Here is a 56,534-nt window from a genome sequence, read left to right as displayed (position 1 = left end):
GCTCGGCTTCCGGGACGTGCCGGTCGACAATTCGTCGCTCTCGAAGGCACCGGATATCGCGGCCACCGAACCGCATCACGTACAGGTCTTCATCGGTGCCGGCCGCGACGCCGCCACGAACGAGGAGTTCGAGCGCCGGCTGTTTACGCTGCGCAAGGTGATCTCCAACCGAATCTATGCGGAAGCTGATGGCGGCGATCTCGGCTTCTATATCGTGTCGCTGTCGACCACGACCATCGTCTACAAGGGGATGTTCCTCGCCTATCAGGTGGGCGCCTATTACAAGGACCTTGCCGACGAGCGCTTCCAGTCGGCGGTGGCGCTGGTGCACCAGCGCTTCTCGACCAACACCTTCCCGTCCTGGAAGCTCGCGCACCCCTATCGCATGGTCGCCCACAACGGCGAGATCAACACGTTGCGCGGCAACGTCAACTGGATGGCGGCTCGGCAGGCCTCCGTTTCCTCGCCGCTCTTCGGCGACGACATCTCCAAGCTCTGGCCGATCTCCTACGAGGGCCAGTCGGACACGGCATGCTTCGACAATGCGCTCGAATTCCTAGTCCGGGGTGGCTATTCGCTCTCCCACGCCGTGATGATGCTGATCCCGGAAGCCTGGGCCGGCAACCAGCTCATGTCGCCGGAGCGTAAGGCGTTCTATGAGTACCATGCTGCGCTGATGGAGCCGTGGGACGGGCCGGCTGCGGTCGCCTTCACCGACGGGCGCCAGATCGGCGCCACGCTCGACCGCAACGGCCTGCGTCCGGCGCGCTACATCGTCACCAGCGACGACCGCGTCATCATGGCGTCTGAAGCCGGTGTGCTGCCGGTCACCGAAGACAAGATCGTCAAGAAGTGGCGGCTTCAGCCGGGCAAGATGCTGCTCATCGACATGGAAGAGGGCCGCATCATCTCCGACGAGGAGGTGAAGTCGTCGCTCGCCAGCAAGCATCCCTACCGACGGTGGCTCGATGACACCCAGCTCATCCTCGAAGAGCTGAAGCCGGTGGAGCCGCGGGCACTCAGGCGCGACGTGTCGCTGATCGACCGCCAGCAAGCCTTCGGCTACACGCAGGAGGACACCAAGCTCCTGATGTCGCCGATGGCGACGACCGGCCAGGAGGCGATCGGCTCCATGGGCACCGATACGCCGATCTCGGCGATGTCGGACAAGCCGAAGCTGCTTTACACCTATTTCAAGCAGAACTTCGCGCAGGTCACCAACCCGCCGATCGACCCGATCCGCGAGGAACTGGTGATGAGCCTCGTCTCGTTCATCGGTCCGCGCCCGAACATCCTCGACCACGAGGGCATGGCGCATGCGAAGCGGCTGGAAGTCCGCCAGCCGATCCTGACCAATGGCGATCTCGAGAAGATCCGTTCGATCGGCCATACGGAGGACCGCTTCGACACGAAGACACTCGATTTCACCTATGACATCTCGCGCGGCGCCGAAGGCATGCCGGAAATGCTCGACCGCCTGTGCGAACGCGCGGAAGCGGCCGTCAAGGGCGGCTACAACATCATCGTGCTTTCCGACCGGCAGATCGGCCCGGACCGGGTGGCGATCCCGGCGCTGCTGGCAACTGCCGCCGTTCACCATCACCTGATCCGCAAGGGGCTTCGCACGTCCGTAGGCCTCGTGGTGGAATCGGGCGAACCGCGCGAGGTGCATCATTTCTGCCTGCTCGCCGGCTACGGCGCGGAAGCGATCAACCCCTATCTCGCCTTCGACACTCTCGTCGACATGCACAAGCGCGGCGAATTCCCGAAGGAGGTCGACGAGAAGGAGGTCGTCTACCGCTATATCAAGGCGGTCGGAAAGGGCATTCTCAAGGTCATGTCCAAGATGGGCATCTCGACCTACCAGTCCTATTGCGGCGCGCAGATCTTCGATGCCGTCGGCCTTTCATCGAAGCTGGTCGATAAGTATTTCTTCGGCACGGCGACCACGATCGAAGGCATCGGGCTTGAGGAGATCGCCGCCGAGACCGTCGCTCGCCATAAGGCCGCCTTCGGTGCCGATCCGGTACTCGCCAACACGCTCGACATCGGCGGCGAATATGCCTTCCGCATGCGCGGCGAAAGCCATGCCTGGACCCCGGATGCGATCGCCTCGCTTCAGCATGCGGTTCGCGGCAATGCGGAGGACCGCTATCGCGAATTCGCGGCGATGATGAACGAGCAGGCGAGCCGCATGAACACGATCCGTGGCCTCTTCACCATCAGAGGCGCCGAGGAAATCGGCCGCAAGCCGATCCCGGTCGAAGAGGTCGAGCCGGCTTCCGAGATCGTCAAGCGCTTCTCGACCGGTGCGATGTCCTTCGGCTCGATCAGCCGCGAAGCGCACACGACGCTGGCGATCGCCATGAACCGGATCGGCGGCAAGTCGAACACCGGTGAAGGCGGCGAAGAAAGCGACCGCTACATGCCGCTGCCGGACGGCTCGATGAATCCGGAGCGCTCGGCGATCAAGCAGATCGCCTCAGGCCGCTTCGGCGTCACTACGGAATATCTGGTCAATGCCGACGTGCTGCAGATCAAGGTGGCGCAGGGTGCGAAGCCCGGCGAAGGCGGCCAGCTTCCCGGTCACAAGGTGGATGCGACCGTCGCCAAGACCCGGCATTCGACGCCGGGCGTCGGCCTCATCTCGCCGCCGCCGCACCACGACATCTACTCGATCGAGGATCTGGCACAGCTCATCTACGATCTGAAGAACGTCAATCCGGACGCGGATGTCTCGGTGAAGCTGGTGTCCGAAGTGGGTGTCGGCACGGTGGCGGCCGGCGTCGCCAAGGCGCGCGCCGACCACATCACCATTGCCGGCTTCGACGGCGGAACCGGCGCGTCGCCGCTCACCTCGCTGAAGCATGCGGGCAGTCCGTGGGAGATCGGCCTTGCCGAAACCCAGCAGACTCTCGTCTTGAACGGCCTGCGCTCTCGCGTTGCGCTCCAGGTGGATGGTGGTCTGAAGACCGGCCGCGACGTCGTCATCGGCGCGCTGCTCGGCGCGGACGAATTCGGCTTCGCCACCGCGCCGCTGATTGCGGCCGGCTGCATCATGATGCGCAAGTGCCATCTGAACACCTGTCCGGTCGGCGTCGCCACCCAGGATCCGGTCTTGCGGAAGCGCTTCAAGGGTACGCCGGAACACGTCATCAACTACTTCTTCTTCGTTGCCGAGGAGGTGCGCGAAATTCTCGCATCGCTCGGCGTGAAGAAGCTCGACGACATCATCGGCGCCTCCGAACTGCTCGACCGCGACCGGATGATCGAGCACTGGAAGGCCAAGGGTCTCGACTTCTCGAAGATCTTCCACAAGGTGGAGGCTCCGAAGGAAGAAACCTATTGGACGACTCGGCAGAACCATCCGATCGAGGACATTCTCGACCGCAAGCTGATCGAGAAGGCGAAGCTGGCGCTCGAAACCAAGGTGCCGGTCGCCTTCGAGGCCGAGATCAAGAACGTCGACCGCTCGGCCGGGGCGATGCTCTCGGGCGCGCTTGCGAAGCGCTGGGGCCATAAGGGGCTCAAGGACGACACGATCCACGTCACGCTCAAGGGCACGGCGGGCCAGTCCTTCGGCGCCTTCCTTGCACGCGGCATCACCTTCGACCTGATCGGCGACGGCAACGACTATGTCGGCAAGGGCCTTTCGGGCGGACGCATCATCGTCCGGCCGCCGGAGAACGCGAGGATCGTGCCGCACCAGTCGATCATTGTCGGCAACACCGTGCTCTATGGGGCGATCTCGGGCGAGTGCTACTTCAATGGCGTCGCCGGCGAACGCTTCGCCGTACGCAACTCCGGTGCAATTGCGGTCGTCGAAGGCGTCGGCGATCACGGCTGCGAATACATGACCGGCGGTGTCGTCGTCGTGATCGGCGGCACAGGCCGCAACTTCGCGGCCGGCATGTCCGGCGGTGTTGCCTATGTGCTCGACGAGGAGGGCGATTTCGCCCGCCGCTGCAACATGGCCATGGTCGAACTGCAGCCGGTGCCGGAGGAAGACGATATGCTGGAGAAGCTGCACCATCACGGCGGCGACCTCATGCACAAGGGCCGGGTGGACGTCTCGGGCGATATGACCCGTCATGACGAGGAGCGGCTCTATCAGCTCATCTCGAACCACGTGCACTATACGGGTTCGGCGCGCGCCAAGGAGATCCTCGAGCACTGGACGGATTACCGGCCCAAATTCCGCAAGGTCATGCCGGTCGAATACCGCCGCGCGCTCGAAGACATGGAGCGCATGAAGATGGCGGAAGCGGCCGAGTAACCGGCCCTCGTGACAGCGGCCCCCGATCCGGTCTCCGGTGGCGGGGGCGACCACGCGCGCCTCGGGGCGCCTGTTTCAGATTTGAAGATATCAGGATCGTAAGATGGGCAAGGTTACTGGGTTTTTGGAGATCGACCGGCAGGTGGCGAAGTACCAGCCGGCATCCGACCGCATCCGCCACTTCCGTGAATTCACCATTCCGATGTCCGACCAGGAAGTGCAGAAGCAGGCCGCTCGCTGCATGGACTGCGGCATTCCCTATTGCCATGGGCCGACCGGCTGCCCGGTGCACAACCAGATCCCGGACTGGAACGATCTCGTGTACAACGGTAATTGGGACGAGGCGATCCGTAACCTGCATTCGACCAACAACTTCCCGGAATTCACCGGCCGCGTCTGCCCGGCGCCCTGTGAGGAAGCCTGTACGCTGAACCTCGAAGACGTGCCGGTGGCAATCAAGACGGTCGAGCAGGCGATTGCCGACAAGGCCTATGAGATGGGCTACATCGTGCCGCAGCCGGCCGTCACCAAGACCGGCAAGAAGGTCGCCGTCATCGGTTCCGGCCCCGCCGGCATGGCGGCTGCCCAGCAGCTTGCCCGTGCGGGCCACGAGGTCCACGTCTACGAGCGCGAGTCGAAGCCGGGCGGGCTGCTGCGCTACGGTATTCCCGACTTCAAGATGGAGAAGAACTTCATCGATCGTCGCGTCGAGCAGATGAAGGGCGAAGGCGTCACCTTCCACTGCGGCGTCAATGTCGGCGTCGACGTGGCCGTCCAGAGCCTCATCGACGAGAACGACGCGGTGCTCTATTGCGGCGGCTCCGAGACCCCCCGCGACGCCGCCATACCCGGCGTGGAGTTCGTCGGCGTGCATGACGCCATGCCTTATCTCGTACAGCAGAACCGCCGCATCGGGCGCGAGAACATCGATAGCGTCGGCTGGCCTTCCGAGCCGATCCTTGCCGGCGGCAAGCATATCGTCGTCGTCGGCGGCGGCGATACGGCCTCCGACTGCGTCGGAACCGCCTTCCGCCAGGGCGCCGTCAAGGTGACGCAGCTCGACATTCGCCCGCAGCCGCCGGAGAAGGAGGACAAGCTCGCCGTCTGGCCGTTCTGGGCGACGAAGATGCGCACCTCCTCCAGTCAGGCCGAGGGCGCGGTCCGCGAGTTCCAGGTCGCCACACTCGAATTCATCGGCGACGAGGACGGCAACCTGACCGGTGTCAAGTGCTGTCAGGTGGATGAGCGCCGCAAGCCGGTCGCCGGCACTGAATTCGTCATCAAAGCCGATCTGGCCTTCATCGCCATCGGCTTCCGTGGTCCGTTCACCAGCAGCGTGCTCCAGGACCTCGGCGACAAGCTGACGCTCAACACCGACCGCCGCGGCTCGACCAACGTCGTCGCCAACGAGCGGGATTACAAGACATCGGTCGAAAAGCTCTGGGCGGCCGGCGACGTCCGCCGCGGCCAGTCGCTCGTCGTCTGGGCGATCCGCGAAGGCCGGCAGGCGGCGCGCGCGATCGACGAGGCGCTGATGGGCTCGACGGTGCTGCCGCGGTAGTCAGCTTTGAGCTGCCTCCTATGGGGCTCATAGCTTAGCGGGGACATTTGCGGGCGTGCGGTGCCTCATGTACCGGTGTCATCCTCGGGTCAAGCCAGAGGATGACGGCGGAGAGGGTGGCAATCGAGATTCACCGAGCAGTCTTCGCCGGTGTCGGATTTCCTCTGCCAAACAGGCGCCCGCGCTCAATTCCGCGTCAAGGGCCTGCTGATCACCGTCTCCGGCTTCGCAAGCCGGAAATCATCCACGCGTCCAGGCGGAGCGGCGACGACCTCGCCTTTCTCGATGAGAAGATCGCGGGGGCTCTTGCCGGTACTCTTCAGCGGCGCATTGCCGCCGAGCAAAGCGGTGGCTCCGTCGAGTTCCGGATCGGTCAGACTGATCGGCTGCGTCTTGACGATGTCTTCGTTGGCGAGCGGTGCCGTGACGACTAGGTCCTTCAGTTCCTCGGCGCCGGGCACATCGGTCGTGGCTGCGGCCTCTCCCAGCAGCTTGCGGATGTCCTTCTCGACATAAAAGGCGAGCTTGCGCTTGCCTGCCTTCGTCAGGTTGATGCCGTCCGAGCCGCGCAGGCGGACCTGCTGGCCGTTGATATCTGAGCCTGTCAGGACGAACTTCCCCTCCTCGTCGACGAAGCCGTCCCATATGTCGATGAACTGCCCGCCCACCTTCTCCACTTCCTCGCGATAAATGCCGTTGAAGGTCACCATGTCGGCGGTCATGGCGGTCGACTGGAAGGGCGGCATGCCTACCCAGAGCACGGGCAGATTGTCCTTGCGCGCGAGCGTCGCGAAAGCGTTGACGCGCTTGCGATATTCTTCTGTCCAGAGATCGGTGCGGAACTTCTCTTTCACATCGCCCGTGCGCATTCCCTGGCGATCATTGGCCCCGAGGCTGATGACGATGACGGAGGGTTTGAGTTCCGCGATGTAATCGGGCAGGACCTTCGGCCAGTCGAAATAGTCGTTGCGGACAAGGCCCGAGGAGCCGTTGGCGCGTGTCTCGACTGCAATGCCGGGCGTCATTTCGAAGGCAACCTCCAGGCCGTCGCCGAGGCTGTCGGCGACGAAGTCGCCGATGACCAGAACTTTTTTCGCATCCGGCGACTTCTCGACGACCACGGGCGCCGGCGGCGGTGCTATGGCGGGCCGAGGCTTTGCGGTGCGGCTCGGGCGCGACCGTTGCGGCTCCGAGGGCTGCGCGCGACGTTTCTGCACGCGCCGCGGCCGGGGCTGGCGTGGAAAATCGTATTGATCCTCGTAATAGATGCGTCTTTGGGGAGTGAAGACGCCGAAGAGCCTCTGCAGCATATTGCGCCTCGGGACCGGCTCTTGCGCCTCGGCCATGGTGGCAAAGAAGCCGGTGACAAGCATCGCCGCGGCAGCCGCGAAGACTGGCGCAAAACGCATGAGAAGCGACCCTTTCCCGGCATCTCTGGTTCTAAACATGATTACTTACCGTCGAATGGCAGGGTATGCTCTCACCATACGCCAATTCACGGCGATTTGGGATCGAAGATCGCAAATCGCCGTGACTATGGAAGAGTGGCGAGTTACTTGCGCAGAGCGCGCAGAAGATGCTGCGTTGGCTCGCCGTCCGGCGTCAGACCGTTCTGCGTCTGGAAGGCCTGGATCGCGGCCTTCGAGCCGGAGCCGAAATTTCCGTCCACTTCGCCGTCGTAATAGCCGAGTTCCTTGAGGCGGTTCTGCAGTTCGAACTTCTCGCTGATGTCGAGCGAGCCGTCTGGACGCGGCCAGCGCTGCTGCATGCCGGCATAGCCGGCGATCTGATCGGCAAGCAGGCCGACGCCGAGGGCATAGGAGTCCGAGGCGTTGTAGCGCTTGATGACGAAGAAGTTCTTCGTCATCAGGAAGCCCGGCCCGCTGCCGCCACTCGGCAGCTTGAGTTCGGCCCGCATCTTCGGATTGCTGAAGCCCTTGCCGCCCGGGCGGACGAAGCCGAGTGCCGCCCATTGGCCGAGCGTCTTCGTCTGCCCGGAATACTTCGCCGCATTGCCAGGCGTCACAACTTCGTAGCCCCAGGTCTGGCCCGGCTGCCAGCCGTTCTTTCTGAGGAGATTGGCGGCAGTCGCCAAGGCGTCGGGCACGGAGTTCCAGATGTCGCGGTGGCCGTTTCCGTCGGCGTCGACGGCGTAGAGGAGATAGCTTGTCGGAATGAACTGCGTGTGCCCCATGGCGCCAGCCCACGAGCCCGTCAGTTCGCGCGGGGTGATATCGCCGCTCTGCAGGATCTTCAGCGCCGCGATGAGTTGAGTCTTCGCGTATTTCGCCCGCTTCGGGTCGGCATAGGCGAGGGTCGCTAACGCCCGCGGCACGTAGTGCAGCCGGTCGTCCTTCTGGAGGATCGCGCCGTAGTTGGATTCCATGGACCATATGGCGAGGAGGATCGTCCTGTCGACGCCGAAATGCCGCTCCAGGGCGTCGAGCGTGCGCCCATGCTTCGCCGCCATTTCCTGGCCGATGCGCTTCGTGTACGGGTTGACTCGCGCGTCGATATATTCCCAGATCTTGTGCTTGAATTCAGGCTGGTAGGCAGCCTTCTCGAGCACGGCCGGGTCGGGTGTCTTCACGCCGGCGAAGGCCTTGCGGTAGGTCGCCTGGCTGATGCCGCTCTTTGCGGCGGTCGCGTAGAAGTTATTGATCCAACTTTGAAAACCTTGGTCCGCAAGGGCCGGCAATGGAGCGAAGGCGGCGGCAAAGACGAGAGCGGCGGCGATATGTCTGAAGAACGTCCTGCGGTTTCTGATCATCTGCTGTCGGTTCCGTTTCTCGGCGGAGCGTTCAGCCGGCGTTCATGCCGGACCGACTACTCCGGGTTTTGCAATGTTGCCCGCACCAGGCCGCTGGAAGGGCAGCATGCGGTTCTTCTAGGGACCGAACGGCGGTGGCCGTATCGGATCGATGGAGAGCCTACAGAAACGAAGTCAACAAAGTCTTTACCATGAAAAAGCCGAGTCGTCTTCCTTCGTAAAATATTGGCAAACGGCGACTAATCCCAATCCAATTTGCCTATTTCAGGTTAGACTGAGAACCACTGCAGGAGGTGTCTATGACCGACAAGCGTAAAGTCCGCAAAGCCGTCTTCCCCGTCGCGGGGCTCGGGACGCGTTTTCTTCCCGCTACCAAGGCGGTGCCGAAGGAGATGTTGACGGTGGTGGACAAGCCGGTCATCCAGTACGTCGTCGACGAGGCGCTGGAAGCGGGCATCGAGCATCTGATCTTCGTGACCGGTCGCAGCAAGGCGGTTATCGAGGACTATTTCGACATCCAGGTCGAACTGGACCAGACGCTGCGCGAGCGCAACAAGAAGGCGGAGATCGAACTGCTCGAAGCCATGCTGCCGAAGGCCGGCACGACGAGCTTCACGCGCCAGCAGGCGCCGCTCGGGCTTGGACACGCGGTCTGGTGCGCGCGCGATCTCGTCGGCAACGAGCCTTTCGCGCTGCTTCTCCCGGACATGATCATGAAGAGCGAGAAGGGCTGCCTGAAGGGCATGGTCGAGCTCTATGAGCAGAGCGGCGGCAATGTCGTCGCGGTCGAGGAATGCGCGCCCGAGCAGGCACACAAATACGGCATCGTCGGCGTGGGCGAGAAGATCGGCGACGGCTTCAGGATCACCAAGATGGTCGAGAAGCCGGCGCGAGGCACGGCGCCCTCGAACTTCTTCATCAACGGCCGTTATATCCTGCAGCCGGAAATCTTCCCGATTCTCGAGCGTCAGGAGCGCGGCGCCGGCAACGAGATCCAGTTGACCGACGGCATGGTGAAGCTTGCTGAAAGCCAAGCCTTCGCCGCTTACCACTTCCGCGGCGAGACCTATGACTGCGGCGCCAAGGACGGCTTCATCCTGGCGAACGTCGCCTTCGCGCTCGAGCGCGGCGATATCCGTCCCACGGTCGAGGTTCCGCTCAAGGCGCTGCTGCAGGGACTGAAGTGATCCGGCCCTAAATTGCCGAATTGGGCCGCGTCTTCGGACGCGGTTTCCAGGATCGAGGTGAAGCCCGGCCTCAGCGCCGCAAGGTCAGACCCACGCCGACACGCGTCGTGTCGCTTGAGGGGCCGTTATCCCGGTTCGTGCGTTCGTAACTCACGTCCCCGGTCAGCGCGAGGTAGCGGCTCATGTCCCAGGTGAGACCGGCGCCGGTACGCCAGGTGGCCTCGTCGGAGGAGGCTGCATCCGATGGGAAGTCGCGTAGCGTCAGGCTGTTCGAGAGCCTCGCAACGAGTGTCGAGCGCAACTGGTGCGTGATCACGTTGGTCAGCTCGTAATTGATTGAGCCAGCCTCGCCCGGCGTCGTCGACGGGTCGAGATAGGTCAGCAAACCGAAGAGGACGTCCGTTCCGCGACGCGGCGACCAGTTGACGCGTCCGTCGACGGAGAGGCCGCTCAAATCGGCGAGCCGGTCGTCGTCGAAGCGGAAGGTCTCGTAGCCGAGCGCGAGCTCTCCATTGAGCTTCTCGCCGAGATCGACCTCCATGCCGACGCGGCCCGCATAATTCTGGTAGGAGCGCTCGAAACCGAACATGTCCCGGCGCAAGTCATAAATCGACCGGCCGGCGGAGGCCTCGAGGAAGGGGATGAGGGCCGGCGAAAGCTCGTAGCCGACGCGGCCGGTAAGGGTGCCAAGATTGCGGTCGCGGTCCCCTTGTGAAAGCGTCGTGCCGTTGTCGAGTTCGACATCGCCGTAGGTCCTGCGTTCGAAATCGAGGCCGACGGAGCCGCGAAAGAGGCCGAGGTCGCGCTCGACCGCCGCCCCCAGCCGATAGGTGTTTACGCCCGATTGCGTCTCGGCATTGGCGATGGCGTTCGGGTCGTTGGCGTCCTCGCGCTCGAAGCTGTAGCCGGCTCTGAGCCTCGCGATCGTCTCGTCGCTCAAGTCGAGGCGCAACTCGGCGTCGATGTCGGCGCGCGGCTCCTCCTCGCCTTCGCCTGATATGGTGTCCTGCAGCACGCCTTCACCCGTGACACTCAATTGGTGGCGAGACCAGTCGGAGGTGAGCGATCCCTTGAGCCCAGTTTCCAGGAAACTCCGGCTCTCGCTGCTGCCGCCGTTTTTCTGTCGTTCGTGATTGAAGGTTTCGCTGAGTGCCGGCTTCAGGACGAAGGTGCCGATGCGGATACCGGGTGCCTCGCCGGCATCTGGATCGATGCGGGTGCGCAGGCCGTCGATCGTCTCTTCGCGCCGGTTCAGGCGGTTGAAGTCCTCGTCGAGTGCGGGAGGCAGGTCGGTGCCGGCGACCGCACCGGTCATCTGCGGGTCGGTGGTGGCCGGAACATTCACCGCCGGGGCCGCGGCTGTCGCGGCTCCATTGCCCGCGAGCGGCGGATTGCCGAGGCTTTCCGCGCCCGCCGGCGTGCAGACAAGGACGGCACAGCCCGCGAGCAGCCACGCCCGCTTTGCCGCAAGCAGGGCGCCCGCCGTGATCGAGCGTGAAATTCTGGGCACCATCTGCCGTCTATCCGCGAAGCTGATTGCAGTCGTTTCCCAATGGTAAAGGCACGTGGTTAACCAATCGTATCTTAAGGGGAAATCGCTCGCGAGGCGGGTTGGGGAATCCCTTAAAGCCACCCTTTCAGTTCGCGGCGCACCACGTGGTTGAGCACCGCCATGCCCTCCGGGCTGTCGTTGAGGCAGGGAATATGCGCGAATTTCTCGCCGCCGCTATGGAGGAAGCTTTCGGCCGCCTGACCGGCGATCTCCTCGAGCGTTTCTAGGCAGTCGGAGACGAAGCCGGGGTTGATGACCGCGATGCGCTTCACACCGTCCTTGGCGAGTTTCTCGACGGTTGCGTCCGTATAGGGCTGCAGCCACTCCTCCGGTCCGAAGCGCGACTGGAACGTCACCATGAGCTTCTCCTTTGGCCAGCCGAGTTTTTCGCGCAGCAGGCGAGCGGTTTTCTGACACTGGCAATAATAGGGATCACCAAGATCGAAGTAGCTCTTCGGTATGCCGTGGAAGGAGGCAAGCACCACCTCCGGTTCCCAGTCGAGCGTTGCGAGGTGACGCTCGATCGAGGCGGCGAGTGCATCGATATAGACCGGGTCGTCATGATAGGGCGGAACGGTGCGCAGCGCCGGCTGCCAACGCATCTTCAACAACGCCTCGAAGGCCTTGTCGTTGACCGTTGCGGTCGTTGCGGCCGCATATTGCGGGTAGAGAGGGAAGACGAGGATGCGTTCGCAGCCCTCTTTCTGCAGCGCTTCCATGCGCGAAGCGATCGACGGCTGACCATACCGCATCGCCCAGTCGACGATGACCTGCGACTGATCGGCAAAGCCCTCCGCCATGAGTTGGGCTTGGTTGCGTGTGTAGGTTCTGAGCCAGCTTTCGTTCCGCTCCTTGTTCCAGATGAGCTCATAAGCCTTGCCGACCTTGCGAGGGCGCGTGTTGAGCACGATGCCGTAGAGGATCGGATACCAGAAAAGCCGCGACCACTCGATGACGCGCCTGTCGCTCAGGAACTCCTTGAGGTAGCGCCGCATCGAGGCAAAATCGGTGCCGTCCGGCGTGCCGAGATTGACAAGCAGCACGCCTATTTTCCCGAACTGGACAGAAGGGTGCGCGGCGGCGTTCGGTGCGGCGGTCATGGTATTCCTCACGGGTGCTGTAGGGCTAATAGGTGGGAGAGCGCCTTTTAGTTTCAAACTCTTCTAAGAAGAAAAGCCGGCGCGGGAAAGCCCGCGCCGGCCAACAAGGTCGAGGCAAATTGTCTTACTCGGCCGGAATCGCGAGCTCCCGGCCGACCTCGAGCGCCCGTGGTGCCGGGTCGCCATTGGCCGCAGCTATCTTCTTCCATTCGGTGCCGTTGCCATAGAAGGACTCGGCGAGATCCCAAAGCGTATCGCCCTTCACGATGACGTGTTTCTGCGGGCCACCGGCAGTTTGCGCTGGGGGCTTCGGTGCCGCTGCGGTTTCGGGTGACGCCTGGGGCGTGGGTGCTGCGGCGCCGCTCTCGGCCGGCTTGGGTTCGGCAGCCGGTTCGGTGGCAGGCGCTGCTGCCGCGGCGGCGACTTCTGTAATCCGGCCGTCGGTATACGGCTTGAATGGCTGATGCGCGGCAAGGTAGTCGGCAAGGACCGTTTCCAGCCCCGGGCCGTAATCGTAAGCGTTTTCGCCCTTGGTCTCGAAGACCGAATAGCCATCGCCGCCGCCGCGCATGAAGTTGTTGCTGACGAGCGAATAGGTCTTTTCCGGATCGAGGGGCACAAAGCTCTCTCCCTCCTTCACTTCGACCGAGACCAGCCGGCTGCCGGCGGGCTTCGAACGGTCGAAGGAGAATTTGAGGCCCGCTACCTGTGGGAACCGGCCGCCGCCTTCCTCGACTTGGCTGAGGCCGTTTTCGAGTGCAGCGCGGATGTCGGCGCCCTTCAGTTGGAAGGTCGAGAGCGTATTCTGGAAGGGAAGCACGGTAACGACTTCGCCCATCGTCACATCGCCGCCGTCAATCGAGGCGCGCAGCCCGCCGCCATTGGTGATGGCGATCGTCACGCCCTGGCCCTTCGTACGGTCGAGCATGGCATCGGCGACAAGGCTGCCCATCTCGCATTCCTTGGCGCGGCAATTCTCGCGCGATCCGTCGATCGGCGCTTCGGTCTTGGCGATGACCTTCGAGCGCAACTCTTCGATGGGCTTGGCGAGCTCCTTGATGCGCGCGACGACTGCCTCGTCGGGCTTGACGGAGGAATCGACGAGGACGGAGTCGCCTTTGGCGGTCTTCACGACACCGCTGTCGTCGAATGTGACGACGAGGTCGCCGAGATACTTGCTGTAGGAGCCGGCCTGGACCACCGGCACCTTGTAGCCGCCGGGGTTGTCGACCATCGTCGGGTAGGGGCCTTCGGCCTTCTCGTCGGTGTTGGAGAGGAGGCTGTGCGAGTGTCCGCCCACGACCACGTCAACGTCCGGGATCTTGGCAATGGCAGCGAGGTCGCGCGGGTAGCCGACATGGGTCAGCGCGACGATCTTGTCGACGCCCTGCTTCTTCAACTCCTCGACGGCACTGGTGATCGTCGCAACGTCCTCGCCGATCAGGATGTCCGGACCCACCGAGGAGAGTTCCGGCGTGTCGTTGGCGACCGCGCCGACGATGCCGATCTTTTGGCCGCCGAGATCCAGCACGATCGAAGGCTTGATCCGATCGCCGATCTTCGACTTGTGGCTCGGCAGCACGTTGGCGGTGACGACGGGGAAGGTGACCTTGTCGAGGAAGCTCGCAAGTCCGTCCTCGGCTTCGTCGAATTCGTGATTGCCGACGGTCATCGCGTCGAATTTCATGAGGTTCAGGAACTCCGCCTCGGCGGTGCCCTTGTAGGTCGTGAAGAAGAGCGATCCCTGGAAGTTGTCGCCGGCATTGAGCAGAAGCACGTTCTTACCAGCGAGTTCCTGACGCTTCTGATCGATCAGTGTCTTCAGGCGGGCGACGCCGCCGAAGCACTCGTTCTTGCCTTCTTCCTCGGCCGAGCAGGTCGAGTCGAACTTGTTGATCGATTCGATGCGCGAGTGAAGATCGTTGATGTGCAGGATGTTCAATTCATAATCGGCGAAAGCGGCGCCTGACGAGAGGGCGACAAGGGAAGCGGTGATGAGGCCGGTTCGCATGTATCGGATCATGATGTGCTCCTGTTTGCCTGTTGCTGCCGGCCGATTTCCAGAGCCTTGACCGGGGCGTGCATACGGCTTTTCCGCCCGCATCTCGCTTCCTGATCCAAGAGTTCCCCTCCTCGGCCGAGGCGGTTTCCCGGGGCGATGTTTTCACCAGTCGAGAGTGACTTCAAGCGATAAACACATGTCTTCTTTGCCGGATTCCAAATAGGGTTAAGCCAGCTCAGAAATAGAAAAGGCCCGGATCGGGGCCTTGTTTGTCGGATGGTGCACTCAGCCGCGGCGCGCAAGGGAGAACTGTGCACCCGAGTCCGTCGTGCAGTTCAGCTGAGTTGGCGTCGCCAGCGCGCAGTTCACTCTGGACTGGGTGTTGCGGACGAGCGATGTCATGTTGATCTCGACGAGCGTCGGGTTGACGTTCACATAGGTCCCGGAAGCGAGAAGCTGGTTAGTGTCGGTCGTGCGTGTCGAGAAGGTGCCGCCGGCGAAGGTGGAGACGATGCCGTTCGGGTCGACCCACGAGCCTTCGACACCCGACGTCCGATTCGACGGCACTTCCCGGATTTGTCGCGGTGAAGACTGACAAGATGCCAGCAGCGCGGCGGTTGCCAGGAGGGTCAGAGTGGCGAATGGCTTCATCGGCTTTTCTCCCGCGTCATGAGTTGGAGCGGGATGCGAACGCAAAACCGCTACACACTTTTGCTCGCCCGCTCTAGCGCACATTCCGCTCGACCGGAACCGTCCTGGCGGCAAATGAGCAGCGATCTTGGGCGCCGCAGCGACTTTATCCGGCAGGCGTTGCACTCGCGCCGCAGGGCGGGCCGCCTCATTTCGCGCAGAACATGCCGCGATCAAGAGTTGAAAGCAAGAGTGGAAGCGAGCGTCGTGCTTGACCCACATCTATGAAAAAGCCCGGAGCGGCGTCGCTCCGGGCTTGATTTCGACCGTTTCTGGCGAGATCAGCGAACGAGAATGTTCCGGAACTGCCAGGGGTCCCTGGTATCGATGTCTTCCGGGAAGAGGCCCGGACGGCCGTCGAGCGGCGTCCAGTCGGTATAGTGGCCCTCGACCGGACCGAGGTAGGGAAGCTGCACTTCGAGGCAGCGTTTGTAGTCCATCTCGTCCGCCTCGACGATGCCCGCTTTCGGGTTCTCGAGTGCCCAGACCATGCCGGCGAGAACGGCGCTCGTCACCTGCAGGCCGGTGGCGTTCTGGTAGGGCGCGATGCGGCGGGTTTCCTCGAGCGACAGCCGCGAGCCGTACCAGTAGGCGTTCTTCTCATGGCCGTAGAGCAGGACGCCGAGCTCGTCGATGCCGTCCTCCAGTTCGGTCTCGTCGAGGACGTGGTGCACCGGCTGCGGCGTGCCGCCATTGCCGAACATCTCGTGCAGCGACAGCACCGCGTCGTTCGCCGGATGGTAGGCATAGTGGCAGGTCGGGCGATAGATGGCTTCGCCATTCTTGTCGCGGACCGTGAAGAAGTCGGCGATCGAAATCGATTCGTTGTGGGTGACGAGGAAGCCGTATTGCGGACCGGGTGTCGGACACCAGGTGCGCACGCGGGTGTTGGCGCCCGGCTGTTCGAGATAAATCGCTGCCCTGCAGCCCTTCTTGTGCTTCTTCGCGTTCTTCGGCATCCACTCTTCGTGGGTGCCCCAGCCGAGCTCTGCCGGCTGCATGCCCTCGGAGATGAAGCCCTCGACCGACCAGGTGTTCCAGAAGACGTTGAGCGGTTTCGGGTGCTTGGTACGCTGGGTATCGCGCTCGGCGATGTGGATGCCTTTGACGCCGGCCTTCTTCATCAGTTTCGCCCAGCCTTCGCGGTCGTCCTGATGCGGCTCCTCATATTTAATGCCGAGGTCGTCGGCGAGGTTGAGGAGCGCCTTCTTGACGAACCAGGAGACCATGCCGGGATTGGCGCCGCAGGTCGAAATCGCCGTGGTGCCGCCCGGGTTCTTTTCCTTTTCACGGCGCACCGTTTCGCGCAGCGCATAATTGGTGCGGTCGGCATTGTCCATTTCGGTGTCGAAATAGAAGCCGAGCCAGGGTTCGACGACCGTGTCGATGTAGAGAACGTCGAGCTTGCGGCAGAGCTTCATGAGGTCGAGCGAGGACGTGTCGACCGAGAGATTGACGCAGAAGCCCTGGCCGCCGCCTTCGGTAAGGAGCGGCTTCAGGAGCTCCTTGTAGTTGTCCTTCGTGACGTAGGCCTTGACATGGCGCACGCCGTGACGCGTGAAGATCTCGGTGTCCTTGGCGTCCTCGCGCGGCTCCACCACGATCAACCGGTTCCTGTCGAATTTGAAGTGGCGCTCGATCAACGGCAAGGTGCCGTGGCCGATCGAACCGAAGCCGATCATCACGATCGGGCCGGTGATCTCGCCGTAAACCGGGTAGGTGGTGTCTGCCATTTTTGTCTTTCTCCTGAGAACGTCTCTGTGCAGAGGTTGAATGGGCGCAAAGCGCGCCTGGTATTCCGTCCTGTGCCTGCTGCATGACTTAAAGCCATGCAGCAACTTGAAGTGCTGCAGCGGCCTTGGCGCGTCCGAATAGACGCGCGGCGCTGTAGAGCACAGATTCCTGTCACAATAAAGGGCCGGCGGGTCAACCGAGACTTAAGACTTTGCTTAACCGGCGATCTCCAGCAACGCCGCGATCAGGGCTTCCCGCTTGCTGACGAGTCCCTTGTAAGCGGCTTGCGGAAGCGTGAGCTCGCTGAGCTGGCCGATGAAGGACCGGGTAAGCGCAGCCGCATCCGGCCGGCGTCTCAGCGCCGATAGCGGATCGGAATAGATGCGGATGGTGAAAACGATGGCGCCGGTCTGCGGCAATTTGCGCAGGGTCTGCCGTTCGACGCGGATGAAAGTCCCGTCTTCCGCGAGCGTCACGGCCTCGGCGCCGATTCCCTCGGATTTGGATTTCGGCAGATGCAGCGCGCCGTCGACGTTGACCGCCCAATTGAAGCGCTCGACCAGCCGGCCAGGGGGCAGCTTATCGAACATGCGGACGATCAGCTCCGCATTGCGGGTGCCCGCTTCGAAGCCGGGCACGGGCGCGTGAATCTCGTGCATCGCCCGGCCGAACTTCTCGGCGAGCGACCAGGAGGAGGGAAAGGCGACATAGGCTGCAGTCAGGCGCCAATCGCCCTCCTTGCATTCCATGATCGCCAGATCGTCCTGCACCAGCGATCCGGCCGTCACGAGCGCGGCGTCGCGGCTCAACGGCACGCGACGCTTGCCGACGACCATCGCATCGCCGTCGCGCCGATAGATGTGCGGGTAACAGCGCGGGAGGTATTCAACCAAGCTGTTCAGCAGCTCCGCCTGAGCCGCTTCTGTTCCATCCCCCGCAACGAAGACAGCATCGCGCTGCCCCTCCAGCAGCCTGGCCTTCTCTTGCAGATAGTAGTCGAGGGCGTCGTCCGGTTCTATCCATCGCTCGGGCTCGAGTTGGACAAGCCCGATCGTGAAAGGCTTCGACGAGCCGTCGTAAGGCGTATGCTTCATCCGCGATGACCAGACTGTTTTCGCCGTTTAACCATTCTCTTCCGTTTCGCATGCTATTCGGCTTGTCACAAGCGTCTCACGCCATAGCTTTTATTGCGTCGTCCGTTTCGCGTTGTGATTGATATTGCTGTTCGAGCTGGAGCTGACCGATCGTGTCCGGTGATCATCTCAAGACCCTCATGGGCTTAGAGGCAACAACGCCCGTACTGATCGCGCTCTATGACGCCCATGATCGGCTGCGCTACGCCAATGCGGCATTTCGTTCCGCCTATCATATCGGCGAGGACGAGACGCCGACCTGGGCGGAGATCATGCGCCGCAACTACGGCGCAGCCAAGGGCACAGTCCTCAGGACCGACGATATCGAGGCCTGGATCGCCTCGACCATCCACCGCCGCGGCAAGGTCCCGTTTCGCGCTTTGGAGACCGACCTGCACGACGGCCGCTGGTTGTGGATGACGGAGACTGTTGATGAGAAGGGCTGGATGCTGTGCATCGCCGTCGACATAACCAATGTGCGGGCGGAGGAGCGCAAATTGCGGCAGGACCGCGATTTCGCCTTGCGGGCCGTGCAGGTGGACCAACTGACCAATGTACCGAACCGGCGTTACACGATGGAGAGGCTCAACGAGTTCATCCAGAACTGCAGCGAGAACCCGCACATGTGGGGCTGCGTGGCGATCATCGACATCGACTATTTCAAGGCGGTCAACGACCGCTATGGGCACAGTCGAGGCGACGAGGTGCTGCTCGATTTCGCCCGACAGATGCAGGAGTTCGTCCGTCGTTCGGACTGCTTCGGTCGGATCGACGGCGAGGAATTCATGCTGATCCTGCCGGACACGACCGTCAGCGAAGCGAATCTCATCCTCGATCGCCTGCTCGACAAGGTGCGCACCGCAAGGCCGCTTTCTAACATCCCGGAGTTTTACTACACCTGCTCGGTGGGGCTTGCGGAGTACCGCGAGGGCGACACCGTCAGCGATATCTATTTGCGCGCAGACGAAGCGCTCTATCTCGCCAAGCGCGATGGGCGCGACCGTGTGAAGCGTTATACACTGCCCGGATCAGACCGCGAGTTCAGCCCGGATCAGACCTCTTAAGGAATTGCCGACGTAAAGGCGCCCGCCCTTGAGATCGGTGGCCGACAGCCGTTGGACCCGTGCTTGCCGCTGGCAGATGAGCTCTGTGCGCAGTACCCCCTCGAGCAGGCCGCAGGAGATTGGCGGAGTTTTCAGCGTTCCGCTGCCGTCGTCGAGGAAGATCGAGGTTATCGTGCCTTCGCAGACTTCCCCTTTCTCATTAAGCAGGATCACCTCGTCGGCGTCCGCCGGCGGAAACTCGTCGCGCGCCGCGTCGTAGACGCCGCGCCGGGTCGTTTTCATCCGGAGTAGCCTGTCGCGGGAATCGAGCCGTGTGGAAGCGATCCGTAGGCGCCACAGGGCGTCGCCGGAAAGCGGCGCAAAGGTCGCCGTCGTCACTGCTATGGCACCTTCGCGGCCGAGCGTGAGGCGGACGCGCAGCGGTGTTGGCGCTTCGGCAACGGCGCGGTTCAACTCCGCTTCCGCCGCGGCGGCACCGACAAAGCCGAGACGCCTGGCGGAACGCTTCAGCCGCGCCAGATGCAGCTTCAGCCGGGTGAAGCCATGCTCCGGCTCATACCGCAAGGTCTCGATCAGGGAAAAATCGCTCATCGGGCGATCTCGGCATCGCCGACGGCGAAGCGGGCCTTCAGGAGGCACTCGTCGTATTCGGCCTCGGCCTTGGAATCGAAGACGATGCCGCCGCCGACATTGAAGACGGCCCGGCCGTCGGGGAAGAGGGAAATGGTTCGGATCGCGACGTTGAAGCGCATCACGCCGTTCGGGGCGATGAAGCCGATCGCGCCGCAATAGGCGTCGCGCGGGCCGGACTCCAACTCGTGCAGGATCTCCATCGCCCGCATCTTCGGCGCACCGGTGACGGAGCCGCAGGGAAAGAGCGCGGCGAAGATCTCGGCTATCCGTGTGTCCGGCAGGAGCTTCGCCCTCACATGGCTCACCATCTGGTGGACCGTCGGGTAGGTTTCGACGTCGAAGAGCTTCGGCACATCGAGCGTACCGACTTCGGTGACGCGCGAGATGTCGTTGCGCAGCAGGTCGACGATCATGCGGTTCTCGGCCTGCGTCTTCTCGTCGCTGCGCATCGCGGCGATGATCGCCGCGTCCTCTTCGGCCGTCGCGCCGCGGGGCGCTGTGCCTTTCATCGGATGGGTCTCGATCCAGCCGTCGGTATCGACACGGAAGAAGAGCTCCGGTGAGCGCGACAGCAGGATCGGTCCATCGAGCGCCACGAGTGCGCCGTATTTCACCGGCTGGCGCTCGATCAGCGACCAGAAGGCGGCGAGCGGATCGCCGGACCAGCGAGCGTGGACTGGCATCGTCAGGTTCGCTTGGTAGCAATCGCCCTGGCGCAGGTGCTGGTGCAGCTTGTCGAAACGCTTTCGATAAACGGAAAAATCCCAGCCGGCGCGAGGCTCCGAGAGGAAGGGCTCGTTTTCCAACCGTCGCCGCGGCGTGGCGAGCGGATGCTCTTCCGCCGGCGCATCGAAGATGCCGAAGGACATCAGCGGCGTTTCCCGATTCTCCTCCGCAAAGGGCGCAAGCTTTTCCTCGAAGAGATGACCAGCTTCGTAGGCCATGTACCCCGCGATCCACTTGCCACCGCGGTGGGCCGCTTCGACCTCCTTGAGGCCGTGGTCGAATTCCGCCTTCGTTCGTGCCGTGACGATGCGCGAAGGTTCGGCGAAGACCGTGGTGCGGTTCTCGCTGTCGTCCCGGAAGAGGACATAGGGCGCGTGTTCGATCATCGAGGCCGATCGCTGTCGTTCATTCGTATGCCGCCGGGTCGCTCGCCGGCGCTTATGCCTTATCAAGCGCCTCCAGTTCGTCGATCAGCCCTTCAATCATCGACAGGCCCTGTGCCCAGAACGACGGATCGGTGGCGTCGAGCCCGAAGGGCGCCAGCAGCTCGGAATGATGCTTGGTGCCGCCGGCCTTCAGCATGTCGAAATACTTCTCCTGAAAGCCGCTCTCGGCATTCCGGTAAACGGCGTAGAGCGAGTTCACCAGGCAATCGCCGAAGGCATAGGCGTAGACATAGAAGGGCGAATGGATGAAGTGCGGGATATAGGCCCAGTAGGTCTCGTAGCCCTCCGAAAGCCGGATTGCCGGCCCCAAGCTTTCGCTCTGGACCGAGAGCCACATCTGCCCCAGATCCTCGGCCGTCAGCTCGCCCTCCTTGCGGGCCGTATGCACCTTGCGCTCGAATTCATAGAAGGCGATCTGGCGCACGACCGTGTTGATCATGTCCTCGACCTTCTGGGCGAGCATGGCCTTGCGCTCGCGCTTGTCCTTGGTTTGATCGAGAAGGGCGCGGAAGGTCAGCATCTCGCCGAAGACGGAGGCGGTTTCCGCGAGCGTCAGCGGCGTCGAGGCCATCAGCGCGCCCTGCGCGCCCGCGAGCACCTGGTGGACGCCATGCCCGAGCTCGTGGGCGAGCGTCATCACGTCGCGGGGCTTGCCCATGTAGTTGACGAGTACGTAAGGATGCACGGACGGAACCGTCGGATGAGCGAAGGCGCCGGGCGCCTTGCCGGTACGGACCGGCGCGTCGATCCAGCTATTGTCGAAGAAGCGCCGTGCGATCGCCGCCATTTCCGGGGCGAAGGCGTGATAGGCGGACAGCACCGTGTCCTTGGCTTCGTTCCAGGGAATGAGCGCGTTCGGCGTTTCCGGGAGCGGCGCGTTACGGTCCCAGAAATCCATCTGATCCATGCCGAGCCATTTGGCTTTCATCGCATAATAGCGATGCGAAAGGCGCGGATAGGCTGCCTTCACTGCTGCCGCAAGCGCATCGACCACTTCCCTCTCGACGCGGTTGGCGAGGTGGCGACTGTCTGCGATGTCCTCGAAGCCGCGCCAGCGGTCGGAGATTTCCTTGTCCTTGGCGAGTGTGTTGGTGACGAGCGTGAAGGTGCGTATGTTCGCCTTGAAGGTTTCCGCGAGCGCAAGAGCCGCCTTCTTGCGCACTTCCACGGAGGGATCCTGCAGAAGGTTGAGTGTTACTTCGAGCGGCAGCGCCTTGCCGTCGACCGTGAAGGTGAGCGACGCGACCGTCTCGTCGAACAGCCGGTTGAAGGCGCTCGCGCCGGTCATCGACTTTTCGAGGAAGAGCTGTTCCAGCTTGTCGTCGAGCTGGTAGGGCTTGTCCTTGCGCAGATCGAGAATCCAAGGCTTGTAATGGGCGGCGAGGCTGTCGGCCGCAAGGGCCGCGTCGATCACCTCGTCGTCGATGCGGTTGAGTTCCAGCGAGAAGAACAGGAGATGCGCCGATATGTCGGTCAGCTTCGACTGCGTATCGCCGTAAAGCTTGCCGTTCGCCGGATTGGACGTGTCGGAGAAATAGGTGAGGCCGGCGAAGGAGGCGATACGGCCCATCAGATCTTCGAGCGCCTCGAATTCCTTCACCGCCGCGCCGATGCCCCCGCTGCCGGTCTTTCGGGCGGCGTCCGCGAGCTTACCCTTCCATTTGTTCTCGAAAGCGATCGCATCCGCTTCCGCTCTCGCTATATCGGAGCGGAACGCCTCGGAGCTGGGCGAAAGATAGAGATCCTCGAGCCGCCAGGATGGCAGGTCGCCGAGATCGGCTGTTGGGTCTGCGGCCTGTTCGGCCGTGGCACGCAGGATGGACTGGCCGGAGGCGAGACGGGGCGAAGCGAAGTTCATCGTCGTTTTCTCTCGTTTTGAATGGGCCTGAGCCCTGAAGGTGGGCAACCGCATGAAGTCCATTGCTATCGCCCGCAATGGATAAAATGCAAGCATTTCTCAAAACATGATGTTCAGGCCTTTGTGGCACGAATGCTGGCATGATTTGGCACATGAAGCTGGCCAAAGAGTACCGCCATGTCCTGAGCAGGAGGCTTTCGTGACATCCCATATTCTTGTCATCGACGATGATCCGGTGCAGCGTCGGCTGCTGACGAACATGATCGAACGGCTCGGCCATGTCGCACATCTCGCCGACAATGGGCGTAGCGGGCTCGAACTCCTGGAGCGCAAGGGCGGCATCATCAACGTGATCCTGCTCGATCTTCTCATGCCTGAAATGAACGGTCACGGCTTTCTCGAAGCGCTCGCCGAGCGCGGCATCGATATCCCCGTCATCGTCCAGACGGGGCAGGGCGGCATCGAGACGGTCGTCCAGGCGATGCAGGCAGGGGCCTTCGATTTTCTCGTCAAGCCGGTTTCGCCGGAGCGGCTGTCGATTGCGATCGGCAACGCCCTGAAGATGGCGAGCCGCGACGGCAGGGTCAAAACGGCGCGGCGGCCGCGCGGCGGCGCCGTCGGCTTCGACGACATCGTCTCGGCGAGCCCGGCAATGATCCGCGTCATCGATCTCGCCCGCCGTGCCGCCCAGTCGAACATCCCGGTCGTGCTCGAAGGCGAGTCGGGGGTCGGCAAGGAAATGGTGGCGCGGGCGATCCAGTCGGCGAGCGAGCGGACAAACAAACCTTTCGTCACCGTCAATTGCGGCGCCATTCCACAGAACCTCGTCGAAAGCATTCTCTTCGGCCACGAGAAGGGTGCTTTCACCGGGGCGACCGAAAGGCACAGCGGCAAGTTCGTCGATGCCGACGGCGGCACGCTTTTCCTCGACGAGATCGGTGACCTTCCGCTCGAAGTCCAAGTCAAGCTCCTGCGCGCCGTCCAGCAGGGCGAGATCGAGACCATCGGTGCGCGTCAGCCGCAGAAGGTGAACGTGCGGCTGATCTCGGCCACCAACAAGGATCTCATCAACGAGGTGCGCGAGGGGCGCTTCCGCGAAGACCTCTACTACCGCCTCAACGTCTTCCCGATCACGATTCCGGCGCTGCGCCGGCGCAAGGAAGATATTCCGGTGCTGGTGCGCGCTTTCGTGGAGCGTTTCGCCGCCGAGCAGAGGCTCAATCAGCCGCTGACGTTATCGAGCGGAGCCATGGCGCTGCTGACGGCCTATGACTGGCCGGGCAACATCCGCCAGCTCGAAAACGCGATCTTCCGCGCCGTCGTTCTTGCCGAGGGCAACGAGCTCACGGTCAGGGACTTCCCGCAGATCGCCACCCAAATACCGGGTTACGTCGTTGCCGACCGCAGCGGCTTCTCCTGGGGCGAGGCGGGGCCGGAGCGCCGTCTAGCAGCCGCGGACCGAGCTGTGGCGCCGAGGGTCGAAACCGGCGCGCAGGAAAAAACCGTGCCGCGTGAACCGGCTTCGGACACGAGGCCGGAGAACGCCATCGCCAGCCTCAGTGAAGGCGGCGACGTAAGGAAACTCGCAGAGGTCGAGGAGGAACTGATTCGTTTTGCCCTGAAATTCTATCGCGGACAGATGAGCCAGGTGGCGCGCAAGCTCGGTATCGGCCGCTCGACGCTCTATCGCAAGCTCAAGGATTACGGCATAGACCCCGACAATCCGCTGCGCGATGCCGCATAAAGCTCATAGAATCGACGCATTCACAGCTCATTTGCCGTGCAATTCGGTCACCGCCGTTTAGACCTTGTTAGCAAACTGTTCACTATATTATAAGGGGCGGTGACCACTGTGGCATATTTGCCATGCTGTCACCTTATTTGACAGTCATCTGAGACAGCAAAGCACGGTTGTCCGTCGGACGGGGATTGAATGCCAAATTTGTTCGGTTTGGAGGAACCAATTGGTTCCTTAGCGCGCAGACTCTGCTCGGCGGTCGCCCGCAAGGCGCCGCAGGTTCTTGCCTCCATCGCCCTGGCTTGCTCCCTCGTCACACCTGGCATGGCTCCTCCGGTAGAGGCCGCGGGCCAGACCCGTACGCTGAAGCTCTATTTCATTCATACCAAGGAAAAGGCGCAGATCACTTTCAAGCGCAACGGCCGCTACGATTCTAAGGGGCTGCAGCAGATCAACCGTTTCCTGCGTGATTGGCGGCGAAACGAGCCGACCAAGATGGACCCGCGCCTGCTCGATCTCGTCTGGGAGGTCTATCAGAAGAGCGGTTCGCGCGACTATATCCACGTCGTTTCGGCCTATCGCTCGCCCGCCACGAACGGCATGCTGAGGTCGCGCTCGAAGGGCGTCGCGAAGAAGAGCCAGCATATGCTAGGCAAGGCGATGGACTTCTACATACCGGACGTAAGGCTCAAGACGCTGCGCGAGATCGGCATGAAATTCCAGGTCGGCGGCGTCGGCTATTATCCGACTTCGGGTTCCCCCTTCGTGCACATGGATGTCGGCGGGGTGCGTGCCTGGCCGCGCATGACGCGTAACGAACTTGCACGGCTCTTCCCCGACGGCAAGACCATGCATATCCCGTCAGACGGCAGGCCGCTGCCCGGCTACGAGCAGGCAGTCGCCGACTACAAGCGCCGCGTCGGCGCGTCGGCGATCCAGGTCGCCGGCGGCGGCGCAAAGGGCCCGGGCGACGTAGATGGCAAGCGCCGCAATCTCTTTGCGATGCTCTTCGGGGGCGGCGACGAGGACGAAGAACCGACGGCAATCGCCGCCGGCCCGGGCGAAGGCGGCGACGAGGAAGCCCCGGGCAAGGTCCAGACCGCGTCGGCACCGGCAAACCAGGAAGCGCTTCCGGGCGTCGCCGGTTCCACCGCCGCACCTCAGCAAGAACAGCAGGACATCAACGCGCCGGTACCGGCGGTGCGTCCCGCCTTCAAGGACGCTCCGGCTGATGGCGGCGTAGCGGTCGCGCTCGTCGCGCCGGAAAAGAACAGCGCCCAGCAAGCGCTTGCAGCCGCCATGCCGCAAACGCCGGAAACGTCCCCGGAATATGCCGACCTCGACGCGCTAAAGGTGCCGGTTCCGCAGATGCTCGACCGGCGTGACATGAATGCCATCGTCGCCAACGAGACGCTCGTCGCGTCCGTGGAGGGCCAAGCTCCGGAACTCGGCTTCGTGCCGGTGCCGGGCATGCGCCCGGCCGGCGAAGAGGCGCTCGCCGCCGTCGCCGACGCCAATGTCGTGGCTCCTGCCTTTGCGGAGCGTCCGGTCCTCGCATCCGCCGCCGAACCGCGTGGCGCTGCCGAAGCCAAGACCCGCGTCGCCCTTGCGGCGCCGACCGTCGAGGATGAGACGCCCGCTGCACCCCCGACGGTCCAGGTGGCCGCTTATGCGCCGCAGCCGAGCGCGACCTCGCGTGAGGCGATCTTCGACAGCGCCTTCGACACGCGCGCCGACGCGCCCTCGAAAGGCGCCCGCCCCAAAAAGCAGGACGCCGAGGCGGCAAGCCGGTCTTCCCTTCGCACCGAGCCGAAGCTCACGCAGAAGATCATCTCCGAGTGGGCGCTGACGACGGGCCGAGTCGCTACCCTGTCGAAACCGGTCAAGGCGCCGCGCTTCGTCAGCAAATCGCTCCGGGCAGCACCGACCACCGTCTATGCGGCGGGCTTCACCAGCAACACCGGCGCGATGGACACGGCACGCTTCAGTGGCAACGCGGTCAACTTCATGGAAGTGAAGAAGTTCAGCACCAACTGAGTTTCGCCTCCAATCTTCCGCTCCGCGCAAAGAAAAGCCCGCCGGTCAGGCGGGCTTTTCGTTAATATGGATCGGGCCGGATCAGGCCGCATCCTCGGCGGCGGGGACCATGCCGAGTGCCTGCAGATAGGTGTCGAGGATCGCTTCCTGCTCCATGCGCTCGTCCTGATCCTGCTTGCGAATGGAAATGACCTTGCGCAGGATCTTCGTGTCGAAGCCCATCGACTTCGCCTCGCCGTAGACGTCCTTGATATCGTCCGCGATGGTCTTCTTTTCCTCTTCCAGACGTTCGATCCGTTCGATGAAAGCGCGAAGTTGGTCGCGGGCAATGCCGTGAGCATCCGACATGGTCTTCTCCTTTATGGGGAATGAATTGGGGAATGAATTTCCGGGTGCTGTGACCTGCCGCGAACCGCGGCCGAGGTCAAGGGCGATTTGCGCAACAATGGCGCATTTCCCGCCTTTCACCTACGCCTTCGGCCGATTGCGCTCGAATGCCGCCTTCTGCTCGACGGATGCATCCTTCTGATATCGTTCGCGCCATTCGTCGTAGGGCATGCCGTAGACGATCTCGCGGGATTCTTCCTTGCTCATCGCGACGCCTGAGGCTTCCGCCGCCTCGCGATACCAGTTCGACAGGCAATTGCGGCAGAAGCCGGCAAGGTTCATCAGGTCGATGTTCTGCACGTCGCTGCGTTCGCGCAGATGCGTAACCAGCCGGCGGAACGCCGCAGCTTCGAAGGCGGTTCGCTGTTCCTGGCTGAGTTCGTTCATCGGGTGGTCTCCTCTTTCGTCAGCCTTCATAGGCGCCCGTGCGCGACGGATGGCGCCGATAGGCATGAAGCTCCGGCAGGGCATTCAACTCCGCGAGGATGGGCGCAAGGCGCGTCGTCCAGGCGGCAACGCCGGCTTCGTCGGCGATCAGGTCCTGGCGCACCTCGATCAGCGCGTGGGCAATGCCCGGCGTCATGCAGTGCCGGTACATGGTATCGCCCCTCAGCGCACCGTCATAGGGCTCATTGTTGCCGACGATGATATCGCCGGCCGCCTCGAGCCGTTCGATCAGCGGGAAGACGGCGCGCGGATCGTTGTCCCAGAGCACGGCGGCGTGCCAAGGGCGCGCGACCCCCTTCCAGGCGGGGGTGAAGGAATGCAGCGAGATCACCAGCGGCGCTCTCCCACCCTTCGCGGCGGCCTCGGCAATGGTCTGCGACACGGCTTGGTGATAGGGGCGGTGGAAGCGGTTCAGCCGGTTCTGCCATTCCTCGGCGGTTATCGGATAATTGCCGGGAATGATGGCGCCGTCCGAGATCTTCATGATCAGAGTCGGGTCGTCCTCGCCGCGGTTCGGATCGATGAGGAGGCGCGAGAAGCAGCCGAGCACGGCCGGGGCATCGAGCGCGGCCGATAATTGCCGCGTCAGCGGTTCGATGCCGATGTCGTAGGCGATGTGACGTTCAAATGTGCTTTCGGGGAGGCCGAGCCGGCCGTATTCCAGCGGCAAGCGGTTCATGGCGTGATCGGCGAGGAGCACAAGGCCGTTCCGAGCGTTGCCCTCGATGATCTCGTAAGGAGTGTAATGCCGCATTCCGCTCCTGCTTTGCTTGTCGAACGTCCTTGACCTGATTGCATGCAACATCGCCGTTCGCAAGAAAAAGGCGAAAGTCTTGCGATTTCTGTCACAGGAATGGGCAATATAATCGATTAGAGTTGCGTTGACTTTCGGGGCTGGCCGTCGCAAGAAAGTGCCACGCAAATCAAAACGGAGTTCCGCAGGAAGCCGTGTCTAGATATCCTTTTTCCAGAGCGAAGCCGGGTTCGACGACGTTGGAGGCTATCCTCCTGTTTTCCTTGGCAATGTCCGCCTCAGTTCTATTTGCCGACGAGGCCCGCGCCGACTTTCGCGTCTGCAATGGGACGCAAAATCTGGTTGGCGTGGCGATCGGCTACCGGGCCAAGGAGGGCTGGGTCACCGAAGGCTGGTGGCAGGTGCCGGCAACGACCTGCGCCACGCTGATCGAGGGCGAGCTCCAGTCCCGCTACTACTATCTCTATGCGGAAGATGCGGCCCGCGGCGGCCGCTGGACGGGCGACATCAACATGTGCGTCGCCGAAAACGAGTTCAAGATCGTCGGCGTGCAGGACTGCTTCGCCCGCGGGTTCCAGCGCATGGGATTCAAGGAATATGACACGGGGCGGCAGGGGAGCTGGATGGTTCAGCTTTCCGACACGCCCGGCACGCAGGAAAGCCAGAATTGATGAGACGGAACCGGAAAGTCAAAATCCTCGTCACACTCGGGCCGGCATCGGCCGACGAGCAGATGATCCAGAAGCTGCATGAGGCGGGGGCTGACCTGTTCCGTATCAACATGAGCCATGCCAGCCATGAGCTCATGCGCACACTGATCGAGCGGATCCGCGCGGTCGAGGCACGCTGCGGACGGCCGATCGGCATCCTTGCCGACCTGCAGGGCCCGAAGCTGCGCGTTGGCAAGTTCACCGAAGGCAAGGTCGAGCTGAAGATCGGCCAGACCTTCACGCTCGACAACAGGGACGTTCCCGGCGACGCGACGCGCGTCTACCTTCCGCATCCGGAGATTCTCGAAGCGGTGAAGCCCGGCGACCGGCTGCTGATCGACGACGGAAAACTGCATCTGCACGCTGAAAAGACGGACGGCAAGAGCATCGTCACCACCGTCGTTTCCGGCACCAAGATCTCGGACCGCAAGGGTGTCAGCCTGCCCGACACATTGCTCGGCGTCGGCGCGCTGACCGAGAAGGACCGCGTCGACCTCGACGCCGTGCTGGCGACGGGAGAGGTCGACTGGGTGGCGCTTTCCTTCATCCAGCGTCCGGAGGATCTCGCCGAGGTCCGCAAGATCGCCCGTGGCCGCGTCGGTATCATGTCGAAGATCGAAAAGCCGCAGGCGATCGAGCGCATCGACGAGATCATCGAGCTTTCGGACGCGCTGATGGTGGCGCGCGGCGACCTCGGTGTCGAGATGCCGCTCGAGTCTGTACCAGGCCTCCAGAAGCAGCTCACGCGCGCCTGTCGGCGCGCCGGCAAGCCGGTCGTGGTCGCGACCCAGATGCTCGAGTCGATGATCTCCTCGCCGGTTCCCACGCGCGCCGAGGTCTCGGACGTAGCGACGGCCGTCTTTGAGGGCGCCGACGCGGTGATGCTTTCGGCTGAATCCGCTTCCGGCGAATATCCGATCGAAGCAGTTTCGACCATGGCCTCGATCGCGAGCAGCGTCGAGCGTGACCCGCACTATCCCGGCATCATCTATGCCCAGCGGACGCCGCCGGAGGCAACCGGTGCCGACGCCATCTCGCTTGCCGCCCATCAGATCGCCGAGACGCTGAAACTCTCTGCGATCGTCACCTATACTTCCTCGGGGACCACCGGCCTGCGCGCGGCACGCGAAAGGCCGCAGGTGCCGGTCATCGCGCTTTCGCCGATCGTTCAAACGGCGCGCCGTCTCTCGGTCGTCTGGGGACTGCACTGCGTCGTCACCGAAGACGCGACCGATCTCGACGACATGGTCAACCGTGCCTGCCGCATCGTCGCGAGCGAGGGCTTCGGTAAACCCGGCGACCGCATCATCATCACCGCCGGCGTGCCGCTCGGAACCCCCGGCGCCACCAACATGCTGCGCATCGCCTATATCGGCTCCGACGGAATGACGGGCGTATAAGGAGCGTGTTCCTTCGGAGCGCCACCCACCAGGCGGGCTTCGGCCCGCCTTGCGATTTCTTGAAGATCGCGCGTCATACCTGAGACCTTCTCGATCGCGGCGACGACCAGGTCGGTCACCACATAGTCGGGCTTGTGTCCGAGATTGGCGATCCAGAGCAGCTCCGACCCGCTGATGGCGCTCGCAAGCCCACGCGAATGGATCTCGGCCAGAACGATGGCGTCCTTATCTCCGGTGATCACGACCGTCGGGGCGGAGATCTCCGCGTAGCGCGGCGACATCCGCGTCACGTAAGCGTGAAGGTTGGCGATGTCGACGGCGTTGTGTTGAAAGGTGGAGGGCCTCAGCACGAGATGCGGCGCGGTGTTGGCGATGTAATCGGCAGGACGCGGGTTGGGCCGGAATATCAACTGCGTCACGCTATCGATGCGCCTCAGGCCGAGCGGGATCACGATCGTGTGGGCGAAAAGCCAGCCGAGAAGCGGCAGCGTCGCCAACTTGACGTGCCAATCCACGCCGCCGGGCCAGGGATGCGTCGCCGGTGCGAGCAGCACGACGCCCAAGGTTCTGTCGGGGTGATGAAGCGCGAGGCTCGCAGCGATCGCGGCGCCGAAGGAGTGGCCGACGATGATCGCCTGTGAAATGCCTCGCTTTTCCATCAGTCGCACGATGGCATCGGCCTGGCCGTCCGGACGCGCGTTGGACGGCCCGCCCCGCTCGGAATAGCCGTGACCCGGTCGATCGACGAAGAGCATTTCGGCACGGCCCTCCAGTGCCGGGCGGAAGGCATGCAATTGGTCGAGGAGGTTGCCGCTCGCTCCATGTATGAAGACGATGGGGGGAAGATCTGCTGCCGCACTCGGTCGAATGTGGACGCAATTCATATGAAAGCCGCCGATGTCGACCAGTTCGCCGCCATTCGGAAATCGCGCCGTGATCCGGCGTGCCTGGTAGAGGCTGTAGGCGATCGTCAAGGCGAGGGCGGCGAGGATCAAAAGTGCCGGAAACATCAAGCGTCGGTCTGAAGGGATCGGGAAGAGCGGGAGGTCGGCAGAGACTCCGGGCTGTCAGGTTCGACTGCCGGCAAGCTTTTCCGCCAGTTCACCAAGCTGCTCCTGCGCCTTCCGGTCCGAGGGGTAGATGTCGAGAAACTGTTGCCAGGCCCGCATCGCGAGCTCGTTCTTGCCGCTGGTCTCCAGCATGGTCGCCATGCCGGCCAATGCGCCGAAATGCCGGGGCTCGATCGCCAGCACACGATATATGTCGGACATCGACTTGCGGTAATTGCCCATCTGGTAATGCAGGGTGGCGCGGCGATTCCAGCCTTCGACATAGTTCGGCGCAAGAACGATCACCTGATCGAGTATGTCGAGGGCGACCGCATGCTTGTCGTCGGTGATGGCCGTGTTCGCCCATTGCATCAAGAGGTTCACGGTCGCACTGCCGGAATCCTGCCATTCGAGGCGAATGCGGTCGGCTACCTGCCGCGCCTTTTCCTCGTCGCCTTCCTTCTTGAGCTCGGCGAACAGGGCGTCCAGGCGTTCTTTGGGTGTGGCGAGGCTGGCGACTTCCGCCTGTGCCGAAGGCTCTGCCGCAAGCAGCGGCGTGCCGGACAGCGGGGCGGACAAGGCGAAACACGCCAGAATCAAGGGTATAGAAAATCGCATGGCGGGCATCGTAGCCCGCCATGGAACAAGATCAAATCAATTTTGGGGGATCACCGAAGCGACCGGCCGATCAGGCGTGGCGGCAAAAGCCGCCCACGGGCTCAGCCCTGGCGTGCCTTGAAGCGCGGGTTCAGCTTGTTGATGATGTAGACGCGGCCCTTGCGGCGAACCAGACGGTTTTCGCGATGGCGGGTCTTCAGCGACTTGAGCGAATTCTTGATCTTCATTTTTCCTGATCCGCAGGTTTCGGGGAACGAAAATTCGCCCGGTAAATTCCAACAATCAAAAGCGCGCCATTCAGCGCGCTCTTCAAGTAGGCAGGCACATAGCCTGTCGGCCCTATTGTGTCAACCGCAAGACAGGGGATTTTGGCGCGCGGTCCCGTGATTCCGTGACCATCCGGTTCAGACGAGGCGGGTGAAATGACCCATCTTGCGGCCGGGGCGCGCCTCGCCCTTGCCGTAGAGGTGCACCAGCACGTTGCGCTCGGCAAGCAGGCTCGAAACGTCGGCAATGTCGTTACCGATCAGGTTCCGCATCACGCAATCCGAATGGCGCGCCGGATCGCCGAGCGGCAGTCCGGTGATCGCGCGGATGTGCTGCTCGAATTGCGAAACCACGCAGGCCGCCTCTGTCCAGTGGCCGGAATTGTGAACGCGCGGGGCGATCTCATTTGCGACGACGCTGCCATCGGCGAGAACGAAGAATTCCACTCCGATCACGCCCACATAGCCAAGCGCCTCGAGTATGGCGGTCGCCGCTTTGCGGGCGGCCTCCGCGGTCGACGCACTGACGGAAGCCGGCACGGTCGACATGTGGAGAATGCCATTGCGGTGTTCGTTTTCCGCCGGATCGAAACAGGCGGTGCTGCCATCTGTCGCGCGGGCGCCGATGACAGAGATTTCCCGGTCGAACGGCACGAAGCTTTCGAGGATCAGCGGGACCTGCCCCAGCGCGGCGAACGCCCCGGCGGGATCGTCATCGGCGGAGCGGAAGACGCGCTGGCCCTTGCCGTCGTAGCCGAGGCGTCGGGTCTTGAGCACGCCGACGCCATCGAAATCGGCAAGCGCCCGGTCGAGATCGGCCTGGCTGTCTACGGCGTGGAAGCGGGCCGTCGCGATGCCGCAATCGTTGATGAAGCGTTTTTCGACGAGCCGGTCCTGCGCGACTTCGAGCGCCTTCGGCGGCGGAAAGACCGGCCGCGATGCGCCGAGCTTCTCAGCGGCCGCCACGGGGACGTTCTCGAACTCGTAGGTGATGAGGTCCGATGCCTGCGCAAGCTCGTCCAGCGCACGCGGGTCGTCATAGGCCGCGACGATCTGGGAGTTCGCGACCTGTGCGGCGGGACAGTCAGGCTGCGGTTCGAGGATGACGGTGCGGAAGTTCAGGCGCGCAGCCGCCATGGCCAGCATGCGGCCGAGCTGGCCGCCGCCGATGATGCCGATCGTCTTCATGCCTGGTCTACCGGATATTCCGCGACCGATACGGTCTGCTGTTCGCGCCAGTCGTCGAGACGGTCGGCAAGGTCCTCATCGCTGAGCGCGAGCACGGCTGCGGCCAGAAGCGCCGCGTTGACGGCGCCCGCCTTGCCGATCGCCAGCGTGCCGACGGGAATGCCGGCCGGCATCTGGACGATCGAGAGCAGGCTGTCCTGACCGGACAGCGCCTTCGATTGAACCGGAACGCCGAAGACCGGCAGCGGCGTCATCGAGGCGCACATTCCCGGAAGATGCGCGGCACCCCCGGCGCCGGCGATGATCACCTTGAAGCCTTCGTCGCGCGCGCCCTTGGCGAAGCGCACCAGGCGGTCGGGCGTGCGATGCGCGGAAACGATCCGGGCTTCATAGGCGATGTCAAGCGCCTCGAGCGTGTCGGCCGCATTCTTCATCGTCTCCCAGTCCGACTGGCTTCCCATGATGATGGCGACGGGCGGGGGCGTAGTGTCGGTCACGTCTGTCTGGATCCGCTTCAGGCTATGATATCGGGGATGATCTGGTCTTCGATCTTGGTGATCTTGTCCTTGATCGCCAGCTTCTTTTTCTTCATGCGCTGGATGCGCAGGGCGTCGCAGCCGGTCTGGATCATGGCGTTGATCGCCGCATCGTAATCTTCATGTTCCTGCCTCAGGCGCGCGATAGTCAGTCTGAGTTCGGCCTGGTCCTGGTCCGGCATGCAAAGCGATCCCCATAAGCCGGTCGCGTCGAGCCGCGAACCGGAATTTCCTGCGTCGCTCTACCACATCTTGGGCGGTAACGGGAAGTTATCCGACGTCATCATTTCGCCTTCGACAAATGAAAAATGGCATGGCACAGTAGAAAGGTTTCAACCATGGAACATCCGGCATTTGCGTGCCGGATGCAAGCAAAAGGAAGGGACTGCCAATGACCATTGAGGCTCATCTTGCAACGCTTGAGAAAAAACATGGCGCCCTTGAAGAGGAGCTCCACGAAGCTCTCAACTCTCCGTCCTGCGAGGACGAGTTGATCAGCGAACTCAAGCGGAGGAAGCTGCGCATCAAAGACGAAATCGAACGACTTCGTTCTTCGACGACCACGCACTGAACGGTCGTTCCCGAGATCATCGGGAAAGCGTCATCTCTGCGTGAGACGACGCGGCGATAAGGTCAACAACAATCCCCAAAATCCAACTTACGGATCGCTGGACCGGGCTCTTTGCCCGGTTCGCTTCCGTTGCGGATTTCCGCGTCGGAGGCGTCAAGACTATGACCAGAACTGGTCGAGCCAGAGATTGAGCCGGTCGAAGCCGGGCTTGTGGATCGCGTAGATACGCCGCGTTCCGCTCGTCGAGACCGACACGAGATTGCAGTCGAGCAGCGCCTTCAGATGCTGCGATACGGCCGGGCGGCTGATCGGCAGGCCCTCGGCGAGTTCGTTCACGGTCCGCGGCGCGCGCCGCAATTCCTCCAGCAGATAGCGCCGGTTCGGATCCGCAATGGCATCGAATGGGTCCGCGATCGTCATGGCCGGAGGTTAAGCGAATTCCCGATGAGCGGCAAGAAAATTGTGCGTTGCGGCATGCCGCTTTGCTTTGCAGCAAAAGCGGCCGCTCAGAGCTGCTCAACTTCCGGACAGCAGGTTCGCAAGACCGTCCCAGACGAGCTTCGAGCCAGCGATGAGGGCCATCGTATACATGAACGGGTAAAAGACCTGCGGCTTCATCCGTCGGACGATCCATGCGCCGCATGCGGTCGCCACCATCGCGAGCGGGAAGAGCGTTGCCGATATCGTGACATTGCTGAGGTCGAGCTGGCCGAGGGCGAAATAGGGTACGAGCTTCACCGCATTGAGGATCGCGAAGAAGCGGACGATGGTGCCGGTATATTCGCGCGGCTCGAGCTTCAGGGGCAGGGCATAGATCTGAAACGGCGGACCGCCGGCATGGGCGACGAAGCTGCCATAGCCGGCAAGCGAGCCCCAGAGCGCGGCCGGGCCGGCGCGCTGCGGCTTTGGCCGAATGGGGGCGCCATTGCGGCTCAGCCAAACGGTATAGACATAGCGCAGCACGAAGGTGACCGTGATGAGACCGATGATCAGCCTCAAAGCGTCTCGCGGCACGTAAGCCGAGGTCGCCCAACCGACGGCGATGCCGGCGATGGCACTGGGCAGCAGCATGAAAAGGGTCCGCCGGTCGCCATGTTTGCGCCAGATCCATAGGGACACCATGTCCATGGCAATGAGGATGGGCAGAAGCAGCGCGGCCGCCTGAACCGGCGAGACGGCCATGGACAGGATCGGGACGCCCATCAGCGAGAGCGCCTCGCCCATGCCCCCCTTGCTGAGGCCAACGAGCAGGACGGCCGGAACGGCGATGAGATAGAAGTCGTAGTCGGGAAACATTGCGGGCGGTTGATCCTTCTGTCATCTCCGTCTATCGGTTTTCCCGAACGAAATCGAGTGCCGGCCCTCGGGGCAGATGCGTCGCCAGGATGACCACATGAGCAACACAGAAAACCGCTGCCGCCTCGTGCTGGTCGCACCCGATCTGGCGGATGCCGCGGAGCGTTCCAAGCTCGTCGGCGAGGCATTGAAGGGTGGCGATGTGGCCTCCGTCATCGTGCCGCAATACGGTCTCAGCGATCAGGATTTCCAGAAGCACGCCGAGGCGCTCGTGGCGGTGATCCAGCAGGCGGGCGCGGCAGCCTTGATCGAGGGCGACACGCGTGTTGCCGGCCGCGCCAAGGCGGACGGATTGCACATCGCGGGCGGCGTGGATGCGCTTGCCGAAGCGATTGAAAGGCACGCGCCGAAGCTGATCGTCGGCGGCGGCAATGCTACGGATCGCCATCATGCGCTCGAAATCGGAGAGCTTCGGCCGGATTACGTGTTCTTCGGCCGCACCGACGGCGACATAAAGCCGGAAGCGCATCCAAAGAATCTTGCGCTTGCCGAATGGTGGGCCTCGATGATCGAAATTCCCTGCGTCGTCATGGGCGGCACCGATCCGCAATCGGCACTTGCGGTAGCGGGGACGGGAGCGGAGTTCGTGGCGCTCCGCCTTGCCGTCTTCGGCGAGTCGGGGCAGGCGCCCTCCGTGGTCGCGGCCGTCAATGCATTGCTTGACGAAAAAGCGCCACGGTTTGAAGATTAAGACGTGCCGATGAGCCGCTTTTTCCTGAAACTCAGCCGGGTCACAGCCTTTGCCGTGGCAATCATTCTTGCCGCGGTGCCGGCTCGGGCCGTCGAGCCGGCGGCCACTCTCCCAACCGACGAGGGAAGCGTTCCGAAACGCGGGCGGATCACGCCGCATAACGGCGCGGCGCTACCGGAAGGCGCACAGGAGAAACCCGCGGGGACGACAGCGCCAGCGAAGCCGAAGGTCGGCGACGGCAACACGCCGTCGAAGGGCGTCAACGTGATCGAGCGGATGGGTGCCGACTTGCCCGCCCTTCCTCCCGAGAAGCCGTTCAACGGCAAGATCGATGAAGCTTATGGCGCCTTCCAGCGCGGCTACTATCTGACGGCCATGGACCTTGCCGTGCCGCGCGCCCAGCTCGGCGACCCGGCGGCCCAGACGCTCGTCGCCTCGATCCTCGAGCAGGGGCTCGGCGTGGCGCGCAACGCCAAAGCGGCGGCCTTCTGGTATGGCCAGGCTGCGGAGAATGGCGATCCTGCAGCCATGTTCAAATATGCCCTGATGTTGATGGAAGGGCGCTACGTCAAGCGCGACCGGAAGAAATCCGAAGAGCTGATGAAGAAGGCCGCCGATCTGGGCAATGCTTCGGCCCAGTTCAACTACGGACAGACGCTTGTCGCCGACATGCCAGGCGAAAAGGGCCTGAAGGCGGCTATGCCCTATTACGAGAAATCCGCCGAACAGGGCATCGCCGACGCGCAATATGCCCTCTCGCAGATCTATCTCAATGTCAGCGGCATCGAGGAAAGCAAACGCGCCCGGGCGCGCGAGTGGCTGCTGAGAGCCGCGCGGGCCGGCTACGATACGGCGCAGCTCGACATGGCGATCTGGCTGATCGAAGGCATTGCCGGCGACCGCAATTTGGAGGAGGGGTTCGCCTGGATGAAGCGCGCCGCCGACGGCGGCAATGTCGTCGCTCAGAACCGGCTCTCGCACCTCTACATCAACGCGATCGGAACACGCCCGGATCCGGTAGAGGCGGCGAAATGGTACGTGCTCTCGCGCCGTGCGGGGCTGAAGGACGATGCGCTCGAGGACTTCTATCTCGGCCTCAACGAGACGCAGCAAAAATCCGCGCTCGCGGCCGCAAACAAGTTCCGCTCGTCGTGAGCTTCTGCCTCCTGTGGGTCGGCGTCATCTATTTCGCTTGAACTTCCGGGGTTTTTGTGGTCATGAAGCCCCGATTTTCTCCGCGGCCCCTCATGCACCACTTGCCCGCGGACGGAGTGACGTCTCACTCGGTTTTTTGACGACGGATTCGTGAAACGCGGCCGCGCTTCCAAAGCGGCGGCCGCTTGCGAATTGTCAGACAGGTTCAATGCTCGGTCGGGAACACTCGGCCGGCTTTCGCTAGAGGATTGCCACATGGCTCGTTCTGCCCTTCTCAATGTCATGGTCCAGGCCGCCTTCAAGGCCGGCAAGTCGCTGGCGCGCGATTTCGGCGAAGTGCAGAACCTGCAGGTTTCTCTGAAGGGCCCAGGCGACTATGTTTCGCAGGCGGACCGCAAGGCAGAGCGTCTCATCCGCGACGAGCTCATGAAGGCGCGCCCGACCTACGGCTTCCTCGGTGAAGAGGGCGAGGAGATCAAGGGAACCGACGGCGCCCACCGCTGGATCGTCGATCCGCTCGACGGCACCACCAATTTCCTGCACGGCATCCCGCATTTCGCCATCTCGATCGCGCTGGAGCGCCAGGGTGAAATCGTCGGCGCGGTCGTCTTCAACCCGGCGACGGACGAGCTCTACACCGCCGAGCGTGGCGGCGGCGCCTTCCTGAACGACCGGCGCCTGCGCGTCGGTGCGCGCAAGGCCCTTTCCGATGCGGTCATCGGCACCGGCACGCCGCATCTTGGCCGCGGCAATCACGGCAAGTATCTGATCGAACTCCGCCACATCATGGGCGAGGTTGCCGGCATCCGCCGCTTCGGCTCCGCCTCACTCGACCTTGCCTATGTCGCCGCCGGCCGTTTCGACGGCTTCTGGGAGCGGGACCTTGCCGCCTGGGACATGGCCGCCGGGGTCCTCCTTATCCGTGAAGCCGGCGGCTGGACGACCGACGCCGATGGCGGCAACAGGCCGCTGGAGGCCGGTTCGATCGTCTGCGGGAACGAATATATCGCCAAGGCGCTACGCGAAGTCATCCAGCGCCCGGTGCCGGCGAAGTAAATCGCGCACAGCATGATGCGGGTGAGCAGGCGCGTGTGCCATTGCCTCGTGCCTTTGATGCCCGCGATTACGCAGGATCGCGGGCGATCTGCGACCTCCTGTCGCCTCCGTCGGCTTCTGTGCCGGAGGCTTTTGTTTTCCCTTCAATTTGGCGCAAAGTTCCACTAGTCTCCGGGCCATCGGCAGCATCGCTCTTCAAATCGCCATCGATTCAAGAATGGTGCGGCAATTCAAAGTGTTGCGGCCGCTCATTGCCTGCCCCGGCAGGCGCGCGGAATTGCCGCAAAACCGGGAGATTGGCAAACTTATGGCGAAATTGAATCTGTCCGGGTGGCGCGACCAGGAAGGCGCGGAGGAAAACTACAACCCGCACAAGCTTTCGAGCCCCATGCCCTATTTCTGGACGATGGTCCTCTTCCTGATCATCGTCGGGTTCGTCGCCGCGATCCTTTTCCGCCAGGCCCGCGAGGCCTTTGTCGGCAATCCCGGTCTCAACGGGCTGATCCTGGGCGTGCTTCTGATCGGCATCCTGCTGGCCTTCAACCACGTCCTCAGCTTGCGGCCGGAGGTTCGATGGTTCAACTCGTTCCGCGCCGCCGGAAGCGCGGACAAGGTCGGGCGCGATCCCGTGCTGCTCGCGCCCATGCGGGCTCTCATCGGCGGTCGCCAGACGACCGCGATCTCGACCATCGCGCTACGTTCGATCCTCGACTCCATCGCCACCCGGCTCGATGAATCGCGCGACATCACCCGCTATCTCGCCGGCCTGCTCGTCTTTCTTGGTCTGCTTGGCACCTTCTGGGGCCTACTCGGCACAATCGGCTCGATCAATACCGTCATCCAGTCGCTGGATGCGGGGTCCGGCAGCACGGAGGATCTCCTGAGTTCGTTGAAGGGCGGTCTCTCTGCACCGCTCACCGGCATGGGAACGGCCTTCTCCGCGTCGCTGTTCGGCCTTTCTGGTTCTCTGATCCTCGGCTTTCTCGACCTCCAGGCCGGTCGTGCCCAGAACCGCTTCTACACCGAGCTCGAGAACTGGCTTTCGTCCGTGACCGACGTTGGCTCCGGCCTTTCACCGTCGATCGATTCAATCGACGGTGCGCCGGCAGAAGAGCTGCGGCGGCTCACCGACCAACTCACCCGGCTTGCTCATGACGGCGGGGCGAACCAGCGCACGACGGCGGCGATGGCGAGCCTTGCCGAAGGCATCCAGGGCCTCGTCAAGAACATGCGCGGCGAGCAGCAGATGCTGCGGGACTGGATCGAAGCGCAGCAGGAGGAGGCGAAATCGATGCGCAAGACCCTCGACCGGCTGACGGCGCGCATCGGTCAGGCCGAGCGGATCACCGTCCAGCCGGACAAGGCCATCACGCAGGCGAAGCTCAGCCGCGTTGAAGAGAGTGGGGGTGACTGATCCATGGCGCTCGCCCGAAGAGGCCGCGAACCGCGGACGATCAATTACTGGCCGGGCTTCGTCGATGCGCTTTCGACCCTGCTCATGGCGATCATGTTCCTGCTCAGCGTCTTCGTCACCGCGCAGTTTCTGCTGGGAAGGGAGATCAGCGGCAAGGACGAGGTCTTGAACCGCCTGAACAGCCAGATCAACGAACTCACCCAACTCCTGGCGCTCGAAAAGAGCGGCAAGCAGGACCTCGAGGATTCGCTCGCCAACCTGCAGGCCTCGCTCGCTCAGTCGGAGGGAGAGCGGTCGCGCCTGCAGGCGCTGCTCGACAGGGGGGCCGGCAGCGCGGAGGTGGCCAATGAGAAGATCGGCCGGCTCGGCTCGGAACTGGAGAACGAACGGCAAGTCAGCGCGCGTGCCATGAGCCAGATCGAGCTCTTGAACCAGCAGATTGCGGCGCTGCGCAGCCAGATCGCCGCCATCGAAGGCGCGCTGCAGGCGTCGGAGGCGAAGGACCAGGCGTCCCAGGCCAAGATCGCCGATCTCGGCCGCAGGCTTAACGTCGCGCTGGCGCAGCGCGTGCAGGAGCTCAACCGCTACCGTTCGGACTTTTTCGGCCGCTTGAGGGAGATCCTCTCGGACCGGGAAAACATCCGCATCGTCGGCGACCGCTTCGTCTTCCAGTCGGAAGTCCTCTTCCCCTCGGGCAGCAGCGACTTGAACCCGGAGGGGCAGGCGGAGATGACGAAGCTCGCGACAGCCCTTCTCGACCTCGCCAGGGAAATCCCGGCGGAGATCAACTGGGTCCTGCGCGTAGACGGCCACACGGACAATGTGCAGTTCTCGCGTTCCGGACGCTTTGCCGACAACTGGGAGCTGTCGTCGGCACGCGCCACATCGGTCGTCAAATTCCTGATATCGAAGGGCGTTCCGGCCGATCGGCTGGTCGCTGCCGGCTTCGGCGAATATCAGCCGATCGCTGCGGGAGACAGCCCGGAGGCACGCGCGCAGAACCGTCGCATCGAGCTCAAGCTCACGGAGAAATAGCCCAGCCGGGCGCCCCTTGAATTGACCTTGACGTGTCGTAAGAGTTGCACCCAGGTCGAAGGACGCAAGGGGAGGGCGGCTTTCATGGATTGCGATGTGCTGGTCATCGGCGCGGGCCTTACCGGGCTAGTGGCGGCGTCCGAGGCGGCGGTGCGTGGCCGCAAGGTGGTCATTCTCGATCAGGAGGGGGAGCAGAATCTCGGCGGCCAAGCCTTCTGGTCGCTCGGCGGTCTCTTCTTCGTAGACAGTCCCGAGCAGCGGCGCATGGGCATTCGCGACAGCCATGCGCTGGCGCGCCAGGACTGGATGGGGACGTCGCAGTTCGACCGACCGGAGGACCATTGGCCGCGGCTTTGGGCCGAGGCTTATCTCGACTTCGCCGCGGGCGAAAAGCGGCGCTGGCTTCATTCGCTGGGCTTACGCTGGTTTCCGGTCGTCGGCTGGGCGGAGCGCGGCGGCGGGCTCGCCCATGGTCACGGCAATTCCGTTCCCCGCTTCCATGTTACCTGGGGCACTGGGCCGGCCGTGCTCGAGCCCTTCATCCGGCTTGCTCGGCAGGCCGAAAGCCGCGGTCTTGTCCGTTTCCGGTTTCGCCATCGGGTCGATGAGCTCGTGACGACCGACGGCATGGTGACGGGCGCACGCGGCGCAATCCTCAAGACCGATCCGGTTGCCCGCGGCCAGCGCAGTTCGCGCGACATCGTAGGCGATTTCGAGGTTTCTGCCGGTGCCGTGATCGTGAGTTCGGGCGGGATCGGCGGCAATCACGAGCTTGTGCGCCGCAATTGGCCGCGCAAGCGCCTCGGCCAGCCGCCGGCCTCGATGGTCAGCGGCGTGCCCTATCATGTCGACGGGCGCATGCTGGAGATCGCCGCCCAAGCCCGCGGTTCCGTCATCAACGCCGACCGCATGTGGCACTACACCGAGGGCTTGAAGAATTTCGCTCCGATCTGGCCGGACCACGGCATTCGCATCCTGCCGGGGCCCTCGTCCTTCTGGTGCGATGCCGACGGCAATCGTTTTCCCGCCCCGGCCATGCCCGGCTTCGATACGCTCGCGACCCTGGAGGCGATTCGCCGCAGCGGCCACGACTATAGCTGGTTCATCCTGACGCAGGCGATCATCAAGAAGGAGTTCGCGCTTTCGGGGTCGGAACAGAACCCGGATCTGACCGGCAAGAGCATCGCGCTTCTCCTGAAACGGCTCGGCAGAAATCCACCGGGTCCGGTCCAGGCTTTCATCGACAAGGGCGAGGATTTCGTCGTCCGAGACCGGTTGGAAGACCTGGTCGAAGGGATGAACAGGCTGACCGGCGAGAACCGGCTTTCGGCTGAGCACCTCAGGGAGCAGATCGAGGCGCGTGACCGCGAGATCACTAATCCCTTCTCCAAGGATGCGCAGGTCGCCGCCATTCGCGGCGCACGTGCCTATCGCGGCGACCGGCTGCTGAGGACGGCGAAACCGCACCGGCTGCTCGATCCGAAGGCCGGCCCGCTGATCGCGGTGCGCCTGCATATCCTCACGCGCAAGACGCTCGGAGGGCTGCAGACCAACCTCTCCGGTCAGGTGCTGGAGCTTTCCGGCGAGCCGGTGCCGGGCCTCTATGCCGCGGGCGAAGTCGCCGGCTTCGGCGGTGGCGGCATGCATGGCTACAACGCGCTCGAGGGAACCTTCCTCGGCGGCTGCATCTTTTCGGGCCGTGCGGCCGGACGCGCTACTGCGGACGTTTCGTAGAAGTTTGCCCCTCTCCTCGGGTTTAATCCGAGGACTAGTCTAGCCCGCTCCCCGTTCTGACGGGGCGAGGGACTTGGGAGGTTGCCGCTTGTCCCTTCTCCCCGTCGAACGGGGAGAAGGTCGCGGCAGCGGGATGAGGGGCGGCGCGGTTGGATCAAGTCAATCCATCTGGATGTTGGCGTCACGGACCACCGGCGTCCATTTCGCAAGCTCGGCCTTGACGTGGGCGCCGAGTTCTTCGGGCGTCGAGCCGACGATCTTCGCGCTGAACTCCTCCATGCGTTTCTGGACCGCCGGATCGGCGAGCGCCTTCTTCGCGGCCGCGTTCAGCCGTGCTACCACCGGTTGCGGCGTATTGGCCGGCGCGAAGAGCGCGTTCCAGGTATAGGTCTCGTAACCGGGAATGCCGGATTCGGCGATGGTGGGTACATCCGGGAATGACGGCGCGCGTTCGGCCGTGGTGACGGCGAGCGCCCTCAGCGTGCCGGCCTTGATGTGTCCGGAGGAGGAGGGCAGATTGTCGAACATGATCGGCACCTGGTTGCCGATCACGTCGTTCAGCGCCGGACCGGAGCCCTTGTAGGGAATGTGCTGCATCTCGACGCCGGCCATCTTCTTGAAGAGCTCGCCGGAGAGGTGCAGCGGCGTTCCGTTGCCGGAGGAGGCATAGCTATACTGGTCGGGCGCCGCCTTCAGCAGCGCCAGCAGTTCCTGGACATTCTTGGCCGGCAGTTCCGGATTGACCACGAGTACGTTCGGAACGATGACGAGCAGCGAGATCGGCGCGAAATCCTTTTCGGGATCGTATGGCTTCGTCTTCAGGATCAGCGGATTGAGCGCATGCGTCGCGACGGTCGCCATGAGGATCGTGTAGCCGTCCGGGTCGGCGCGCGCCACATTCGCTGCGCCGAGGTTGCCGCCGGCGCCGGCGACGTTCTGTACGATCACCTGCTGGCCTAGGTCCTCGGACATTTTCTGGGCGATGATGCGCGCGACCACGTCGGTCGAGCCGCCGGCGGCGAACGGAACGACGAGCGTTATCGTCCGATCTGGAAAGCTCTGCGCCTCCGCCGGCGCGCCGATGGCGAGTGCGGAAAAGGCAGCGAGGCCGAACGCGATGGCGGCGCGGCGGGTCAAGCTTAGAAATGGCATTCAGGATCCTCCCAATTCATCGACACGATACGATACAGCCGAAAGCCGGCCCTTTAAGAATAGGGCCGCGCTCCGGTCGTGCAATGGTGGGCGTGAGGATCGCTCGTTGAGACAGACGAAAGTCTAAAGCGCGTCACGCAAGATTGCTGCGGGGCGGCTTGTATCGCCCCGCATCAGTTCATGTTGGCGACGAACAGCGCTTCGGCGCCGTGATCGAACTGAAGCCGCGCCAGTTTCGCATAGAGGCCGCCCTGGCGGACCAGCGAGGCATGGGTGCCTTCCTCAACGATGCGGCCGTGCTCCATGACGAGGATGCGGTCCGCCTTCAGCACGGTCGCGAGCCGATGCGCGATGACGAGAGTGGTGCGCTCCCGCATCAGGCCGTCGAGGGCCGTCTGCACCAGAGTCTCGCTTTCGGCGTCGAGGGCCGACGTCGCCTCGTCGAGAAGAAGGATCGGAGCGTCTTTCAGGATTGCGCGCGCAATAGCGATGCGCTGCCGCTGACCGCCGGAAAGCGTCACGCCGCGCTCGCCCACAAGCGTGTCGTAGCCGCGATCGAGCCTGGCGATGAATTCATCGGCCTGTGCCGCGGCGGCAGCCGCACGCACCGCCTCGCGGCTTGAGTCCGGCGCGCCGAAGGCGATGTTGTCGTGAACGGAGGCAGCGAAGATCGTCACGTCCTGAGGCACGATCGCGATCCGCTCGCGCAGGTCTTTCGGATCGACGGTTCGCACATCCGTCCCGTCGACTCGGACGACACCCTTCGCGGGATCGTAGTGGCGGAGCAGCATCGCAAAGACGGTGCTCTTGCCGGCGCCGGAGGGCCCGACGATGGCCACCGTCTCGCCCCGCTCGACCGCAAAGCTCAAGCCCCTGAGGCTCTTATAATCCGGCCGGGCGGGATAGGCGAAATGAACGTCGGTGAACTCGATCTCGCCCTTTGCCGGCTGGGGCATGGCGACCGGGTGCTCCGGCGCCCGGATCTCAGGCACCTCGGTCAACAGTTCGTTCAGGCGTTCGGCGGCGCCCGCTGCCTGCGAGAGCTCGCCCCAGACCTCCGAGAGCGCGCCGAGACTGCCGGCGGCAAAGACCGAATAGAGCAGGAACTGGCCGAGCGTGCCGGCGGAAAGCGCGCCTGCGAGCACGTCCCGCGCACCGAACCAGAGCACGGCGACGACGCTGCCGAAGACCATGGTGATGGCGAAGGCGGTGAGCACCGAGCGCGCCTTGGTGGCGGCTCGCGCGGCGCGATAGGCCTCCTCGACAGCGGTGCCGAAGCGTCCCTCCGCATTTCCTTCGCCGTTGAAGGCCTGCACCGTGCGGCTGGCTGCGATCGCCTCGCCGGCGTAGGCGGAGGCGGCGGCAAGCCTATCCTGCGCTTCGCGCGAGCGCCGACGTACGGAGCGGCCGAAGGCGACGAGCGGGAACACGATGAGCGGGATTGCGGCAAGAACCAAGCTCGACAGCTTCGGGCTCGTATAGACCATCATGCCGATCGCGCCGAGACAGAGGATCAGGTTGCGCAACGCCACGGAAGCCGTTGCGCCGACCGCCGACTTGATCTGCGTCGTATCGGCAGTCAGCCGCGAGACGATCTCGCCGGACTGGTTGACGTCGAAGAAGGAAGCGGAAAGCTGCATGACGCGCGCGAAGACATCGCGCCTCAGATCGGCGACGATGCGCTCGCCGAGCGAGATGACGAAATAATAGCGGGCGGCGCTGGCGAGCGCGAGCACCACCGCCAGCACCATCAGCATGGAGAAATAGGTGTTGATGAAGCCAAAGTCGGAATTCGAGAAGCCGTGGTCGATCATTCGGCGAACGGCCATCGGCAATGTCAGCGTGGTGACGGCGGCAACGGTCAGCGAGATCACGGCTCCGACGACGAGGCGGCGGTAACGCTTGAGGTAAGGCAGCACGGTTGCGAGCGGGCGAATGGACTTGCGCGCTGGCGGTTGCGTTTCTTGTTTCGGCACGTGACCCCCGATCGCCCGCCACGGAGGCCTTGCGATAAGTCTTCCGAGCGGCACTTGTTATCCCGCAGACCTTCATGTATAGGCACGGCATCGAATTGGGAAGCCGCGGCCAAGAGCGGTCTGCGGCTTCATTTACGTGTTCGGTCCCAAAGTCGCAATGCCTTGCGACAATTGGACCCTGGAACTCTAGGAAGATCGTTATGAAGGCAGACATCCATCCCGACTACCACATGATCAAGGTGGTCATGACCGACGGCACCGAATACGAAACCCGCTCGACCTGGGGCGAGGAAGGTGCGACCATGAACCTGGAAATCGACCCGAAGTCGCATCCCGCATGGACCGGCGGCAATCAGCAGCTCGTCGATCGCGGCGGCCGCGTCTCCAAGTTCAAGAAGCGCTTCGAAGGCCTCGGCCTCTGATTACACGCGCTTCATGGCGTTTTCGAAGCCCGGCATTGCCGGGCTTTTTTGTTGCCTGCTACGCCTGCATAACAACGGTTCGCTCGCTGCTTCCGCACTGTGCACAAAAAAGCCCGGCGCATGGCCGGGCCCGGAGCCTGAAGACACAAGGCGTTGTGATTAGTTCGCCCCGAAGGCGGTCTGCAGCAGCTTTATCTGCGCCTTGACGCCGTTCTGGTTGTCCGGAACGAAGGCCGGGGCCTCCTGGGGCCGATAGATCTCGCGGTCGAGCAGCGCGACACGGTTCTGCAGGCGCAGCGACCGCTCGATCAGGTCCCGGAACATTTCCGGGAGATCGTTCCAGCCGGGCGCGTTGCGGTCGACATTGAAGCTGTCGAGGCGGACCTTGCTTTTCTCCGACAGCACCTGGTCGCGGCTCATCTCGCCATTGTTGACGGCGCGCTGGAGGAGAAGCCAGGAAGCCATCTGCATCAGCCGTGTGGTCAGCCGCATCGACTCTGCAGCATAGAGGACCGAAGCCATGCGCGGCAGGACCTTGGAGGCTGCGCGACCGGGACCATCGAGGTAGCTCGCCGTTTCCTCGACCAGGCCCATTCCCTCAGCGTAAAGCGCCTTGAACTGCGCCGAGGACGCAGCGTGCCCCGCGAAGCTGACGGTGTTCAATCCTCTTTCGGACATGGCCTGTTTTCCCTGGTTCAACGCATCACGACGGTCAGGTAACGGGCGGCTCTGGGAAAAGTTTCCTGAGGCCCCTCTTTGCTCGAAGAATGATCCCATACCGCATTCCGCGCAAGGGTATTCTTAAGAAAGGGTTAATCTCCACAATTCTTTGAATTTGCTGTGGCGAAATAAAAAAAGAGCCGCGCGAAGCGGCTCTCAAGGTAAAACAGGGAGAAAATCAGACCCATTCGCCAGTCGGTGAAAATGTCTGAGTCCGGAAGGAACCGGATGATCCGACAATCGCAGAAAATGCTTAATATGCGGTTAAGGCCCCGCCCTTTTAAGGGCAGGTAGCATCGTCTTCTGCAGAACATCCTGCTCTGACGCGGAAACGCGGATGCAGCAAAAGATGCTTTGGATTCAGAGTTCTAGAAGTGTCCTCGCGTTCACTTGGGCGCGCGCGTGGCTCCGGTCAACGGAAGAGGCCTTCGGCAGCCGAACGGCTCGCGGATTTGCGGGCGCGCTCGGCCTCCAGTCTTGTAATCTCCTCTCTCAGAAGCGCAATGCGTGCGTCCAGCTCGTCCACGGAGAGCAGCGAAAGATCGCTGCCGATCTCGTGGGCGGTCTTCTTCTTCGGCTGGTCGTCGTCAAACAGGCTCATTCGATCTTTCCTCCTCCTCTTGCGGCTCGTCGATGGCATCCTCCCGCGGCTCCTCGAATGGTGCTGCGCGCGGCGAGAGCTGCAGGCTCTCCGGCGTCGTCGCGGTACCGGCATTGACCGGCGAGAAGGTTTCGCGTTCGGCAACGGGCACCGGCGCGCGACGGCGGCTGCGGACCATCGCGTAAGCGGTAATCAGCATATGCGCGCAGGCCGTGATCATGAAGAGGCCATAGGGCCCGGTTGCGCTCATCACCGGACCGCCGATCGTTGGGCCGATGATCGTGCCGATACCGTAGAGCAGCAAGAGCCCGCCCGAGACCTTGACGAAATCCTCCGGCGTGGCGAAGTCGTTGGCGTGGGAGACGGCGATCGGGTAGAGCGCGTTGGCGGCGGCGCCGTAGATGGCGATCAGCGCCAGCACGATTGAGACCTGGCCGGGCTCGATCAGGAACAGCAAGAGACCTGCGAGCGCGCCGACCCCGGCGAGCGCGGCCAGGACGTAGCGTCGATCCATGCGATCCGAGATGCGCCCGGCCGGCAGTTGCATAGCCGCCCCCGCGAAGATCGCCACGCTCATCATTGCTGCGACGGTGCTGTCGGAAAGTCCGGCCTGTCGACCGAACACGGCGCCCAGCGTCCCGAAGGCACCGTTGGCGATGCCGACGAGCAGGATGCCGAGGAAAGAAACCGGGGAATTCCGGTAGAGACCGCGGAGATCGAGGCGAACCTGTTTCAGGGGTTGCGGCGAAGCGGCCTTGGACAGGAGCGTCGGCAGCATCGCCACACAATAGAGAATGCCGCAGATCATGAAGAAGAAGGTGGTCGACGTCTCTCCGAAGGGGATCATCATCTGACCGCCGACAACGCCGAAGAGGGTGATGGCGATGTAGAGCGAGAAGATCACGCCACGGCTCTCGTTCGTGGCGCGCTCGTTCAGCCAACTTTCGATGATCATCGATGTGCCCGCGGTGGAGAAGCCCGTCAGTGCGCGTAGCACAAGCCACCAAATAGGGTCGATCAGAATGCCCGTCAAAAGCGAAACGATTGCGATGAGCGCGGTGAAGACGCTGAATGCGCGCACATGGCCGATGCGTTTGACGACGTTGGGTGCGAAGAAACAGCCAAGCACGAAACCCGCGGCCCAGGATGTGCCGATCAGACCGAGTATGGTTGTCGGATAGCCTTCGGATGTCCCCCGCACGGGCAGTAGCAGGCCTTGCAGACCGTTTCCGAGAAAGAGGAAAAGAGTACCAAGCAGGAGCGCGGTGACAGGAAGCAGGTTTTTTCTCATCATCAATCCGAATCGTTCTGCCCAGGGCCAAGTTAGGGCGGAGATGCCGCTTTACCAGGCGGAATCCATGCACCCGGTCATTGCAAATCGGCCGCGAAAACAATAGCCCTCTATGCGACGAAAAGTGACGGCGGTATGACGTCACCAACGCAGGGTGGGAACTTTACCGAAATGAGCAGCAAGATACTGACGGTTCTCCTGCTGCTCGCCATGTGTGTCCAGCTCATCAAGCCGCTCGGATATCCGGGCCTGCGGCAGCGCCGAGATTTCTGGAAAATTGCCGTCTTCGCGATCGTCGTGACGATGGTGACCGTGCTCGTCCGGCCGTAACAGTCTACTACTGCAGATGGAAGCCGCTTCGCGCCTTCCTTTTTCCGCTATCGCGTTCCGTCGGGTTCCTTTCGAAACAGCGCACTCCGTGAGGCACGGCTATGTTTGCATCCACGGTGCTGAAGTCTCCGCACGACATGTCGACAGGAAAAGGTTAAATTGCCGTGCTCGGCCACAAGATGAAAATCGAGGGTTTCTTGGAACGCCGCCTCACCGCCATTCTCGCTGCCGATGTCGTGGGTTACAGCCGCCTCATGGGGACGGACGAGGCTGGGACCTTGGCGGCGCTGAAGCGGCATCGCCGCGAGCTCTTGGAGCCAAAGATCGCCGAACACAAGGGACGCATCGTCAAACTCGCCGGCGACAGCATGCTCGTCGAGTTTTCAAGCGTTGTGAACGCCGTTGCCTGTGCGGCCGCGATCCAGCGCGGCATGCTCGCCCGCAACGAAGGCCTGCCGAGGAGCCGGTATATCGAACTGAGGATCGGCATTCACCTCGGCGACGTGATCGTCGAGGACGGCGACATCTTCGGCGACGGCGTCAACGTCGCCGCGCGGCTCGAAGGGCTCGCCGATCCTTCCGGGATTGCGGTTTCCGCCTCGGTGCGCGATCACGTCGGCTCGAGGCTCGATGTCGGTTTCATCGACAAGGGCGAGTACAGTCTGAAGAACATCGCGTCGACCATTCGCGTCTATACGGTATCCCTCGGCGACGACTCGGTCTCGAAACATGCGGAACCGTCTGATGTCAGCGTCGACCGCGGCTACGAATTGTCGATCGCCGTGCTACCCTTCACCAATATGAGCCAGGATCCGGAACAGGAGTATTTCTCCGACGGCATCACCGAGGACATCATCACCGATCTGTCGAAGATTTCGCGCTTGCATGTCGTGGCCCGCAACACCGTCTTCACCTACAAAGGCAGGGCGGTGAAGGTGAAGCAGGCCGCCCATGAACTCGGCGTCCGCTTCATACTTGAAGGCAGTGTGCGCAAGGTGGGCGAGCGTGTGCGCATCACCGGCCAGCTCATCGACGCCCAAACCGGCGGCCATCTCTGGGCCGACCGGTACGATCGCGATCTGACCGATATCTTCGCGATACAGGACGAGATCACCCATGCGATCGTCGACCAGCTCAAGATAAAGCTCTTACCGGGGGAGAAGAAGGCGATCGAGAGCGATCCGACCACCTCGGTCGAGGCTTATACCTACTATCTCCGGGGCCGGCAGTTCTCGCGTACCTGGACCCGGTCCTACCTGCTGCTTGCGCGCCGGATGTTCCTCAAGGCCGTCGAACTCGACCCGAACTATGCCCGTGCCTATGCCGGCATAGCCGAATGCGAATGCGCGATCAGGGACTGGCACGAAAAGGACTTTCCGCTCGAGAGCATTCTCGAGATGAGTGCGCGAGCGCTGGCCCTCGATCCAAATTTGGCGGAAGCGCATGCCTCACGCGGACTGGCATTGAATCACGAGGGGCAAACGGAGGAGGCCGGCCGCGAATTCCGCCAGGCCTTAGCGCTCGATCCTTCGCTCTATGAGGCGAACTTGTACTATGGCCGCTTTCTGTTTGCGCAGGGGCGGTTCCAGGAGGCGATCGGATTCTTCGAGCGGGCGGCCGAGATCCGGCCGGATGACTATTTTTCGCCAATGCACCTGATGGGTTGTTATTTCTCACTCGGCATGGACGCCGAGCGCCGGCGCTGGGCGCGGATCGGTATCGAGCGGGCGCAAAGGGCGCTGGAACGGCATCCCGAGAATGCCAGCCCGGCCCATCGCGGTGCATTGGCGCTTGCGCATTTGGGCGAAGTCGAGCGCGCCAAGGAGTGGGTCGCTCGCGCGTTGGCGATCGACCCGGACGACGTGGTCGCGCAGTACAACGCGGCCTGCGTCTATTCGTTGCTTGGCGAGAGCGAGCGGGCGCTGGACCTGCTCGAGATCGTGGTGCCGCAGAGCTCCAGCTACCACCTCCTATGGTTCAACCAGGACGCCGACCTGGACGCCATTCGCGATCATCCTCGCTTCCGCGCGCTCCTCGACGCGCTTGGAGACGGCGGTACGCGCTGACGCAATCGGCTACTGCATGTTCCTTTAAATCCTAGCTGATTCAAGGGTGAGAACATGCAGTAATTCAAAGTGCTACAGCGACCTTTGCGCGTCTGGTAAGACGCGCGGCGCTGCAAGCCGCTCAGAGCTCGATCTCGCCCCGCATCGCAGTCACGCAGTCGCCCGAGATGCTGACTTTACGGACTGAGCCGTTCGTCTTGCTGACGTTGACGGCAATGAGGCTGCGGCGCCCCATCTCCACGCCCTGCTCGATGACGAGGTCGATTTCCGCGTCGGCCTCGGGAAGCTGCGACACGAGATAGGCACCGAGCGCGGCGGAAGCGCTGCCGGTTGCCGGATCCTCCATGACGTTGTCGAGCGGCGCGAACATGCGCGCCCTGATCTGCCACGGTTGCCCGGGCGTGCGGGCATAGAGAAACAGGCTGAAGCTGTCTTCGGCAAGCGGATAACGGGCATTCGCCTCTTCGAAGGCCGTGACGTTCGGGCGCGCTTTCGAGAGAATATCGACGTCCCTCACCTCCGCGACGGCGAAGGGGAGACCGACGGAGACGCGCACGGGCACGTGGGTCTGGTCAGCAAGATCGCCCGGGCGGAGCGAAGCGCAGGTGGCAATCGCCGTCGCATCGATGGCAGGACCGACGGCAAGTGCTTGTGGGGCGACGATCCGCGCACCCGTGACGATGCCATCGTTGCGGTGGAGGGCTACCTCGACCAGGCCGGCTCTTTCCTCAAACCGCAGTGCGTCGCCCAACTCCCGCCCGAAGACTTCCTTCTGCCGGCCGAGCACGAAGGCGGTGCCGACATTCGGATGACCGGCGAAAGGCACCTCGATTGTCGGCGTGAAGATGCGCACGCGCGCAGTGTTTCCAGGATTTTCAGGCGGCAGGACGAAAGTGACTTCGGAATAACCGAATTCGGTGGCGATCGCCTGCATCTCATCGTCGCTCAATCCCCGCGCGTCAGGGATGACGGCGAGCTGGTTGCCGGCAAAACGCTTGGAAGTGAAGACGTCGACGGTGACAAAGGAGACGGTGTTCATGGGAGCCTCTGGTCAATCGGAGATGGCACAGATTTAGAGGCCCTGCCGGGCCGACCGGAACGGCGAACTTGTCCCCCTGACAATTAAAAGTGTTGGCAAAAATAGAATGCCCGGCGACATTGCTGCCGCCGGGCATTCTCTCCTCGCTCCCCTTTAACTTTGGGCCGCTCAGGCGGCCTTTTCGAGATCCTTCTTCCAGCTTCCCTTGGCGGCGAGGCTGCACATCTTGGCGCGGTGCGTGAAGGCGCGCTGGCCGGCGGCGACATTTTCCGCGTTGCCCTTCCACGCGTTGAGCGCCTCCTGCTGCAGGGCGCGGCCATAGGAGAAGGTGAGCTTCCAGGGCAGGTCGTGCGCCGTGTTCATCGCCGAGAGATGAGCGGTGGCTTCCTCCGTCGACTGGCCGCCGGAGAGGAAGGCGATGCCGGGGACGGCTGCCGGGACGGTGCGCTTCAGCACCCTGACGGTGCGCTCCGCGACTTCCTCGACCGAGGCCGTGCGCGCCTTCTTGCCGTCGATGACCATGCTCGGCTTCAGGATCATGCCCTCGAGCTTGACCCGCGCATCGCCGAGCTCCTCGAAGACGGTGCGCAGCACCCATTCGGTGACTTCTTCCGAGCGTTCGATCGAATGATCCCCAGGCGCGCCGTCCATCAGCACCTCTGGCTCGACAATGGGCACGATCTTCGCTTCCTGGCAGAGAGCGGCATAGCGGGCGAGCGCATGGGCATTGGCCTTGATCGCGCCCCAGGTCGGAAGGGAGCCGGAGATGGCGATGACGCCGCGCCATTTGGCGAAGCGAGCGCCGGCCTCGTAGTACTTGGCGAGACGGGCCGCGAGTCCGTCGAGCCCTTCGGTGATCGTCTCGTTCGGGAAATGGGCCATCGGCTTGGCACCGGTGTCGACCTTGATGCCAGGAATCGAGTCCGACCTGCGGATGATATCGGCGAGCGGCGTCCCGTCGGCCGCCTTCTGGAACAGGGTTTCCTCGTAGAGGATGACGCCGGAGATGTATTCGCGCATCGCCTCGTCCGAGCGCAGCAGCATCTCTCGATAGTCGCGGCGCGAAGTTTCGGTGGACTCCAGCCCGATGCTGTCGAAGCGCTTCTTGATCGTTGCGGTCGACTCGTCGGCAGCGAGCAGGCCCCGGCCGTTGGCAACCATGGCAACCGCGATATCTTCCAGTCTTTCGCTCATCTTTTTCTCCCTACACACAGCGCCGAAAACCAGCGGAGCAGCGAATGAAACAGCCTGATCCGAGGCGCGAGAAACGTCTTGCGCGCCGGAGGAACAAAGGCGCGATAACAGAAGATAATGTGCGGGAAAATGGCAGTAAAAGGGGCTAAAACGATTTAAATAATTTTAATCGTTTGAAATGTCAGAATTATTTTTCGCCTCCCGGCCCGGCTCATCGATTTGCCCGGGCCGGGAGGCTGAAGCATTACTTCCGTTGATGAAGAATATCGACGCCCGGCAGCGGCTTGCCTTCCATCCACTCAAGGAAGGCGCCGCCGGCGGTCGAGACATAGGTGAAATCCTCGGCGACCTCGGCGTGGTTGAGTGCGGCAACAGTATCGCCGCCGCCGGCGACGGAGACGAGCGCACCTGCCCTCGTGCGCGAAGCCGCATGCTTGGCGGCGGCCACCGTCGCCTTGTCGAAGGGCGCGATTTCGAAGGCGCCGAGCGGGCCGTTCCAGACGAGGGTCTCGGCACGCGAGATCCATTCATTGATGGCATCGATCGACTTCGGGCCGACGTCTAGCACCATGGCGTCGGCGGGGATCGCCTTGATATCGACCACCTCATTGTCGGCGCCCGCCTTGAACTCGCGGGCGACGACGCCATCTTCCGGCAGCACGATCGCGCATCCGGCGGTCGACGCCGATGCGAGGATCGACTTGGCGGTTTCCGCAAGCTCATGCTCGCAGAGCGACTTGCCGACATTAATTCCCTGTGCCGCAATGAAGGTGTTGGCCATGCCGCCGCCGATGACGAGGGCGTCGACCTTCTTCACGAGGTTCTGCAGTAGGTCGATCTTGGTCGAGACCTTCGCACCGCCGACGATCGCGACGACCGGACGCTTCGGATTGCCGAGACCCTTTTCCAGCGCCTCGAGCTCCGCCTGCATGGTGCGGCCGGCAAAGGCGGGGAGGTGATGTGCCAGGCCCTCTGTCGATGCATGGGCGCGATGGGCGGCCGAGAAGGCGTCATTGACATAGATGTCGCCATTGGCGGCGAGCGCCGTGACGAAGGCGGGATCGTTCTTCTCCTCGCCCTTGTGGAAACGGGTGTTTTCCAGGAGCAGCACATCGCCGTCGTTGAGCTCGGCAATCGCGTTGGCGGCCTTGTCGCCGATGCAGTCGGCCGCGAAATAGACGCGCTGGTCGAGGATCTCCTCGACGGCGGGGGCGATCGCCTTCAGCGACATGTCGGCAACGGGTTCGCCCTTCGGGCGGCCGAAATGAGCGAGCAGGATGACCTTGGCACCCTTTTCGGAGAGCTCGCGGATGGTCGGCGCCACACGCTCGATGCGCGTGGTGTCGGTCACCTGACCGTCCTTGACCGGCACGTTGAGGTCGACGCGCACGAGCACGCGCTTTCCGGCGATATCGGTCAGATCGTCGAGAGTCTTGAAAGTCATCAGATAGTCTCCGGTGATAGTCTCTGGAAGAGGGTAGGGTAGTCGATGACGAGGCCGTCCGCGTCCACCGGCAGGTCGGCCGTGAAGCTCCGGTCTTCCGCCTCGTAGCGATAGAGCTTGCCGTCCTTGAGGCAGGTGTAATGCTGACCGTCGACCGTGGGCTCGAAGCTGTCGAAGGGACGTAGAGCATCTTGAGCCTGGCGGTTCCGGATTGCCGGGTGAGGCTGAGGCGGCGGATCGGAAGCGTATTGGTGAAAGGCGTGCCGGCGAGATCGACGTCGATGCAACCATCGAACTCCGGCAGGGCCGTTCCGTCGCTTTTGCGCCAGTGGCCGTGCCCGTCGGAGAGGAGGTGAAGCCTCTGTCCCGCGGTTGTTTCTCTGAGAAAGGAAAAGACGCGCCAGCCGGCGTCGCAGTCGATGCGGTAGCGGACGCCATAGGCCAGGCCGCCACGCTCGCCGATAAGAACGCTTTCGGCGCGGATCGCCGCGCCAACAGATGCATTCAACGGTCTGACCGTCAGATGTTCGAGCCCTTCCCCTTCGAGCGGGCGCCATCGCACCGTCGTTGAGGAAAGGGCCCGAAACATCGGTCTTAGAGGAGCTTGCCGAGTGCGACCGCCGTGTCCGCCATGCGGTTCGAGAAGCCCCATTCGTTGTCGTACCAGGACAGGATCGACACGAACTTGCCTTCCATCACCTTGGTCTGGTCCATGTGGAAGATCGAGGAATGCGGGTCATGGTTGAAGTCGACCGAGACGTTCGGCTGCAGCGTATAGCCGAGAATGCCCTTGAGCGGACCGTCGGCGGCAGCCTTGATGGCCGCGTTGACCTCTTCCTTGGTAGTCTCGCGCTTGGCGACGAACTTGAGGTCGACCACCGAGACGTTCGGGGTCGGCACGCGCACGGAGACACCGTCGAGCTTGCCCTTGAGCTCCGGCAGCACGAGGCCGACGGCCTTGGCAGCACCGGTGGAGGTCGGGATCATCGAGAGCGCCGCCGCACGTGCACGGTAGAGATCCTTGTGCATCTGGTCGAGCGACGGCTGGTCGTTGGTGTAGGAGTGGATCGTCGTCATCATGCCGTGGTCGATGCCGATGGCGTCGTGCAGCACCTTGGCGACCGGCACCAGGCAGTTGGTCGTGCAGGATGCGTTGGAGATGACGAGGTGGTCTTTCGTCAGCTTGTCGTGGTTGACGCCGTAGACGACGGTCAGGTCGGCGCCGTCGGCCGGTGCCGAGACGATGACGCGCTTGGCGCCGGCTTCCAGGTGAGCGGCTGCCTTGTCACGGGCGGTGAAGATGCCGGTGCACTCCATCGCGATGTCGACGCCGAGTTCCTTGTGCGGCAGTTCGGCCGGGTTGCGGATCGCGGTCACCTTGATCGGCTTGCCGTTGTTGATGACGATCGCGTCGCCGTCGACCTT

The 56,534-nt window shown here is 63.0% G+C and carries 49 protein-coding genes and 1 pseudogene (2 of these 50 cut by a window edge); 18 read left to right on the top strand and 32 right to left on the bottom strand.

Annotation, left to right across the window (positions count from 1 at the left end; all coding sequences use genetic code 11):
• Together gltB and AYK65_RS14325 are read left to right on the top strand one after the other, a co-directional pair.
• Positions 1 to 4,276 carry the 3' portion of a glutamate synthase large subunit gene (gene gltB, locus AYK65_RS14330; RefSeq protein WP_476700515.1) on the top strand. Its footprint begins 386 nt before the window's first position, so only the last 4,276 of its 4,662 coding nucleotides appear in the window; the start codon falls outside the window, past its left edge; its stop codon occupies positions 4,274 to 4,276.
• A gap of 103 nt (positions 4,277 to 4,379) precedes the next feature.
• The gene (locus AYK65_RS14325) at positions 4,380 to 5,837 is read left to right on the top strand and encodes a glutamate synthase subunit beta (protein WP_026616236.1); all 1,458 of its coding nucleotides are present in this window, start codon (positions 4,380 to 4,382) and stop codon (positions 5,835 to 5,837) included.
• 185 nt (positions 5,838 to 6,022) lie between these two features.
• Here the strand turns inward: AYK65_RS14325 and AYK65_RS14320 are convergent, their stop codons facing one another.
• A complete protein-coding gene (locus AYK65_RS14320; protein ID WP_026616237.1) occupies positions 6,023 to 7,285 on the bottom strand; it encodes an SGNH/GDSL hydrolase family protein in 1,263 nt (420 codons plus the stop codon).
• Between the two features lie 104 nt (positions 7,286 to 7,389).
• The gene (locus AYK65_RS14315; RefSeq protein ID WP_026616238.1) at positions 7,390 to 8,607 is read right to left on the bottom strand and encodes a lytic murein transglycosylase; all 1,218 of its coding nucleotides are present in this window, start codon (positions 8,605 to 8,607) and stop codon (positions 7,390 to 7,392) included.
• 299 nt (positions 8,608 to 8,906) lie between these two features.
• Here AYK65_RS14315 and galU point away from each other — a divergent pair, with 299 nt between their 5' ends.
• Positions 8,907 to 9,794, top strand: a complete 888-nt coding sequence (gene galU, locus AYK65_RS14310) for a UTP--glucose-1-phosphate uridylyltransferase GalU (RefSeq protein ID WP_026616239.1) — start codon at positions 8,907 to 8,909, stop codon at positions 9,792 to 9,794.
• Positions 9,795 to 9,864: 70 nt separating this feature from the next.
• On the opposite strand, the gene AYK65_RS14305 is transcribed toward galU, so the two are convergent.
• The 6 genes from AYK65_RS14305 to AYK65_RS14280 form a co-directional block, all read right to left on the bottom strand.
• Positions 9,865 to 11,307: an outer membrane beta-barrel protein gene (locus AYK65_RS14305; protein ID WP_081158811.1), complete on the bottom strand. Its 1,443-nt coding sequence runs from the start codon at positions 11,305 to 11,307 to the stop codon at positions 9,865 to 9,867.
• A 110-nt stretch (positions 11,308 to 11,417) separates the two neighbouring features.
• Entirely contained in the window at positions 11,418 to 12,446 is a 1,029-nt protein-coding gene (gene hemH / locus AYK65_RS14300) for a ferrochelatase (RefSeq protein ID WP_046116496.1), read from the bottom strand.
• Between the two features lie 124 nt (positions 12,447 to 12,570).
• The gene (locus AYK65_RS14295) at positions 12,571 to 14,469 is read right to left on the bottom strand and encodes a 5'-nucleotidase C-terminal domain-containing protein (RefSeq protein ID WP_081158810.1); all 1,899 of its coding nucleotides are present in this window, start codon (positions 14,467 to 14,469) and stop codon (positions 12,571 to 12,573) included.
• Between the two features lie 264 nt (positions 14,470 to 14,733).
• Positions 14,734 to 15,099, bottom strand: coding sequence for an outer membrane lipoprotein Omp10 (gene omp10 / locus AYK65_RS14290; protein ID WP_026616243.1), 366 nt, complete (start codon positions 15,097 to 15,099; stop codon positions 14,734 to 14,736).
• Positions 15,100 to 15,419: 320 nt separating this feature from the next.
• A complete protein-coding gene (locus AYK65_RS14285; protein ID WP_081158808.1) occupies positions 15,420 to 16,871 on the bottom strand; it encodes a homospermidine synthase in 1,452 nt (483 codons plus the stop codon).
• Between the two features lie 216 nt (positions 16,872 to 17,087).
• Positions 17,088 to 17,966, bottom strand: coding sequence for a heme-dependent oxidative N-demethylase family protein (locus AYK65_RS14280; RefSeq protein WP_026616245.1), 879 nt, complete (start codon positions 17,964 to 17,966; stop codon positions 17,088 to 17,090).
• A 152-nt stretch (positions 17,967 to 18,118) separates the two neighbouring features.
• On the opposite strand from AYK65_RS14280, the gene AYK65_RS14275 reads away from it, so the two are divergent.
• Entirely contained in the window at positions 18,119 to 19,069 is a 951-nt protein-coding gene (locus AYK65_RS14275) for a sensor domain-containing diguanylate cyclase (RefSeq protein WP_081158807.1), read from the top strand.
• Here the strand turns inward: AYK65_RS14275 and AYK65_RS14270 are convergent.
• Genes AYK65_RS14270 through AYK65_RS14260 form a run of 3 tightly spaced genes read right to left on the bottom strand, consistent with a single transcriptional unit; the run spans position 19,034 to position 22,732 of the window.
• Positions 19,034 to 19,660: an aminotransferase class IV family protein gene (locus tag AYK65_RS14270; RefSeq protein WP_026616247.1), complete on the bottom strand. Its 627-nt coding sequence runs from the start codon at positions 19,658 to 19,660 to the stop codon at positions 19,034 to 19,036. The genes AYK65_RS14275 and AYK65_RS14270 overlap by 36 nt on opposite strands.
• Positions 19,657 to 20,814 carry an aminodeoxychorismate synthase component I gene (locus tag AYK65_RS14265; protein WP_081158806.1) on the bottom strand — a complete coding sequence of 386 codons (1,158 nt, stop codon included), beginning with the start codon at positions 20,812 to 20,814 and terminating at the stop codon, positions 19,657 to 19,659. Before AYK65_RS14265 ends, AYK65_RS14270 begins: the two co-directional genes overlap by 4 nt.
• A 52-nt stretch (positions 20,815 to 20,866) precedes the next feature.
• Entirely contained in the window at positions 20,867 to 22,732 is a 1,866-nt protein-coding gene (locus AYK65_RS14260) for a M3 family oligoendopeptidase (protein WP_081158887.1), read from the bottom strand.
• 199 nt (positions 22,733 to 22,931) lie between these two features.
• Here AYK65_RS14260 and AYK65_RS14255 point away from each other — a divergent pair, with 199 nt between their 5' ends.
• Both AYK65_RS14255 and AYK65_RS14250 read left to right on the top strand, forming a co-directional pair.
• A complete protein-coding gene (locus AYK65_RS14255; protein ID WP_081158805.1) occupies positions 22,932 to 24,476 on the top strand; it encodes a sigma-54-dependent transcriptional regulator in 1,545 nt (514 codons plus the stop codon).
• 189 nt (positions 24,477 to 24,665) lie between these two features.
• Positions 24,666 to 26,507, top strand: a complete 1,842-nt coding sequence (locus AYK65_RS14250; protein ID WP_046116491.1) for a peptidoglycan L,D-endopeptidase MepK — start codon at positions 24,666 to 24,668, stop codon at positions 26,505 to 26,507.
• A gap of 81 nt (positions 26,508 to 26,588) precedes the next feature.
• On the opposite strand, the gene AYK65_RS14245 is transcribed toward AYK65_RS14250, so the two are convergent.
• The 3 genes from AYK65_RS14245 to AYK65_RS14235 form a co-directional block, all read right to left on the bottom strand.
• On the bottom strand, positions 26,589 to 26,855 hold the full coding sequence (locus AYK65_RS14245; RefSeq protein WP_026616252.1) for a DUF2312 domain-containing protein: 267 nt from the start codon (positions 26,853 to 26,855) through the stop codon (positions 26,589 to 26,591).
• A 120-nt stretch (positions 26,856 to 26,975) separates the two neighbouring features.
• Positions 26,976 to 27,281, bottom strand: coding sequence for a DUF1244 domain-containing protein (locus tag AYK65_RS14240; protein WP_026616253.1), 306 nt, complete (start codon positions 27,279 to 27,281; stop codon positions 26,976 to 26,978).
• A 19-nt stretch (positions 27,282 to 27,300) separates the two neighbouring features.
• A complete protein-coding gene (locus AYK65_RS14235; RefSeq protein WP_026616254.1) occupies positions 27,301 to 28,095 on the bottom strand; it encodes an N-formylglutamate amidohydrolase in 795 nt (264 codons plus the stop codon).
• Between the two features lie 239 nt (positions 28,096 to 28,334).
• On the opposite strand from AYK65_RS14235, the gene AYK65_RS14230 reads away from it, so the two are divergent.
• Both AYK65_RS14230 and pyk read left to right on the top strand, forming a co-directional pair.
• Positions 28,335 to 28,766 (top strand): DUF1036 domain-containing protein, encoded by a 432-nt coding sequence (locus AYK65_RS14230; protein ID WP_373414025.1) that lies wholly within the window; start codon positions 28,335 to 28,337, stop codon positions 28,764 to 28,766.
• On the top strand, positions 28,766 to 30,205 hold the full coding sequence (gene pyk / locus AYK65_RS14225) for a pyruvate kinase (protein WP_081158804.1): 1,440 nt from the start codon (positions 28,766 to 28,768) through the stop codon (positions 30,203 to 30,205). The genes AYK65_RS14230 and pyk overlap by 1 nt, the downstream gene beginning before the upstream one ends.
• Here pyk and AYK65_RS14220 read toward each other — a convergent pair.
• From AYK65_RS14220 to AYK65_RS14195, 6 genes are all read right to left on the bottom strand, one after another.
• Positions 30,172 to 31,215, bottom strand: coding sequence for an alpha/beta fold hydrolase (locus AYK65_RS14220; RefSeq protein WP_081158803.1), 1,044 nt, complete (start codon positions 31,213 to 31,215; stop codon positions 30,172 to 30,174). The two genes, pyk and AYK65_RS14220, sit on opposite strands and share 34 nt — an antisense overlap.
• A 57-nt stretch (positions 31,216 to 31,272) precedes the next feature.
• Positions 31,273 to 31,881 (bottom strand): tetratricopeptide repeat protein, encoded by a 609-nt coding sequence (locus tag AYK65_RS14215; protein WP_026616258.1) that lies wholly within the window; start codon positions 31,879 to 31,881, stop codon positions 31,273 to 31,275.
• 92 nt (positions 31,882 to 31,973) lie between these two features.
• Entirely contained in the window at positions 31,974 to 32,099 is a 126-nt protein-coding gene (gene ykgO, locus AYK65_RS14210; RefSeq protein WP_010970191.1) for a type B 50S ribosomal protein L36, read from the bottom strand.
• Between the two features lie 177 nt (positions 32,100 to 32,276).
• The gene (locus AYK65_RS14205; protein ID WP_026616259.1) at positions 32,277 to 33,326 is read right to left on the bottom strand and encodes a 5-(carboxyamino)imidazole ribonucleotide synthase; all 1,050 of its coding nucleotides are present in this window, start codon (positions 33,324 to 33,326) and stop codon (positions 32,277 to 32,279) included.
• Entirely contained in the window at positions 33,323 to 33,787 is a 465-nt protein-coding gene (purE, locus tag AYK65_RS14200; protein WP_034885708.1) for a 5-(carboxyamino)imidazole ribonucleotide mutase, read from the bottom strand. The genes AYK65_RS14205 and purE overlap by 4 nt, the downstream gene beginning before the upstream one ends.
• A 53-nt stretch (positions 33,788 to 33,840) precedes the next feature.
• Positions 33,841 to 34,044, bottom strand: a complete 204-nt coding sequence (locus AYK65_RS14195) for a YdcH family protein (RefSeq protein ID WP_012066888.1) — start codon at positions 34,042 to 34,044, stop codon at positions 33,841 to 33,843.
• A gap of 209 nt (positions 34,045 to 34,253) precedes the next feature.
• Between AYK65_RS14195 and AYK65_RS14190 the strand changes: the two genes are divergently transcribed.
• On the top strand, positions 34,254 to 34,433 hold the full coding sequence (locus AYK65_RS14190) for a YdcH family protein (RefSeq protein WP_026616261.1): 180 nt from the start codon (positions 34,254 to 34,256) through the stop codon (positions 34,431 to 34,433).
• 159 nt (positions 34,434 to 34,592) lie between these two features.
• On the opposite strand, the gene AYK65_RS14185 is transcribed toward AYK65_RS14190, so the two are convergent.
• Both AYK65_RS14185 and AYK65_RS14180 read right to left on the bottom strand, forming a co-directional pair.
• Complete coding sequence (locus AYK65_RS14185; protein ID WP_026616262.1) at positions 34,593 to 34,853, bottom strand: ArsR/SmtB family transcription factor; 261 nt, start codon at positions 34,851 to 34,853, stop codon at positions 34,593 to 34,595.
• Positions 34,854 to 34,949: 96 nt separating this feature from the next.
• On the bottom strand, positions 34,950 to 35,729 hold the full coding sequence (locus AYK65_RS14180; protein WP_026616263.1) for a sulfite exporter TauE/SafE family protein: 780 nt from the start codon (positions 35,727 to 35,729) through the stop codon (positions 34,950 to 34,952).
• Positions 35,730 to 35,826: 97 nt separating this feature from the next.
• On the opposite strand from AYK65_RS14180, the gene AYK65_RS14175 reads away from it, so the two are divergent.
• The 6 genes from AYK65_RS14175 to AYK65_RS14150 all read left to right on the top strand — a co-directional run bounded on the left by AYK65_RS14175 (position 35,827) and on the right by AYK65_RS14150 (position 42,874).
• Positions 35,827 to 36,480: a thiamine phosphate synthase gene (locus tag AYK65_RS14175; RefSeq protein ID WP_081158886.1), complete on the top strand. Its 654-nt coding sequence runs from the start codon at positions 35,827 to 35,829 to the stop codon at positions 36,478 to 36,480.
• Between the two features lie 9 nt (positions 36,481 to 36,489).
• On the top strand, positions 36,490 to 37,635 hold the full coding sequence (locus tag AYK65_RS14170) for a tetratricopeptide repeat protein (RefSeq protein WP_034885697.1): 1,146 nt from the start codon (positions 36,490 to 36,492) through the stop codon (positions 37,633 to 37,635).
• Between the two features lie 255 nt (positions 37,636 to 37,890).
• Positions 37,891 to 38,691 carry an inositol monophosphatase family protein gene (locus tag AYK65_RS14165; RefSeq protein ID WP_081158802.1) on the top strand — a complete coding sequence of 267 codons (801 nt, stop codon included), beginning with the start codon at positions 37,891 to 37,893 and terminating at the stop codon, positions 38,689 to 38,691.
• A gap of 307 nt (positions 38,692 to 38,998) precedes the next feature.
• Positions 38,999 to 40,105, top strand: coding sequence for a MotA/TolQ/ExbB proton channel family protein (locus tag AYK65_RS14160; RefSeq protein ID WP_026616267.1), 1,107 nt, complete (start codon positions 38,999 to 39,001; stop codon positions 40,103 to 40,105).
• Between the two features lie 3 nt (positions 40,106 to 40,108).
• Complete coding sequence (locus AYK65_RS14155) at positions 40,109 to 41,140, top strand: peptidoglycan -binding protein (protein ID WP_081158801.1); 1,032 nt, start codon at positions 40,109 to 40,111, stop codon at positions 41,138 to 41,140.
• A gap of 84 nt (positions 41,141 to 41,224) precedes the next feature.
• Complete coding sequence (locus AYK65_RS14150) at positions 41,225 to 42,874, top strand: FAD-binding dehydrogenase (protein WP_081158800.1); 1,650 nt, start codon at positions 41,225 to 41,227, stop codon at positions 42,872 to 42,874.
• A 159-nt stretch (positions 42,875 to 43,033) separates the two neighbouring features.
• Here AYK65_RS14150 and AYK65_RS14145 read toward each other — a convergent pair whose 3' ends face one another.
• Together AYK65_RS14145 and AYK65_RS14140 are read right to left on the bottom strand one after the other, a co-directional pair.
• Positions 43,034 to 44,026, bottom strand: a complete 993-nt coding sequence (locus AYK65_RS14145; protein WP_081158799.1) for a Bug family tripartite tricarboxylate transporter substrate binding protein — start codon at positions 44,024 to 44,026, stop codon at positions 43,034 to 43,036.
• A gap of 173 nt (positions 44,027 to 44,199) precedes the next feature.
• Entirely contained in the window at positions 44,200 to 46,002 is a 1,803-nt protein-coding gene (locus AYK65_RS14140) for an ABC transporter transmembrane domain-containing protein (RefSeq protein ID WP_081158798.1), read from the bottom strand.
• Between the two features lie 200 nt (positions 46,003 to 46,202).
• On the opposite strand from AYK65_RS14140, the gene rpmE reads away from it, so the two are divergent.
• A complete protein-coding gene (rpmE, locus tag AYK65_RS14135; RefSeq protein ID WP_026616474.1) occupies positions 46,203 to 46,424 on the top strand; it encodes a 50S ribosomal protein L31 in 222 nt (73 codons plus the stop codon).
• A 159-nt stretch (positions 46,425 to 46,583) separates the two neighbouring features.
• Here the strand turns inward: rpmE and rcdA are convergent, their stop codons facing one another.
• The 3 genes from rcdA to AYK65_RS14120 all read right to left on the bottom strand — a co-directional run bounded on the left by rcdA (position 46,584) and on the right by AYK65_RS14120 (position 49,036).
• Positions 46,584 to 47,102, bottom strand: a complete 519-nt coding sequence (rcdA, locus tag AYK65_RS14130) for a protease adaptor protein RcdA (RefSeq protein WP_026616473.1) — start codon at positions 47,100 to 47,102, stop codon at positions 46,584 to 46,586.
• 454 nt (positions 47,103 to 47,556) lie between these two features.
• Positions 47,557 to 47,745, bottom strand: coding sequence for a DUF1192 domain-containing protein (locus tag AYK65_RS14125; RefSeq protein WP_026616472.1), 189 nt, complete (start codon positions 47,743 to 47,745; stop codon positions 47,557 to 47,559).
• Positions 47,732 to 49,036 (bottom strand): MFS transporter, encoded by a 1,305-nt coding sequence (locus AYK65_RS14120; protein ID WP_081158884.1) that lies wholly within the window; start codon positions 49,034 to 49,036, stop codon positions 47,732 to 47,734. The genes AYK65_RS14125 and AYK65_RS14120 overlap by 14 nt, the downstream gene beginning before the upstream one ends.
• Positions 49,037 to 49,207: 171 nt before the next feature.
• On the opposite strand from AYK65_RS14120, the gene AYK65_RS31690 reads away from it, so the two are divergent.
• A complete protein-coding gene (locus AYK65_RS31690) occupies positions 49,208 to 49,366 on the top strand; it encodes a hypothetical protein (protein WP_139015783.1) in 159 nt (52 codons plus the stop codon).
• 164 nt (positions 49,367 to 49,530) lie between these two features.
• Positions 49,531 to 51,432, top strand: a complete 1,902-nt coding sequence (locus AYK65_RS14115; protein ID WP_026616470.1) for a TPR end-of-group domain-containing protein — start codon at positions 49,531 to 49,533, stop codon at positions 51,430 to 51,432.
• 121 nt (positions 51,433 to 51,553) lie between these two features.
• On the opposite strand, the gene AYK65_RS14110 is transcribed toward AYK65_RS14115, so the two are convergent.
• The 5 genes and pseudogenes from AYK65_RS14110 to gap form a co-directional block, all read right to left on the bottom strand.
• Positions 51,554 to 52,471, bottom strand: a complete 918-nt coding sequence (locus AYK65_RS14110) for a PhzF family phenazine biosynthesis protein (protein ID WP_026616469.1) — start codon at positions 52,469 to 52,471, stop codon at positions 51,554 to 51,556.
• A 168-nt stretch (positions 52,472 to 52,639) separates the two neighbouring features.
• Positions 52,640 to 53,665, bottom strand: a complete 1,026-nt coding sequence (locus tag AYK65_RS14105) for a class I fructose-bisphosphate aldolase (protein WP_081158797.1) — start codon at positions 53,663 to 53,665, stop codon at positions 52,640 to 52,642.
• A 244-nt stretch (positions 53,666 to 53,909) separates the two neighbouring features.
• Positions 53,910 to 55,109 (bottom strand): phosphoglycerate kinase, encoded by a 1,200-nt coding sequence (locus tag AYK65_RS14100; protein ID WP_046116482.1) that lies wholly within the window; start codon positions 55,107 to 55,109, stop codon positions 53,910 to 53,912.
• A pseudogene (locus tag AYK65_RS14095) lies at positions 55,109 to 55,698 on the bottom strand (putative glycolipid-binding domain-containing protein). Before AYK65_RS14095 ends, AYK65_RS14100 begins: the two are co-directional and overlap by 1 nt.
• Positions 55,699 to 55,703: 5 nt before the next feature.
• Positions 55,704 to 56,534 carry the 3' portion of a type I glyceraldehyde-3-phosphate dehydrogenase gene (gene gap, locus AYK65_RS14090; RefSeq protein WP_026616465.1) on the bottom strand. It continues 180 nt past the right edge of the window, so only the last 831 of its 1,011 coding nucleotides appear in the window; its start codon lies beyond the right edge, outside the window — the gene reads right to left on this strand; the stop codon is at positions 55,704 to 55,706.

The sequence above is a fragment of the Ensifer aridi genome, from assembly GCF_002078505.1.
Classification (GTDB): Bacteria; Pseudomonadota; Alphaproteobacteria; order Rhizobiales; family Rhizobiaceae; genus Sinorhizobium; species Sinorhizobium aridi.
The sequence above is the reverse complement of the archived record's forward strand: the minus strand, read 5'-3'. Positions and strand labels throughout refer to the sequence as shown.

What these genes read in the sequence shown, in the direction of transcription:
- AYK65_RS14325 (WP_026616236.1), top strand. Translation starts at nt 4,380, where the DNA reads ATGGGCAAGGTTACTGGGTTTTTGGAGATCGACCGGCAGGTGGCGAAG.
- AYK65_RS14320 (WP_026616237.1), bottom strand. Translation starts at nt 7,285, where the DNA reads ATGTTTAGAACCAGAGATGCCGGGAAAGGGTCGCTTCTCATGCGTTTT.
- AYK65_RS14315 (WP_026616238.1), bottom strand. Translation starts at nt 8,607, where the DNA reads ATGATCAGAAACCGCAGGACGTTCTTCAGACATATCGCCGCCGCTCTC.
- galU (WP_026616239.1), top strand. Translation starts at nt 8,907, where the DNA reads ATGACCGACAAGCGTAAAGTCCGCAAAGCCGTCTTCCCCGTCGCGGGG.
- AYK65_RS14305 (WP_081158811.1), bottom strand. Translation starts at nt 11,307, where the DNA reads ATGGTGCCCAGAATTTCACGCTCGATCACGGCGGGCGCCCTGCTTGCG.
- hemH (WP_046116496.1), bottom strand. Translation starts at nt 12,446, where the DNA reads ATGACCGCCGCACCGAACGCCGCCGCGCACCCTTCTGTCCAGTTCGGG.
- AYK65_RS14295 (WP_081158810.1), bottom strand. Translation starts at nt 14,469, where the DNA reads ATGATCCGATACATGCGAACCGGCCTCATCACCGCTTCCCTTGTCGCC.
- omp10 (WP_026616243.1), bottom strand. Translation starts at nt 15,099, where the DNA reads ATGAAGCCATTCGCCACTCTGACCCTCCTGGCAACCGCCGCGCTGCTG.
- AYK65_RS14285 (WP_081158808.1), bottom strand. Translation starts at nt 16,871, where the DNA reads ATGGCAGACACCACCTACCCGGTTTACGGCGAGATCACCGGCCCGATC.
- AYK65_RS14280 (WP_026616245.1), bottom strand. Translation starts at nt 17,966, where the DNA reads ATGAAGCATACGCCTTACGACGGCTCGTCGAAGCCTTTCACGATCGGG.
- AYK65_RS14270 (WP_026616247.1), bottom strand. Translation starts at nt 19,660, where the DNA reads ATGAGCGATTTTTCCCTGATCGAGACCTTGCGGTATGAGCCGGAGCAT.
- AYK65_RS14265 (WP_081158806.1), bottom strand. Translation starts at nt 20,814, where the DNA reads ATGATCGAACACGCGCCCTATGTCCTCTTCCGGGACGACAGCGAGAAC.
- AYK65_RS14260 (WP_081158887.1), bottom strand. Translation starts at nt 22,732, where the DNA reads ATGAACTTCGCTTCGCCCCGTCTCGCCTCCGGCCAGTCCATCCTGCGT.
- AYK65_RS14250 (WP_046116491.1), top strand. Translation starts at nt 24,666, where the DNA reads ATGCCAAATTTGTTCGGTTTGGAGGAACCAATTGGTTCCTTAGCGCGC.
- AYK65_RS14245 (WP_026616252.1), bottom strand. Translation starts at nt 26,855, where the DNA reads ATGTCGGATGCTCACGGCATTGCCCGCGACCAACTTCGCGCTTTCATC.
- AYK65_RS14240 (WP_026616253.1), bottom strand. Translation starts at nt 27,281, where the DNA reads ATGAACGAACTCAGCCAGGAACAGCGAACCGCCTTCGAAGCTGCGGCG.
- AYK65_RS14235 (WP_026616254.1), bottom strand. Translation starts at nt 28,095, where the DNA reads ATGCGGCATTACACTCCTTACGAGATCATCGAGGGCAACGCTCGGAAC.
- pyk (WP_081158804.1), top strand. Translation starts at nt 28,766, where the DNA reads ATGAGACGGAACCGGAAAGTCAAAATCCTCGTCACACTCGGGCCGGCA.
- AYK65_RS14220 (WP_081158803.1), bottom strand. Translation starts at nt 31,215, where the DNA reads ATGTTTCCGGCACTTTTGATCCTCGCCGCCCTCGCCTTGACGATCGCC.
- AYK65_RS14215 (WP_026616258.1), bottom strand. Translation starts at nt 31,881, where the DNA reads ATGCCCGCCATGCGATTTTCTATACCCTTGATTCTGGCGTGTTTCGCC.
- ykgO (WP_010970191.1), bottom strand. Translation starts at nt 32,099, where the DNA reads ATGAAGATCAAGAATTCGCTCAAGTCGCTGAAGACCCGCCATCGCGAA.
- AYK65_RS14205 (WP_026616259.1), bottom strand. Translation starts at nt 33,326, where the DNA reads ATGAAGACGATCGGCATCATCGGCGGCGGCCAGCTCGGCCGCATGCTG.
- purE (WP_034885708.1), bottom strand. Translation starts at nt 33,787, where the DNA reads ATGGGAAGCCAGTCGGACTGGGAGACGATGAAGAATGCGGCCGACACG.
- AYK65_RS14195 (WP_012066888.1), bottom strand. Translation starts at nt 34,044, where the DNA reads ATGCCGGACCAGGACCAGGCCGAACTCAGACTGACTATCGCGCGCCTG.
- AYK65_RS14190 (WP_026616261.1), top strand. Translation starts at nt 34,254, where the DNA reads ATGACCATTGAGGCTCATCTTGCAACGCTTGAGAAAAAACATGGCGCC.
- AYK65_RS14185 (WP_026616262.1), bottom strand. Translation starts at nt 34,853, where the DNA reads ATGACGATCGCGGACCCATTCGATGCCATTGCGGATCCGAACCGGCGC.
- AYK65_RS14180 (WP_026616263.1), bottom strand. Translation starts at nt 35,729, where the DNA reads ATGTTTCCCGACTACGACTTCTATCTCATCGCCGTTCCGGCCGTCCTG.
- AYK65_RS14175 (WP_081158886.1), top strand. Translation starts at nt 35,827, where the DNA reads ATGAGCAACACAGAAAACCGCTGCCGCCTCGTGCTGGTCGCACCCGAT.
- AYK65_RS14170 (WP_034885697.1), top strand. Translation starts at nt 36,490, where the DNA reads ATGAGCCGCTTTTTCCTGAAACTCAGCCGGGTCACAGCCTTTGCCGTG.
- AYK65_RS14165 (WP_081158802.1), top strand. Translation starts at nt 37,891, where the DNA reads ATGGCTCGTTCTGCCCTTCTCAATGTCATGGTCCAGGCCGCCTTCAAG.
- AYK65_RS14160 (WP_026616267.1), top strand. Translation starts at nt 38,999, where the DNA reads ATGGCGAAATTGAATCTGTCCGGGTGGCGCGACCAGGAAGGCGCGGAG.
- AYK65_RS14155 (WP_081158801.1), top strand. Translation starts at nt 40,109, where the DNA reads ATGGCGCTCGCCCGAAGAGGCCGCGAACCGCGGACGATCAATTACTGG.
- AYK65_RS14150 (WP_081158800.1), top strand. Translation starts at nt 41,225, where the DNA reads ATGGATTGCGATGTGCTGGTCATCGGCGCGGGCCTTACCGGGCTAGTG.
- AYK65_RS14145 (WP_081158799.1), bottom strand. Translation starts at nt 44,026, where the DNA reads ATGCCATTTCTAAGCTTGACCCGCCGCGCCGCCATCGCGTTCGGCCTC.
- rpmE (WP_026616474.1), top strand. Translation starts at nt 46,203, where the DNA reads ATGAAGGCAGACATCCATCCCGACTACCACATGATCAAGGTGGTCATG.
- rcdA (WP_026616473.1), bottom strand. Translation starts at nt 47,102, where the DNA reads ATGTCCGAAAGAGGATTGAACACCGTCAGCTTCGCGGGGCACGCTGCG.
- AYK65_RS14125 (WP_026616472.1), bottom strand. Translation starts at nt 47,745, where the DNA reads ATGAGCCTGTTTGACGACGACCAGCCGAAGAAGAAGACCGCCCACGAG.
- AYK65_RS14120 (WP_081158884.1), bottom strand. Translation starts at nt 49,036, where the DNA reads ATGAGAAAAAACCTGCTTCCTGTCACCGCGCTCCTGCTTGGTACTCTT.
- AYK65_RS31690 (WP_139015783.1), top strand. Translation starts at nt 49,208, where the DNA reads ATGAGCAGCAAGATACTGACGGTTCTCCTGCTGCTCGCCATGTGTGTC.
- AYK65_RS14110 (WP_026616469.1), bottom strand. Translation starts at nt 52,471, where the DNA reads ATGAACACCGTCTCCTTTGTCACCGTCGACGTCTTCACTTCCAAGCGT.
- AYK65_RS14105 (WP_081158797.1), bottom strand. Translation starts at nt 53,665, where the DNA reads ATGAGCGAAAGACTGGAAGATATCGCGGTTGCCATGGTTGCCAACGGC.
- AYK65_RS14100 (WP_046116482.1), bottom strand. Translation starts at nt 55,109, where the DNA reads ATGACTTTCAAGACTCTCGACGATCTGACCGATATCGCCGGAAAGCGC.